This is a genomic window from Mesorhizobium sp. M1027 (genome assembly GCF_040318745.1).
GTDB lineage: Bacteria > Pseudomonadota > Alphaproteobacteria > Rhizobiales > Rhizobiaceae > Mesorhizobium.
The window spans coordinates 1-54,919 of the sequence record NZ_JAMYMW010000020.1 but is presented as its reverse complement, the minus strand read 5'-3'; the positions used below and the strand labels follow the sequence as shown (position 1 = coordinate 54,919).

The following is a 54,919-nucleotide window of genomic DNA, read 5'->3' as shown; positions in this document are numbered from 1 at the left end:
AAACCCCCACCAACCAAACCCCACCCCCCCCACCCCGTCCCACTCTTGCCCTTCATCTGCCCCCGCGCCGCCGCCCCCTGGCCCCCCCCCCCGCGCCCCTCCCCCCCGCGCCGCAGGGCCCGTCGCCCACACGGCCTCGGCGGCGGCCCTGTCGATGCGGCCACCGAGCGCCGAGAGCGCGGCTCGGGTCTCGGCGTCGTAGACCGAAAGCCGGCCGCCGCGGTGGAAATTATGCTGCCCTGCCGGTGGCCCATCGGCAGCGTCGATCCGGTGGAGCGCCACCAGAAAACCGGCCAGCGAACGGGCGAACTCAGTAAGATCGGCAATCAGTCCACCAGCCGCAGGTCTGCCGCCAAGCCAGCGATAGACGGACCAAGGCCATGGATAGCCTTCCCCGGGCGCGCCTTTGGCCAGCGGCGCGGGTATCGGCACAGGCAGGTGAGGCGCCAGGCGGGGCAGCCAGCGATGCTCCTTCTCGACCTGGGCGACATAGGCGGCGGCGCTCGGTAGCCGCGCCGACATGCGATCGCCCAGCCGGAACGTGCGGTTGTCCCAGCCGCCAGGCTCGACCGGCTCCACCGGCAGGTCCGCCCATTTGGGGAACTGCGCGGCAATTAGCCGGCGAACAAGTGCGGCATCTATCGGCATGCCTGGTGTTCGTTCATCGGGCGGCATCGGGCTTGCTCAGGTCTTTTGAATAGCCGGCAGTCCATCTTTTTGGCGTCGCATTCTTGCGGCGCCAGTGATTCCACTAGGCGGCAAATTTCCTAAGCCTTGCGTTCCCAGCGCCGGTCGGGCGTTTGCTGCCAGTAGGTCACGGTGTGGCCCGCCTCCTTCATTGTCTTCCAGTGCGTGCGTGCCGCCTCTAGCTGGGCTGCATCGTGACCGTCGAACAGGAACACGGCGCGCTGATAGCCGCCAAGCTCCGGCGGCACCGCCCCATCGACCAGGAAACGTATCTGCGCCTGGTTCGGATTGTTAGGGCCGACGGTCAGAAGAACCGGCTGCTCGGCGGGATGGGCTTCGCGGTCCGTTGCGTGGGCCAGGAACGAATCGTCCCGGAAAGTCCACAGATGCTGGTCCAGCGCGTCGCGCCGTTCCTCGGTGCCGGTCTGTACCACGGCGCGCCAGCCGCGATCGATACTGCGCTCCAGGAGGCCGGGCAGCGCATCCTCCAGCGTCGATTCGGTCAGGTGATAAAACAGAATCTCGGCCATGGCTCAGTCTACATTTTCGGAATCCCGCCCCAGCCGCTCATTGCTCGTAATGATCGCGCAGCAGCCGGTCGAGCAGCCTGACGCCGAAGCCGGAAGCCCATGACTGGTTGATCTCGTTGGAGGGCGCGCCCATAGCGGTGCCGGCAATGTCGAGATGCGCCCAGGGCGTGTCCTTGACGAAACGCTGCAGGAACTGCGCGGCGATGATGGCGCCGCCGTGGCGGCCGCCGATGTTCTTCATGTCGGCATTCTTGGAATCGATCAGCTTGTCGTATTCGGCACCGAGCGGCATGCGCCACACCCGCTCCTGCGTCGCCTGTCCGGCCGCCGTCAGCCGGTCCGCCAACTCGTCATTGTTGGAAAACAGGCCGGCATAATGCTGGCCGAGCGCGACCATAATGGCGCCGGTCAGCGTCGCCAGATTGATCATGAATTTCGGCTGGAAGCGGTCGTTGCAGTACCACAGCGCATCGGCCAGCACCAAGCGGCCCTCGGCGTCGGTATTGAGCACTTCGATGGTCTGGCCCGACATCGAGGTGACGATGTCGCCCGGTCGCTGAGCGTGGCCATCGACGGCGTTTTCGACCAGTCCGACAATACCGACGACATTGACCTTCGCCTTGCGCGCGGCTAGCGCGTGCATCAGCCCGGTGACGGCAGCAGCGCCGCCCATATCCCCCTTCATGTCCTCCATGCCCGAGGCCGGCTTGATCGAATTGCCGCCGGTGTCGAAGGTGACGCCCTTGCCGACGAAGGCGACCGGGCTTTCCTTGGCCTTGCCGCCGTCCCACCGCATGACCGCGATGCGGGCGCCACGCGGCGAGCCCTGCGCTACGCCCAGCAGCGAACCCATGCCGAGCTTCTTCATCTCCTTCTCGGCCAGGATCTCGACCGTGACGCCGAGCGCCTCCAGTTCGGCGATGCGGGTGGCGAATTCCACCGGCCCCAGAACATTGGCCGGTTCATTGACCAAATCGCGCGCCAGCAAGACACCGTCGATCACCGCCGCTTCATCGGCGAAGGCCTTCTTTGCAGCTGCCGGATCGGCGGTGTGAATAGTTACCTTGACCGGCTTTTTTGGCTCGCGCTTGTCGTCACCATTGTTCTTTTTGGTCTTATACTTGTCGAAGGAATAGCTGCGCAGCAGGATGCCTGCTGCGAGCTGAACGGCTTGCCTGCCGCTGATGGCGGCACCGGGAAGATCGAGCACGACGGCCACTTCGGTTGCCTTGCGAAAGGACGCGGCAATCGTGCCACCGAGCTTCAGCCAACCATAATCATCGAGATTGGAGCCCTTGCCGGCACCGACCGCTACCAGCCGCTCGAGCGATGTCCCTTCCGGTGCCAACACTTCGACCAGGCCGGCGAATTTGCCAGTGAAGTCGGCGACCGGAAAAGCCCGATCGAGGGTCTTTGCCGGATCACAAGCCCTGGCGGCATCGCTGAGGTCGCCCTCGTCGGCCGCCAGAACGAAAACGCTGCCCTTTTTGGGCGCGGCGATTTTGGCGAAGGCGATCGAGGGTCTCGAATTCATGATGTCCTGCTTTCGGGAAGTGCGTTGGATTATCGCGAGAGGCGTTCGATTGGTCGGACCGAAAGGTGCCGTGTTGTTGCGTCAGTGAGCGGCGGGTTGAAACAGCTCGATGACATTGCCCGATGGGTCTTCGAGCAGGGTCTGGGAACCGCCGACGCCCGTTATGATATCGTTGCGAAAGACAAGTCCAGCACTCTTGAGGCGCGCGACCTCTTCTTTCAGGTCCGGCACCACCAACAGGATGCGGTTCCAGCCTCCCGGCACCGGCTGCCTGCCATCCGGCATAGCCCGTGCACCCGAACTGCCGGGTCCGCTTAGAAGGAGCCGTAACGCGCCGCGCGTGACGGAGGCAAAAGCCGGTCGCGCGTCCTGTTCGACGGTAAAGCCCAGTTGTCCACAGTAGAAATCGATCGAGGTGGCGACATCATCGACCATGTAGCGAATGCTGACTGGCGTCATGATCATTGACCTTTCGGTTCGAGCACGCTCCAACAAGGCGTGTCAATTGCGGGCGGTACAATCGGCATAGCCCTGCTCACTATCGCTGCTTGACAATCCGCGCCGCTATCGCCCTGGCCTGAATGCGGGCATTGGCGAAACAACCGCGAATGCTCGGCCGCATGCCGGTAAACCACAGGCCGGGCAATTTCGGATCGGCATCGCCGCCGTTGAAAAGCGGAACGCCCTTGCCGTCGAGAACGCCGAGCTTGCCGACCATCTGCTCCAGACCGGTGCGATAGCCGGTCGCTGCAATGACGATATCGGGCGTGATCAACCTGCCGTCATTCAATACGATGCCGTCTTGGCTAAATTCCCGCAATGGCGGCACCACCACGATCGTGCCTGCCTTGATGGCGCGAACCGCGCCGTCGTCGGCTGCGATCGCGGTGTAGTCGGCGCTCAGACGGCTCGCACCGCCTGTGGGCGCCGGCGGAAGCCCAAATTTCGTCAGGTCGCCGAAAACCAGGCGCTGGGTTGTCGCCATCACCGCATCGGCCAGCCGCACCGGCAAGCTCGCCATTAACGGTGAAAGCCTGTGGACGGCGACCTTGCCGATGCGTTTCGGCAGCAGAGAGGGGCCGTTGCGGGCCGACAGCCAGATGCTTTGGGCGTCTGCATTCGCCAGATGATTGAGTGCGTCGAAACCCGAATTGCCGGCACCGACCACCAGCACCCTTTTGCCGGCGTAGTCCTTCGCATCGCCAAAATCGGCCGAATGGATAATCCGGCCTGCAAAATCCTTCATGCCTTTCCACGCGGGAATAAACGGCTGCCGGTCGCGCCCGGTGGCGACGACGACATGGCGCGCCAGACGACGTCCGGCGTTCGTCCGCACGGTCCAGTGATCGCCGTCGAACGTGACCTCTTCAACGGCAACGCCGAATGCGACCGGCAGACCATGCGTCTGGCTGAAATCGTTCAGATGGCGAATGACGGCCGATTTATGCGGAAAAGCCGGGGTGCCTGCGGGATAGCCGACACCGGGGAGCGTCGAGAGATCGCGATGGGTATTGAGGTGCAGCCGCTGGTGGCGCCGATGCCAGGGTTCGGCAAGCCGGCTCTCCTTTTCCAGGACGAGCGTCGGTACGCCGGCCTTCATCAAGGCGTGGGCGGCGGCAAGGCCGGCCGCGCCGGCGCCGACCACGATCGCGCCGTCAAAGACGGTTTCTCGACCGGTTTGACTGCGCAATTTTTCCGCTTCCATGCTGGGGCTCAACAGATCCTGACCCGTCTTATCACGCCGCGGCGGTCGCGACCGGCGCGACATTTGGTCGTTTTGCCGCATTTGACAAGACTTTGGCCGAAATCGCTCCCATATGCGATATCGAACCACCCACGATTCGTCGCGGCACGGCCCCGCTTCCAGCCGCAACCTGTTGTTAACCAACAATGTTCGCCTTTTCTTATCCATTGCCGCCGACACTCCGGCCCAGCGGAATGTACGATACGGGACAGAACCCGGATCGAACCGCCAAACTGAGCCAGTTGTGCAGCCGGCGCCGGACGACTACCTTGTTCCAAGGCATGATGCCGTTCGAAATCGCCGAGAAAAGCCTTCATGAAGGTCGTTGAACGTTACATCATGCGCCGTGCCTTCGCGGTATTCGCGCTGGCGCTCGTCTGGACGCTGGCGATCGTCTGGACGACTCAGGTCCTCGCCCGCATCGACCTCGTCACCGATAGCGGTCAATCGGCCCTCACCTTCTTCGAAGTGGCAGCGCTGATCATCCCGACGATCGTTCCGATCGTCGTGCCCTTCGCCCTGGTGGTCGCGGTCGCCCAGATCCTCAGCGTGATGAATTCGGATTCGGAGCTCGCCGTCATCAATGCCGCCGGCGCTTCACGCTGGACAATAGTCAGGCCGATCATGCTTCTGGCACTAGCAGCCAGCGCTTTTTCGTTCGCGGTCGACAATGGTGTCGACCCCTACGCGCGCCAGAAGAACCGCGAGTTGATAGCATCTTCGCGTGCCGATCTGTTGTCGTTGATCATCCAGGAAGGCACCTTCCGCAAGATCGATGACGGCCTGTTCCTGCAGGTTGGCGAACGGCTTCCCGACAATCGCCTCGGCGGCATCTTCGTCGCCGATTCGCGCGAAGAAGGCGTCAATCTCGTCTATTATGCCAAGTCCGGTAGCATCATCGAACGCGGCGACGAGAAGGTGCTGATGATGAATGACGGGGTGATCCATCGCAAAACCATGACCGGCGACCTCTCGGTAATCCGGTTCACTTCCTATGCCTTCGATTTGTCTGCTTTTATGTCGGCATCATCCGACATCCTGCTTTTGCCGAAGGACCGGACGACCCAGTATCTGCTCAATCCCAGTCCGAACGACAAGATGTACCAGCAAAAGCCGAACAGGTACCTGGCCGAGCTCGACCAGCGTTTTTCCGAGTGGTCCTATTCGCTCGTCTTCGCGCTGATCGCGCTCGCCGTCGCCGGAGATGCACGCTCGCATCGTGAGGCGCGTGTGCACCCGCTGATCACGGCAATCGCGATCGCGCTGTTCGTGCGCTGGCTCGGGTTCTTTGCCGCCGGCAAGGCCGACAAGGTGCCGCAATATGCCTATATGGTCTACGGCGTCCCGATCGTGGCATCGGCGATCGCCATCTGGTTCATTGTTTCCAACCGGACCATGGAACTGCCTGTTGCCTGGGCCGATTGGGTGACCAATCTTGCCGGCCGCTTCAGTGAGGGCTGGAGCGCCATCAAGCTCCGTTTTGCTGGGCGCGGCGCTTCCGGACAGGGAGCCGGCTGATGGGCTGGACTCTGGGTCGATACTTCTTCTTTCGCTATGTGACGATCACCATTTGGTTCTTCATCGGTCTTTTGGCGCTGGTGTTCCTGATCGATTTCACCGAGCTTTCCGGCCGCACGACCGGCGTGCCAGGCTTCACTTACGGAACTGCCTTCGCCATTTCCGGGCTCAGGATGCCGATGATCATGCTGCAGACGGTGCCGTTCGTCGGCCTGTTCTCGGCGATGGCGACCCTGGTGTCGCTCAACCGCAAATATGAATTGGTAATCGCCCGTTCCGCCGGGGTTTCAGCATGGCAGTTCCTGCTGCCATGCTGCATCGGGGCGCTGCTGTTTGGTGCCTTGTCGGTCGGCGTCATCAATCCGATAGCCGCGCACGCCTATTCCTGGTCCGAGCAGATCGAGACCCAGCTCCGTTCGGGCAAGTCGAATACGGTCTCGGCCGATGCCGCACCCTGGATCAGGCAGAAAACCAGTTCCGGCGATACCATCATCGGAGCGCGCGCCATTCTCAATCAAGGCTTGGAGATGGCCGACGCGGTCTTCTTCAGCTTCAGTCCGCAAGGCGATATCATCGAGCGCAAGGATGCGGCGCGCGCGTTTTTGCGGGACGGCTACTGGGAATTGCAGGACGTCAAGGTGTTCCGGGACGGCACCATCCAGTCGTTACCCAGCGATCGGCTGCCGACCAATCTCAAGCCGGAATTCGTGCAAGAGCGGTTGGCGCGCCCTGAGACTATCCCCTTCTACGATTTGCCCGGCAAAGTCGAGGTGGCCCGCTCCTTCGGCCTCAAGGCAAATACCTTCGCCATGCAGTTCGATTCCCTGGTGGCGCTGCCCTTCCTGCTCGTGGCGATGACGCTGATTGCGGCAACGGTATCAATGCGATTTGCGAGGATGGGGCAGTCGGCGACGATGATTCTGGGTGGCATCGTGGCCGGCTTTCTGCTTTATGTCGTTTCGGTGCTGGTCAAGGCATTCGGCGTAGCGGGATTCGTACCCACAGCCGTAGCGGCTTGGGTCCCGGTTGTCGTGGCTATGTTCTTCGGGGTGACATTCCTGCTATACAAGGAAGACGGCTAGTGAGGGAGGCGGTTTTGCGCAGCCATAGGCACGCCGGTTTGGCACGCCTCTCTGCGGCGAGCGCCTTGGCATGCCTGCTTGCCGGCGTCGCCCCGGCTGCTCCGGCTTTTGCCCAGGACGTCAGTGAGCTGGCAACGAAGGTTCCGAGTGGCACGCAGATGCTGCTGGCAGCCGATACGCTGGTCTACGACAACGACAAGCAGACCGTGACGGCCGTCGGCGGCGTCCAGATCGACTACGGCGGCAACCGTCTCGTCGCCCAGCGGGTCGAATACAACCGCAACACCAAACGCCTCGTCGCCAGCGGCAATGTCGAACTCGTCAATAGCGACGGCACCAAGATCTATTCGCAGCATGCCGACATCACTGACGATTTCGCCGACGGCTTCGTCAACGCGCTGCGGGTCGAGACCATAGACAAGGCCTACTTCGCCGCCGAAAGCGCGGAACGCATGGGCGGCGTGCTGACGACATTCCACAATGGCGTCTACACCGCGTGCGAGCCGTGCGAGGACAAGCCCGACAAAGCGCCGACCTGGCGTATCAAGGCCAGGAAGATCATCTGGAACGGCGAAAAGAAGACGGTTCGCTTCGAAAACTCGAACTTCGAGTTCTTCGGCTTTCCGCTGGCCTATCTGCCGGCTTTCGAGATCGCCGACCCAACGGTCAAGCGCAAGAGCGGCTTCCTGATTCCCGGCGTCGCCTACAAGAGCGACCTCGGCGTGGGTGTTAAAGTCCCCTATTATTTCGCGCTCTCGCCGACCTACGATCTCACTGTCACCGGCAGCGGCTATACCAAGCAAGGTTTCCTCGGTGAGGCCGAGTGGAGGCAGCGCTTCAACAATGGTCAGTACAGCCTGAAAATTGCAGGCATTCGGCAGGAGAATCCCGACGCCTTCATCGACGACAATGGTCACAACGTGAATTCGGGTACCGAAGGCGACCCGAACAGGTTCCGCGGCATGATGGGCACCCAGGGCCAGTTCGCTATCAACCCGCGCTGGGACTTCGGTTGGGACATCCTGCTGCAGAGCGACAAGAATTTCGCGCGCACTTACGACATCGATGGCTTCAACGACAGCGTGCACCGCTCCGAGGTGTATCTGACGGGACTCAACGATCGCAATTACTTCGATGTGCGCGCCATGCACTTCGACGTTCAGGAAGACACTCTCGCCAGCGATCCGACCGCACGCGCCGCCAAGCAGCCCTGGGTGCTGCCCTCGCTCGACTACGCCTATATCCCCGACATGCCGGTGGCCGGCGGGCAGCTCTCGTTCGACGTCAACGCGCGGGTCATAGACCGCGACAGGCTCGATACGGCTCTTGCAGATTCGGGCGTCCCTTCGTCCGTCAACAACGTTCGTGGCATCGACGGTCAATCCGGCCGTCTTACTGCGGAAGCCGAATGGAAGCGCACCATCACCACCGATGGCGGGCTGCTGCTGACGCCGCTCCTGGCGCTGCGCGGCGACGCCGGCTATGTCAACGCCTCCTCCGCCTCGCTCGACGCCATCAACCAGATGGCGACCAATCTCGGCGTTGAGGACGATATGCGTTCATCGCTTGCCCGCTTCATGGCGACCGCCGGCCTTGAGATGCGCTGGCCGGTGCTGTTCTCGATGACCAGTTCCAGCCATGTCTTCGAGCCGATGGCGCAAGTATTCGTGCGTCCGAACGAGCAATATGTCGGCGGGCTGGCGGTTCCCAACGAGGACGCCCAGAGCTTCGTCTTCGACGCCACGACGCTGTTTGAGCGCGACAAATTCTCGGGCTATGACCGCATGGAAGGCGGCACACGCGCCAATGTCGGGCTCCGCTATTCCGGCGCATACGACAATGGCTGGGGCACCAATGCGGTGTTCGGCCAATCCTACCAGCTCGGCGGCCAGAACTCGTTCGGCACGCCGGATCTGGTCAATGTCGGTGCCTATTCGGGTCTTGAAACTGCAACCTCCGACTATGTCGGCCTTGTCGGCTTCAACAGCCCCAGCGGATTTTCCGGCTCGGTCAGCGGCCGTTTCGACGAGCAGAGCTTCGAGATCCGCCGCGCTGAGGTAAAGGCCGCCTTTTCAGGCCTGCCGGTATCGCTGAGCGCCAAATATGCCTTCATCCAGGCACAGCCGCTCTATGGCTTCTCCACGGATCGCCATGAGGTCACGCTCGGCGCCTCGACGCATCTTGCCGAGAACTGGCGCGTCTTTGGCACCGGCACATATGATCTTGAGCAGAGCGTGCTGGTCAAGGACGGCGTCGGCTTTGCCTATAGTGATTCGTGCTTTACCTATTTGATGACGTTTTCGGAAAGACGTGACCTTAACACCAGGGAAGTGTCGCAGAACGTCGGCTTCAACCTGTCGTTCCGCACGCTCGGCGATTTCGGCTCGTCGCAACGCTCCATCGACACCATCCAATAACGGCAGTCGGCAACGGGGTGGCTGGCGGACGACATTGTTTCGCCGCATAGAGCAGGCACGGATTTCGGCGGCCTGAACTGGGATGGGTTGGGTCGAATCGGGATGGAACTGGGATGCTTTCGATGAGGAAATACCTCTTTTCGGCAGGGTTCGCGCTGCTGGTGGCGTTCTCGACCACCGCAGTGACGCGGCCGGCTTTCGCCACCGAGATCAAATACGTCGTCAACAACGTACCGATCACCACCGGCGACATCCAGCATCGGGCCGCTTTCCTGCGCCTGCAGCGCAGAAAGGGCGATGCCGGCCAGGAAATGATAGATCAGACGCTGCGCTCGGCCGAGGCTCGGCGCCTAGGCATCCGCATCAGCGATGCGCAGGTCGATGCCGCCTATCAGCGTTTCGCCACGAACAACAAGATGCAGCTCAAGCAGCTTGACGGTGTAATGGCGCAATCAGGCGTCACCAAGGAGCACTTCAAGGAATTCATCCGAGCGCAGATGGCCTGGAACCAGGCGCTGTCCGCGCGCTACCGCTCCGCCGACGGGGGCGGCGCCATAAGCGAGCAGGACGTCGTCAAGCGCATGCTCGAAAAGGGCGGCAGCAAGCCGAGCGCCACCGAATACATGCTGCAGCAGGTCATCTTCGTGGTGCCGGCAGCCGAGCGCAGCGCGACGCTGGCCAAGCGCAAGCGCGAAGCCGATGCCATGCGCGCCCGCTTCAACGGCTGCAACACCACCCGCGAATTCGCCAAGGGCCTGATCGACGTCACCGTTCGCGACCTCGGCCGGGTGCTGGCGCCGCAACTGCCGCCGGACTGGGCCGAGCAGATCAAGGCCACCAAGGTCGGCGGCGCCACCGCGACGCGCGAGACCGACCGCGGCGTCGAATTCGTCGGCATCTGCTCGTCGCGCGAAGTGTCGGACGACAAAGTCGCGCAGATGGTGTTCCAGAGCGAGGGCTCGAGCGACAAGAACGCCGACGAGCTCTCAAAGAAATATGTCGAGGAGTTGCGGAAGAAAGCCCGCATCATCGAGCGCTGAAGTCGGCATCGCCGTGCCTGACACAGAGCTTCCGCTGGCGTTGAGCGTCGGCGATCCGTCCGGTGTGGGGCCGGACATCGCCATCGCCGCTTGGCAGGCCCGCGACAGCGCCGGCGTTCCGTTTTTTTATCTCCTTGCCGATCCGGCGCTGATTGCCGCGCGGGCGCACGGGCTCGGCACCGATATCGCGATTGCCGAGACGACGCCGGCGCTAGCGCCTAGTGTGTTTTCGCGCGCGCTGCCGGTGGTGGCGCTTTCCGCCCGTTTCGTCGACAGTCCCGGCCGCCCGGATCCAGCCAACGCCGCCGGAATCATCGAGGCGATCGACCGCGCCGTTGCCGACTGCCTGGCCGGCCGCGCTGCCGCGGTCGTCACCTGCCCGATTGCCAAGAAGCCGCTCTACGATGCCGGCTTTCGCTTTCCCGGCCACACCGAATATCTGGCGCATCTGGCATCACTTCACACCGGCACCGAAGTGACGCCGGTGATGCTGCTTGCCGGTCCGGACCTGCGCACCGTGCCGGTCACCATTCACATCGCACTGGCCGAGGTGCCGAAGGCGCTGACGACCGACCTGATCGTCGCCACCGGCCGCATTACCGCCGCCGACCTTGCAAACCGCTTCGGAATTGCCAAGCCGCGGCTCGCCATCGCCGGCCTCAACCCTCATGCCGGCGAAGGCGGCGCGATAGGCACCGAAGACGAGCGGATCGTGCGCCCGGCGATCGACAGGCTGAGGCAGGAAGGAATAGAAGCCTTCGGGCCATTGCCGGCCGACACCCTGTTTCACGCTCGCGCCCGCGCCGGCTATGACGTGGTGCTCTGCATGTATCATGACCAGGCGCTGATCCCCGCCAAGGCGCTGGCGTTTGACGAGGCAGTCAACGTCACGCTCGGCCTGCCCTTCATCCGCACCTCGCCCGACCACGGCACCGCCTTCGACATCGCCGGCAAGGGCATTGCCCGTGCCGACAGCCTGATTGCGGCGCTGAAACTCGCTCGCCTGCTTGCCGATACCGGGAAAAGGCCGTAGGCCACTGGGCCCAATGAGCCCAATTCGATGGCCTTAACCCGACGAGCCCAGCCCGATGAGCCCAGCCCGATGAGCCCAACCCGATGAGCATAGACGGCCTGCCGGCACTGCGCGAGGTGATCGAGCGCTATGGGCTGCAGGCGAAAAAGGCACTCGGCCAGAATTTTCTGCTCGACCTTAACCTGACAAGCAAGATTGCGCGGACCGCCGGCGACCTGAGCGACGTTACGGTTATCGAGGTCGGTCCCGGTCCGGGCGGGCTGACTCGGGCCCTGCTCCTCAACGGCGCCCGGCGGGTCGTCGCGATCGAGCGCGATGAGCGCTGCCTGGCGGCCCTGGCCGAGATCGCGAACCACTATCCGGGTCGGCTCGAGATCGTGGCCGGCGATGCGCTGAAAACTGATTTTGCAGCGCTTGCCAAAGGAAGCGGCGGGTCGATGAAAATCGTTGCCAACCTGCCTTATAATATCGGCACCGAATTGCTGATCCGCTGGCTGACCGTGACCGAGTGGCCGCCTTTCTACGCGTCGATGACGCTGATGTTCCAGCGCGAGGTCGCCGAACGCATTGCAGCCAGCCCCGGCAGCGAGGCCTATGGCCGGCTCGGCGTGCTTGCAGGCTGGCGGACGGAGGCGAGGATCGTCTTCGACGTGCCGCCCCAGGCGTTCACGCCGCCACCCAAGGTGACGTCCTCGGTGGTGCATCTAGTGCCGCGCGCCAGCCCCTTGCTGGCAGAGGTCAAACGGCTTAGCCGCGTCACCGAAGCGGCGTTCGGCCAGCGCCGGAAAATGCTGCGGCAGAGCGTGAAAAGCCTCGGCGGCGAGGCACTGCTCATCCGCGCCGGCATCGATCCGACCAGGCGTGCGGAGACGCTCAGCGTCGAGGAATTCGTTCGCCTGACCAACGCGGTGTGATGCCGGGAAGCGTCCGCGTGGAATTTCCGCTCTCATGGCATAGATAGCCGGACAAACCCTGCCCGGAGACAAACAGTGGCCGCCTATGTCATTTCCGACGTCACGATCCGTGACACAGAGGCTATCGAAGCCTATCGCGCCCGTGCGGCTGCCTCCATCGCCCAGCATGGCGGGCGCTATCTGGTACGCGGCGGCGAGGTGGAAATGTTGGAAGGCGACTGGTCTCCCGGATCATCGTGGAATTCCCCGACATGGACACGGCGCGGCGTTGGTACCGCTCCGCCGAATATGCCGCGGCATTGGAACTGCGCGACGCCGCGCTCAGCCGCAATCTGATCCTGGTCGCGGGGACAACGCCTTGATCAATCCGTCTTCTCATCGAGCAGCCCCGAGACGAAATCGAACAGGCCCGGCCGGCGATCGCGTCTGAGCCGTTCGGCCGTGACGATGCCGCGCACCTCGGCGAAAGCGCGGTCGAGATCGTCGTTGACGATGACGAAATCATACTCCTTCCAGTGCTCGATCTCGTTGCGGGCGTTCTTGAGCCGCGTCTCGATCACCGCTTCCTGGTCCTCGGCGCGACGCTTCAGCCGCGCCTTCAATTCCTTCATCGATGGCGGCAGGATGAAGATCGAGACGATGTCGGCGCGCATCTTCTCCTTGAGCTGCTGAGCGCCTTGCCAGTCGATGTCGAACAGCATGTCGCGGCCTTCGGCCAGCGCCTGTTCGGCCGGCTCGCGCGGCGTCGCGTAGCAATTGCCGTGCACCTCCGCCCATTCGAGCAGCGCATCGGAATCGCGTAGCCGCTCGAACTCGCGCATGGTGCGGAAGTGGTAATGGACGCCCTCGATCTCGCTGCCGCGGCGTGGCCGCGTGGTGACCGAGACCGACAATTCGAGGCTGGAATCGCTCTCCAGCAGATTGCGCGCAATCGTCGACTTGCCGGCGCCTGACGGCGACGACAAGACCAGCATCAGCCCGCGGCGCCGAATGCGGGAACCCAAATCCCTAGCGGTCATGGGGCTTGGCAGTCATGTGGCTTGGCATCGGGATCATTCCAGATTCTGGACCTGTTCGCGAAACTGGTCGACGACCGCCTTCAGCTCCAGCCCGATGGCGGTGACTGCGGCAGCATTCGACTTGGAACACAGCGTATTCGATTCGCGGTTGAATTCCTGTGCCAGGAAATCGAGCTTGCGGCCGATGGCGCCACCGCCGGCGAGCAGCGCCCGCCCCGACGCCACGTGCGTCTTCAGCCGGTCGATTTCCTCGCGTATGTCGGCCTTGGTGGCCAGAAACGCCGCTTCCATATGCAGCCGGCTGGCGTCCAGATTGGCGGACGCGTCCATCAACAGCCGGATCTGCTCGGCGAGCCTTTCGCGGATCGTGGCCGGCTCGCGTGATGGATCGGCCTCGGCCCGCAGCGTCAGCGCCTCGATGGCATCGATATGGCCGGACAGCAGGGAACGAAGTGCGGCACCTTCGCCCTGGCGCGCCTGCTGCAGCCCGTTCAGTGCTGCTTCCAGCGCCGACAGTATTGCGGTATCGAGCGCACTGCGCGCCTCTTCGGTTTCGATGGTTTCGGGAATGTCGAGGACGCCGCGCAGCGCAAGCAGGCCGTCGGCCGCCGCAGGGGCTACTCCGAACTGCTCCTGCAGCCGCTTGGCCAAGCCCGCCAGATCCTTCAGGAAAGCCTCGTTGACCACGGGTTGCGCTTGCGCGCCGGCGGCGCGGCCAATGGTCAGCGTCATCTGGAAATTGCCGCGCGCAAAACGCTTTTGCACCGTCTGCCGGACGGCCGGCTCCAGCCGGTCGAAACCTTGCGGCAGCCGCAACCTGACCTCGACGCTTTTGCCGTTGACGGACTTGGCTTCCCAGGCAATCGAAGTGCCGTCGTGTTCGGCGACACTGCGCGCAAAACCGGTCATGCTCTGCAAGTTCATGTAGCGGTGCGTCCCTTTGCCGAATGCCCTCAAGCCGGAGCGATTTTCTCCGGGCAGGATCATGTGAATTTCAATGCCATAGCAGCCCTTGCACATCCACCCGGACATGCACAGGGCCAACCTGATGGCGTCCGGCCCTACTGGGCGGCAGTGGCGCCCGCATCGTCAACGATGGCTCCCGCCGGCGTGTCGGCTCCGGTATTGGTTGCCCCGGCCTTGCCGGCGTCCTGCGCCTGCTTTTTCAGCAGTGCCCGGTAGCGAGCGACATTCTCGTTATGCTCATCGAGCGTCGAGGCAAAGACGTGGCCGCCGCTGCCGTCGGCGACGAAGTAGAGATCGCTGGTCTTCGACGGATTGGCGACGGCCTCCAGCGCCGCACGGCCGGGATTGGCGATCGGCGTCGGCGGCAAACCGTTGATCAGATAGGTGTTGTAGGGTGTCGGCTTCTGGATGTCCGACTGATAGATCGGGCGGTCGATGGGTTTGCCCTTGCCGCCGAACAGGCCGTAGATGATGGTCGGGTCCGACTGCAGCCGCATACCCTTGGCCAGCCGATTGAGGAAGACGGCGGCTACGCGCGAGCGTTCATCGCCCTTGCCGGTCTCCTTCTCGACGATCGAGGCCAGGGTGACAAAATCCTCAACATTGGCGATCGGCAGATCCGGCGCTCGGCGCTGCCAGACCTCGTCGACCAGCTTCTTCTGGTCGGCCAGAAGCTTGTCAACCATCTGCTGGCGTGTTGCGCCGCGGGTGAAGCGCAGCGTGTCGGTGGCGAGGCTGCCCTCAGGTGGGGTGGTCGACGGCATATCGCCGGTCAGCGCGTCCTGCTCGGCGATCCGTTGCAGCGCCTGCTCGACCGTCAGCCCCTCGGGGATAGTCAGCGAATACATCACCGACTTGCCGCTCTTCAGGAGTTCCATGATGTCGTGCATCGACGCCTGCGGCTTGATCTCGTATTCGCCGGCCTTCAGGGCGGAATCATTGCCGAAGGCGCGCACGCCAAGGCGGAAAATGCGGGCGTCGCTGATCAGTCCTCGCCGCTCAAGCTGGTCGGCGATCTCCTGGACGCCGCTATTCGGCTTGACCAGGAAGGTGTCCCCATTGGCCGACGGGCCGGGCTCGTTGAACTCCTGCTTGCCGAAATACAGCGCAACGCCCGCCGCCAGAACCATCAGCATCACCGAAGAGATGACGAAGTTCATGAACACGACGAACTGGCTGCGCGAGGCACGCGAGCGCTTCGGCGGCGGCGTGCCGGCCTCGGGCCGCAACGCCTCGCTGGCCGTTTTCGGCACGATCGGGCCGGACGTTGCTGGCCGTTGCCCAAATTCCCCGTTATCGGCCAGATTTGTGTTCATAGCGCCCTACCATCTGATCTTGCGACGAATCCCCTCGGGCAGAGTAGGGGCGAATATGGCAAAATTGACGGCAGACGGAAACCGGCAGAGCGGTCAGCCATTGTAGCGCTGGAAGACGAGCGAGGCGTTGGTGCCACCGAAGCCGAAGGAGTTGGACAGCGCCACGTCGATCTGCCGGGCTCGCGGCTTGTGCGGCACCAGGTCGATCGCCGTTTCGCGCTCCGGATTGTCGAGATTGATGGTCGGCGGCGCGATGTTGTCGCGAATGGCGAGGATCGAAAAGATCGCCTCGGCAGCACCAGCCGCGCCCAGCAGGTGGCCAATCGACGATTTGGTCGACGACATCGATATCTTAGAGGCGGCGTTGCCGACCAGCCGCTCGACGGCGCCGAGTTCGATCGTGTCGGCCATGGTCGATGTGCCGTGCGCGTTGATGTAGTCGACATCTGCGGGCGTCAGCTTCGCCCGGTCTAGCGCCGCTGTCATGCAACGGAAAGCGCCGTCGCCATCCTCGGCAGGCGCGGTGATGTGATAGGCGTCACCGGTCAGACCGTAGCCGGTGACCTCGGCATAGATCTTGGCGCCGCGGGCCTTGGCGTGTTCGAGTTCCTCGAGCACGACAACACCGGCGCCCTCACCCATGACGAAGCCGTCGCGATCGCGATCATAGGGGCGCGAGGCCGTCTGCGGGGCATCGTTGCGCTCGGTGGAGAGGGCGCGGCAAGCGGCGAACCCGGCGACGGACAGTCTCGTCACCGGCGCTTCAGCGCCGCCTGCGACCATAACGTCGGCATCGCCCCAGATGATCAGGCGGGCGGCGTCGCCGATGGCGTGCGCACCGGTCGAGCAAGCGGTGACAACGGCGTGGTTTGGGCCTTTCAGCCCATGCCGGATCGAGACCTGGCCGGAGACGAGGTTGATGATCTGGCCGGGGATGAAGAACGGGCTGATGCGGCGCGGGCCGCGTTCCTTGAGGATCATCGCATTCTCGGCGATGCCTTCGATGCCGCCGATGCCAGAACCGATCAGCACGCCGGTGGCGCACTGATCCTCGTGCGTCTTCGGCTGCCAGCCGGAATCCTTGAGTGCCTCGTCGGCGGCCGCGATTCCGTACAGGATGAAGTCGCCGATCTTGCGCAGTTCCTTCGGCTCGAGAACGGCTTCAGGATTGAAAGTGGCGTTGGAGCCGTCACCGCGCGGAATGACGTGGGCGACCTTGCAGGCAAGGTCTTCCACCTCGAATTCGGTGATGCGTTTGGCTGCGCTGCGGCCGGTTAGAAGCTCCTTCCAGCTGTGCTCGAAGCCCATGCCGAACGGCGAAAGCAGCCCAAGGCCCGTGACGACGACACGCCTCATCGCAGGTCCTCCTCGGTGATGACTGCAAATAGCGTCAGGCCGAGGCCTTGTCGATGTATTTCACCGCATCGCCAACAGTCAGGATGGTCTCGGCGGCGTCGTCCGGGATCTCGACACCGAACTCTTCTTCGAACGCCATAACAAGTTCGACCGTGTCGAGGCTGTCCGCGCCCAGATCATCGATGAAGCTCGCCTGCTCCGTCACCTTGTCGGCATCGACGCCAAGGTGCTCGATGACGATCTTCTTGACGCGCTCTGCGGTGTCACTCATTTGGGCATCCTCGTCTTTTGGTTGTCTGTCTTCGTTAGCGGGCAGAATGCCGCTAATCAAGCTGAAAGATGGTCCTGCCGGAAACGCAGCGGAACAGGACCGGTTTTTGCCCGAACCGCCGGGTTGCGGGCGGCATTACACGAAAAATCCCATGCATCCAAGACGGAATGAAGCGTTTTCCCAAATGTTAGATCATTGCCATGCCGCCATTGACATGAATGGTCTGGCCGGTGACGTAGGCTGCCTCGTTGGAAGCGAGGTAGGCGACGGCAGAGGCGACTTCGGCGCCCGTGCCCATGCGCCGGGTCGGGATCGCCGCCATGATCGCCTCTTTCTGCTTGTCGTTGAGCTTGGCGGTCATCGCCGATTCGATGAAGCCCGGGGCGACGCAGTTGACGGTGATATTGCGGGTGGCGATCTCCTGCGCCAGCGATTTGGAAAAGCCGATCATACCGGCTTTGGAGGCGCAGTAATTGGTCTGGCCGGGATTGCCGGTGACGCCAACCACTGAAGTGATGTTGATGATGCGGCCATGGCGGCGCCGCATCATCGGATGGGTAAGCTCGCGGGTCAGCCGGAACACGGCGGTCAGGTTGACCTCGAGCACGCTATCCCAGTCGGCGTCAGCCATGCGCACGAACAACCCGTCCTTGGTGATGCCGGCATTGTTGACGAGGATGTCGACGCCTTCGAGGTCGGCCTCCGCCTTCTGGCCGAGCGCCTTGACGTCGTCGCGGTTGGAAAGATTGGCCGGGAAAAGCTTGACCCGGTCGCCCAATTCGGCGGCCAGCGCCTCCAATTTCTCGATACGTGTGCCATGCAGGCCGACGATGGCGCCCTGGCCGTGCAGCACGCGGGCGATCGCCTCGCCGATACCTCCCGATGCGCCGGTGACGAGCGCCTTGCGGCCGGTCAATTCGAACATTCTTGCCTCCTGATCTGAGCGAACACCCTTTGCATGGAGCGGGGTCAAATCGCCAGTTGATTATGCAAGCGCCGCCAGCGCCGCCTCGACATCCGCCGCGGATCCGATGGCAGTGGTGGCAATATCGCGGTTGATGCGGCGGGCCAGCCCCGACAGCACCTTGCCGGCGCCCACTTCGTAAAGCGTCGCAACGCCGTTGCTGCCGAACCACTCCACCGTTTCGCGCCAGCGCACGCGCCCGATCACCTGTTCGACGAGGCGGCGGGCAATCTCGTCAGGATCGCTCGTCGGGGTCACAGTAACATTCGAGACCAGCGGCACGACCGGCGCACGCTTCGTCACGGCGGCCAACGCCTCCCGCATGATCTCGGCCGCAGGCTTCATCAATGCCGAATGGAAGGGCGCCGAGACCTGCAGCATCAGCGCCCGCTTGGCGCCCTTTTCCGTGCATAGCTTCGCCGCCAGTTCGACCGCCGGCCTGGCGCCGGAGATCACCAGCTGGCCGCCGCCATTGTCGTTGGCGATCTGGCACACCAAGGCTTGCGCGGGATCTTTGGCGGTGCCTTGGGCGGCCTCTGCGCAAGCGGCCTCGACGTCGGCCTGTTCCAGCCCGATGATCGCCGCCATCGCGCCCTCGCCGGCCGGTACAGCCGCCTGCATGGCATTGCCGCGGATACGCAACAGCCGGGCGGCGTCGGCGACCGAAACGAAACCAGCGGCCGCAAGTGCCGAATATTCACCGAGCGAATGGCCGGCGACATAGGTGACCTTGCCGTTCAGGGAGAAGCCGCGCGCCTCCAGCGCCCGGACTGCGGCAAGTGACACCGCCATCAGCGCCGGCTGAGCATTGGCGGTCAGCGTCAGCGTCTCTTCCGGGCCTTCCCAGATCAGCTGCGATAGTTTTTCACCGAGCGCGTCGTCGACTTCCTCGAAGATCTGCCGCGATTCCACAAAAGTATCGGCGAGGTCCTTGCCCATGCCGACAGCCTGGCTGCCCTGCCCCGGAAAGGTGAATGCGATGGCCATCGTCGGCTCCCAGCTGCTGGTTCTCGCTGCCTGTGACGCAAGGCGTGCGCCCAAGTCAAGTCCAACCTTGACCGCTCGGCGTCGGCCGAGTGCCTGTTTCGGCAGGCTTTTTGGCGATCACTCATGATGAAAACCGCTCACGATTTGTTTGCTGGCTCTTCTTATTTCCGCCGCAGGCGCTAGGCTTTGCGTGACAGTTCGATGACAATCGAGTGACGCCTTTGTTGCGGGCCGGGGAACTATTGAAGTGGCAAAGACCAAGCAGAGCGCAGCCGAGGCGGCGCCACAGTTTCTTGAAGGCGATCCGTCGACTGGCTATCTGCCGGCGCGCAGATGGCCTGTCATCCGCTATGGCCTTATCAGCTTGCTGGCTGCGGCTATCCTGGTGTTTGCCATCGAACTGATCGTGCGCGGCAACTTTGCCGGCACCATTGATTTCTTTCTGCAGCCTTTCAAACCCGGCTGGACCACGATCATCATTTTTGCGCTGATCCTCATCGGCCTCGACGCCGTGCTCGGCCGCAGCCATCAGAGCCTGATGATCGTCGCGCCGCTGACATTGTCGCTGGCGTTCGTCGGCCACCAGAAGTCGCTCTATCTCGGCGATCCGCTCTATCCGACCGATTTCCTCTATTCCCGGCAGATCGTGGCACTGATGCCACTCCTGGTCCGCGATCGCCCGGGAACCGCCATTGCCCTGGCGATCGGCATCGTCGGCGGGCTGTCGCTGCTCGTCTATGGCTGGCGGTTATGGCGCCGCCGCGTTCCGGCGCTCAGCCACAAGGGCCGCCTTGCCCGGCTGACGCTGACGGTGCCGCTGATCGCTTTCTTCGTCTCCATCATGGACTATGCCACTTTCTCGTGGACGCGCGACCGGCTGCAGATCATCCCGATTATGTGGGACCAGAAGGAAAACTATGCCTCGAACGGTTTTGCGCTCGCCTTCGCGCTGAACGTCCCGATGGCGCATGTCTCGGCGCCGCCCGGCTATTCCGACAAGGCGATCGAAGCGATCGGCAAACCGCAGGTGATCGCCTCGGTACCTGCCGAGAAGCCCGACATCATCGTCGTGATGAGCGAATCCTTCTGGGATCCGACCAAGCTGCCCGGCGTCACCATCACACCCGACCCTATCCCCAATGTGCGGGCACTGCGCACGGGCTACATGTTCTCGCCCGAGTTCGGCGGCATGACGGCCAACATCGAGTTCGAGGCCCTGACCGGCTTTTCCAACGCCTTCCTGCCGGCGGGCAGCATTCCCTACCAGCAATATGTGCGGACACCGACTCCCTCGCTGGCGACCTTCCTGAAAAGTCAGGGCTACCGAGCGCGCGCCATCCATCCCGGCACCAACTGGTTCTGGAACCGGGGGGCCGTCTATGCCGATTTCGGCTTCAACGACTTCAAGTCCGAGGAGACGTTGCCGCCCATGCAGAAGCGCGGACCGCTCGCGTCGGACGCAGCGATGACCGACGAGATCATCCGCGAAGCCGATACCAGCGCCGAGCCGGTCTTCTTTTTCGCCGTCAGCCTGCAGAACCACGGGCCGTATGAGCCGTATCGCTATACCAATCCGACCCACAAGGTGCAGGCGCCGATCAGCCAATGGGCACGTGAATCGCTGTTGAGCTACGCCGAAGGCTCTTCCGACGCGGACCGCGGCCTCGAGCGGCTGATCGAATGGGCGAAGAAACGCGAGCGGGCGACCGTCATCGCATTCTTCGGCGATCACCTGCCGCCGCTTGGGCCGGTCTACGTCGAGACCGGTTTCCTGAAGGACAATGTCGCGCCGCGCAAGGAGCCGGCCGACCAGATGCTGCAGCACCACCAGACGCCATTGATCGTCTGGTCGAACCGCAGCGGCCCCTCCGAGGATCTGGGCGCCGTCAGCCCGGCCTTCCTGCCCTACCATATCCTGAAAACGGCCGGCATCAGCCATCCCTATTACACCGGCTTCCTCGGCCAGTTGCGAGAGCGCTACCGCGTCATCGACCGTAATTTGCTGTTGGCACCGGGGGGCGAGGCCACCCCCGATTGGTCGCGTCAGAAAGAGATCGACCCGGCAATCCACGACTTCCGTCTGCTGCAATACGACATGATGTTCGGCAAGCGCCATGCGGCGCCCGATTTCTTCCCCGAAACCACAGGCAAAGTGGCTGCACACACGAGCTGAGGCAGCTGAAGTTGCAGCGTGATGCGCGAACTCCGATCGTGTCGTCGAGAGACGGGAATTGTTGCAGCTGATTGCCGACTGCGTAGAGCTGTTCGATTTGTTGGCGTTACCTCGACCGTCTCCCGCGATTATACGAACAGGGCATCCGGTTTGTTTTGTCAGGCGAAATGCAGGAAAACATTCTTGGGTCCGGGCAGGGAATCCGTAAGACCTTGCGAATGAGGCCAGCAGCCCAATAAGACCGGACAACTCATGTGCTACCTAATCCGGACAACTCATCTGCTTACGACACGTCGGCCGTTTGCCCTTGCCTTGCGGCCAAATTCCTGTATAGACGCCCGCAATCTGCCGGTCCTTGCTGGGGGCTGAACGGAGGGCCGGAGGTTTTTCGAAACCTTCGCGTGAAGCCAGAAGCGCTTCCGCCTCCCGTGTCTCCGCTCTCGACCGTCTCGTCATGCTCCTTTCTTCCCCGCCTTCGCAAGGCTTGCGGGTCAGAGAAGTTGCAGAGGCTTTTGCCGCCGGGAACCGGGAGAGAAACGAAGAAAGGCACGAACACTATGGCTCTATACGAACATGTGTTTCTTGCTCGGCAGGACCTCTCGCAGCAGCAGGTCGATGCGCTTGTCGAACAGTACAAGGGCGTCATCACTGCGAATGGCGGGTCCGTCGGCCGGGTCGAGAACTGGGGACTGAAGTCCCTCACCTACCGGGTCAACAAGAACCGGAAGGCATATTATACACTCATGGACATCACCTGCCCCCCGGCCGCGCTCAACGAAATGGAGCGCCAGATGGGTCTGTCCGAGGACGTACTGCGTTTCCTGACCATCAAGGTCGATGCGCATGAGGAAGGTCCGTCGGCAATGATGCAGAAGCGCGAAGAGCGCTCGGAACGCGGCGGCTTCGGCGACCGCGACCGTGGCCCGCGCTCATTCGGTGACCGCGATCGCGGTGACCGTGGTGATCGTCCGCCGCGCAGCTTCGGCGATGGCGGTGCCGATCGTGGCCCGCGCCGTCCGCGCGAAGGCTTTGAAGGAGCCGCAGAATAATGGTCGACATCAACCAGATCCCAACCCGGCGCCCCTTCCACCGCCGCCGCAAGACTTGCCCGTTCTCTGGCGCCAACGCGCCGAAGATCGACTACAAGGACGTGCGGCTTCTGCAGCGCTACATCTCCGAGCGCGGCAAGATCGTGCCATCGCGCATCACCGCCGTCAGCCAGAAGAAGCAGCGCGAACTCGCCAAGGCGATCAAGCGTGCCCGCTTCCTCGGCCTGCTGCCCTACGTGGTCCGCTAAATCTACGCGGGCGGTTCGCCGCCCGCTTTTTGTCACCGGCCACGACGGGCGTAGCCGGATCGAACACCAAATCCCGGGTTGGATTCGACAAGAGATCCTAACTGCCGCGACAGGCAGGACAGCGACACAGGCGGCGACGCCCAGCTTCCTGACCTGTTCCAGACAACTCGGCGCCGATCCGGAGGATAGCGCCCAAGCGAAGGAACAAAACCATGGAAGTCATTCTTCTCGAACGCGTTTCCCGCCTCGGCCAGATGGGCGACACCGTCAAGGTCAAGGACGGATTCGCCCGCAATTTCCTGTTGCCGCAGGGCAAGGCGCTGCGCGCCAACGAAGCTAACAAGAAGAAGTTCGAGGGACAGCGGGCGCAACTGGAAGCCCGCAACCTGGAGCGCAAGTCCGAGGCCGCGCAGATTGCAGAAAAGCTCGACGGCAAGAGCTTCATCGCCGTGCGCTCGGCCGGCGAGACAGGTCAGCTTTATGGTTCGGTCTCGACACGCGACATCGCCGAGCTGGTGACCGCGGAAGGTTTTTCGGTCAACCGCAACCAGATCCTGCTCAACCAGCCGATCAAGACCATTGGCGTCACCAATGTGGCGATCGCGCTGCATCCGGAGGTCGAGGTTACCATCACGCTCAACATTGCCCGCACGGCCGACGAAGCCGAGCGCCAGGCCAAGGGCGAAACACTGACCACCGCCGAAGCCATCTACGGCGAGGACATCAACGATAATGCGCGGCCGGAAAACTTCTTCGATCCGAATGCGGAGTTCGAGGGCGGCGAAGACAACGGCTGATCGTCATTCGTCGGCATTCGCCGGCTAATCGCTATTCTGGACCAATGCCCGGGCCTCGTACCCGGGCATTTTTATGCCAAATGGAACTTTTCGAACCCCTATATCTTGATGCAGAATAAGACAGCCTGTCTGACCGAGAGGGGACATTTGGTCATGAATATTCTGCTGAAACGCATTCTCGACCGCCTGGTCCGCACAGGCAATCTCAAGGTGACAGGGCCGCAAGGCTCGATGGTGACTTTCGGTGACGGCAGCGGCGAACCGGTGCACATGCACATCAAGACCAGGCATGCCGAGCGCGCCATCACTTTCGATCCGATGCTGGCGGTGCCGGAAGCCTACATGGACGGTGAACTCGACATTCTCGAGGGCGGCGTGCTGGGGGTGATGCGGATTGCCTTCCAGAACATGGGCAGCGGCGGTATCGATGCGACCTGGTCGAAAGCGATCGAAGGTCTGCGCCACGCCTTCCGGCGCCTGCAGCAAATCAACACGGCGTCGCGGGCGCGCCGCAACGTGCAGCGCCATTACGATCTGTCGGGCGACCTCTACCGCCTCTTCCTCGATGAGGACATGCAATATTCCTGCGCTTATTTCGAGCAGCCGGATATGACCCTCGACGAGGCACAAGCGGCCAAGAAGCGCCATATTGCCGCCAAGCTCAGGCTGAAGGCCGGCCAGACGGTGCTCGATATCGGCTCCGGCTGGGGTGGGCTTGGCCTTTATCTCGCCAAGGCGTTCGACGTCGACGTACAGGGGGTGACGCTGTCGACCGAGCAGCACGGCGTCGCCACCGATCGCGCCCATGCGCAAGGCCTGCAAAACCGGGTTCATTTCGACATCAAGGACTATCGCGAACTCAATGAACGTTTCGATCGCATCGTCTCGGTCGGCATGTTCGAGCATGTCGGCGTCAATCATTTCCGCACCTTCTTCGACAAGTCGGCGACGCTGCTGAAGCCGGACGGCGTCATGCTGCTGCATACGATCGGCCGCTCCGGCGTGCCGTGGGCGACCAGCGCCTTCATCCGCAAATACATCTTCCCGGGCGGCTATATTCCGTCGCTCTCAGAAGTGATGCCGGCCATCGAAAAATCGGGGCTCGTCGTCACCGACATCGAGGTTCTGCGGCTGCATTATGCAGAGACGCTGAAGCATTGGGGCGAACGCTTCGCCGCCAACCGCGACAAGGCCAAGGCGATTTATGACGAGCGCTTCTGCCGTATGTGGGAGTTCTATCTTGCCGCCTCGGAAGCTGCCTTCCGCTGGCAGGATCTGGTGATCTTCCAGATCCAGATTGCCAAGAAGAACGACACGCTGCCGATGACGCGCGACTACATGGCCAATTGTGAGAAGGCGCTGGAGATGCGCGATCTTGGACGTCGTGAAAAGGCTCCGGCGGCCAAGCCCGCTCGCCGCCGCAAAATGGTGGATCCGGAGTAGACGGCCGGCGATCGCGCCATTGCCGCTTGCCATTTGCCGACTGGCACGCTGAAAAGGCTCCCGTCAACGCGGGACCTTTTTTATGACCTACCTCCTCTACGTCGCTGCCGCACTTGCCGAGATCGCCGGCTGCTTTTCGTTCTGGGCATGGTGGCGGCTGGAAAAATCGGCGCTGTGGTTGGCGCCCGGTCTCGTCTCGCTGGTGCTATTTGCGTGGCTGCTGGCGCTGGTCGACACCAGCGCGGCGGGCCGGGCCTACGCCGCCTATGGCGGCATCTACATTGCCGCCTCGCTGGCCTGGCTGTGGCTGGCGGAAGGCGTGCACCCCGACCGCTGGGACCTTGCCGGTGCCGCGATCTGCATCGTTGGCGCCTCGGTCATTCTGCTCTCACCTCGGACTGTCTAAGCGATGGAACTGCCCGTCCCGCTTAGACAAGGCGTCGACCGCCTTCTCGAACAGGTGCCGTTGCCGATGCTTAAGCAAGCGGCAAAGACGCTGTCGGACCGCTACCGCGCAGAGTTGCGCGACGGTCGCCTGCACATGGCCGAAGACATGGCGGTGAAGGCCTATCTGGCAACGCGGCTGCCGGCGACCTATGCTGCCGTCCGCGCCAGCCTCGAGGCCGTAAGCGAGGTGCGGCCCGATTATGCTCCGAGAACCCTGCTCGATGTCGGCGCCGGCCCTGGCACGGTGCTTTGGGCCACAACCAATCTCTGGCCGGATCTCCAACAGGCGGTGCTGCTCGAGGCCGGCGCCGCCGTGCGAAGGGTCGGCGAAGCACTTGCCGCGGATGCGATCACGGCCAGGACCGCCTGGCGGACCGGCGACGTCACCGTCGACCTGGTCGATCTGGAGCCGGCCGAGCTGGTGACTTCAGCCTATGTGCTGGATGAGATCGCGCCGGCATCGCTGGCAAAACTCGTCGACCGGCTCTGGCAGCTGACCGCCGACACGCTGCTGGTGGTCGAGCCGGGCACGCCGGCCGGCTGGCAGCGTATTCTTGCCGTGCGGCGGCAGCTGATCGATACGGGGGCGCACGTGCTTGCGCCCTGCCCGCATGAGGCGCCCTGCCCGCTCGTCGCTCCCGACTGGTGCCATTTCGCCCGTCGCGTCGCCCGCTCGCGCCTGCACCGTCTGGCCAAGGATGCCGAGGTGCCGTGGGAGGACGAGAAATTCATCTTTGTCGCGGCTTCCCGCCATCCGGCCACTCCGCCTCGAGCGCGAGTGATCGCACCGCCGAACTCGGGCTCCGGCAAGGTCTTGCTGAAGCTTTGCCAACAGGATGGGAGTGCTGCCGAGCGACTGTTCACCAAGCGCGATGGAGGGGCGTTCAAGGCCGCACGGCGACTGGACTGGGGTGATGCCTTGCCGGAATGACCGGCAGCTATTTTCCTGTTTTGTTCTCGCCCAAGAACGGCTAAGCTCGCCATCTTGATTCGAGTCAATTGAGATTCTTTCCACCGAAAGAACCTGGCTGTGAATCGCGGGCATCAAAGTTGGTTGGTTGGGGACTGATGCAGATAAGTCATCACCGACTTGTCTCGTTCTGATATCGAGAGACCGGGGATCAGGACCGGGGACATCATGGCAGAGGCAGCACGAAAATTCGGCGTGGCGGAAACACCGCTCTATCGCGAGGCGCCGAACAACATCGAGGCCGAGCAGGCGCTGCTCGGCGCCATACTGGTCAACAACGATGCCTTCTACCGCGTCTCCGACTTCCTGAAGCCCGGCCATTTCTACGAGCCGCTGCATAGAAAGATCTTCGAGGTCGCGGCCGAGCTCATCCGCATGGGCAAGATCGCGACGCCAATCACGCTGAAGACCTTCCTGCCGGCCGACGAGAAGGTCGGCGACATGACGGTGGCGCAATATGTCGTGCGGTTGGCGGTCGAGGCCGTCACGGTCGTCAACGCCACCGACTATGGCCGCGCCATCTACGATCTGGCCACGCGGCGCGCGCTGATCACCGTCGGCGAGGACATGGTCAACATCGCCTATGACGCGCCGGTCGACATGTCGCCCTCCGACCAGATCGAGGATGCCGAGCGGCGCCTGTTCGAGTTGGCCGAGACCGGCCGCTATGATGGCGGCTTCGAGAGCTTCACCGACGCCGTCAAGACCGCCGTCGACATGGCCAATGCCGCCTATATGCGCGACGGGCATCTGTCGGGCATCGCCACCGGCTTGCGCGACCTCGACCGCCGCATGGGCGGCCTGCAGTCGTCCGACCTGATCATCATTGCGGGGCGCCCCGGCATGGGCAAGACCTCGCTCGCCACCAATATCGCCTTCAATATCGCCGAGGCCTACGTCCCGGCGCAGCAGGCCGACGGCTCGTTCAAAGCGGCCAATGGCGGCGTCGTCGGCTTCTTTTCGCTCGAAATGTCGTCCGAACAGCTGGCCACCCGCATCATCTCCGAACAGACCGAAATCCCGTCGTCGAAAATCCGCCGCGGCGAGATCAGCGAGATGGATTTCGAAAAGCTCGTCGCCTGCTCGCAGACCATGCAGAAAATCCCGCTGTTCATCGACCAGACCGGCGGCATTTCCATTGCTCAGCTGTCCGCCCGCGCACGTCGCCTGAAGCGCCAGCGCGGCCTCGACGTCATCGTGATCGACTATATCCAGCTGATGCAGGGATCGAGCGCGAAATCATCGCAAAACCGCGTCCAGGAGATCACCGAGATTACCACCGGGCTCAAGGCGCTGGCCAAGGAGCTGGCGGTGCCGATCATTGCGCTGTCGCAGCTGTCGCGCCAGGTCGAGAGCCGCGACGACAAGCGCCCGCAGCTTTCGGATCTGCGCGAATCCGGTTCGATCGAGCAGGACGCCGACGTGGTGCTGTTCGTCTACCGCGAGGAATACTACCTGAAGAACCGCGAGCCGAAGCCCGGCACCGACGAATACATCAAATGGGAACACGAGATGAACGAAATGCGCGGCAAGGCCGAAGTCATCGTCGCCAAGCAGCGCCACGGACCGACCGGCTCGGTCAGCCTCGCCTTCCAGGGCGAGTTCACCCGCTTCTCGGATCTTGCCGAGGAGCATCATTTGCCGGATCGGTTTGAGTAAGCGATTGGCCGACATAACAACAAGAATGCGGGAGTACGGCGTTCCTTCGCGCCCCCCTCTGTCCTGCCGGACATCTCCCCCACGAGGGGGGAGATTGGCTGTCACTCTACCCGGCTCTCTAATATGGGACGCTGGAGATTGGCGAAATCCGAAGCGCAATCCGATCTCCCCCCAAGTGGGGGAGATGTCCGGCAGGACAGAGGGGGGCGCTGTCCCGCCTGCCTATCCTGCGCTGGCACCTGCCACACCCGAACCGGGCCACGCCTGATGGCCAAATCGCGCGTCCAGTTCATCTGCCAGAATTGTGGTTCGGTGCATCAGCGCTGGGCCGGCAAATGCGATGCGTGCGGCGAGTGGAACACGCTGGTCGAGGAAGGTACGTCCGGCGGCATAGGCTCGGGTCCGGCCAATAGCCGTAACGCGCGCAAGGGTCGCGCCGTAGTGCTCACCACCTTGTCCGGCGACATCGAGGACGCGCCGCGCATCGTCTCCGGCATCGGCGAGCTCGACCGCGCCACGGGCGGCGGCTTCGTGCGCGGCTCGGCGCTGCTGGTCGGCGGCGATCCCGGCATCGGCAAGTCGACGCTGCTCACCCAGGCCGCGGCCGCGCTGGCGGCAAAGGGCCACCGCATCGTCTACGTCTCGGGTGAAGAGGCCGTTGCCCAGATCAGGCTGCGCGCGCAGCGGCTCGGCGTCGCCGACACCCCGGTCGAGCTCGCCGCCGAGACCAATGTCGAGGACATCCTCGCCACGATCGCCGACGGCAAGCGGCCGGATTTGGTCATTCTCGATTCGATCCAGACGCTGTGGACCGGCATGGCCGATTCGGCGCCCGGCACGGTGACCCAGGTGCGTGCCGCCGCCCAGGCGATGATCCGCTATGCAAAATCCACAGGGGCGGCGATCGTTCTGGTCGGCCATGTCACCAAGGAGGGCCAGATCGCCGGCCCACGCGTCGTCGAGCACATGGTCGACGCGGTGCTCTATTTCGAGGGCGAAGGCGGCCACCACTTCCGTATCCTGCGCACGGTCAAGAATCGATTCGGGCCAACCGACGAGATCGGCGTCTTCGAAATGTCGGACAAGGGCTTGCGGGAAGTCGCCAACCCGTCCGAGCTTTTCCTCGGCGAGCGCCATGCGAAGTCGCCGGGTGCCGCGGTTTTCGCCGGCATGGAGGGCACACGGCCGGTGCTGGTCGAGATCCAGGCGCTGGTGGCGCCGTCGACGCTGGGCACGCCGCGCCGCGCCGTCGTCGGCTGGGACGGTGCCCGGCTGTCGATGATCCTGGCGGTTCTGGAAGCTCATTGCGGCGTCCGCTTCGGCACCCACGACGTCTATCTCAACGTTGCCGGCGGCTACCGCATTTCGGAGCCGGCGGCCGACCTGGCCGTGGCGGCGGCACTGGTTTCCTCGCTCACCGGTCTTGCCCTTCCCGCCGATTGCGTCTATTTCGGCGAAATCAGCCTTTCGGGTGCGGTGAGGCCGGTTGCGCATGCGCAGCAGCGTCTCAAGGAAGCCGAAAAGCTGGGTTTCGGAAGCGCGGTTCTGCCCTTGGGCAGCGAGGAACTTGTCGGTGGTAATGGGGTCGGGGGGATCGGAGCCGGCGCTTTCCAGCCCACCGAGCTTGCCGATCTCGTGGCGCGCATAGCCGGCTCACGGCGCAGCCGCGTCGACGAGCGAGAGTGATGCGGCTCGTCGAGCCGCGAAAAAGAGATCGGAGTGGGGCGAAAACATGCCGATTACGCTGCTTGACGGAATTCTCGTCGGCTTCACCCTGGTCTCGGCGATGCTCGCCATGGTTCGCGGCTTTTCGCGCGAGATCCTGTCGATCATCTCCTGGGCAGCCGCCGCGGCGGCCGCCTTCTTCTTCTACAAGCCGGTGCTGCCTTACATTCAGCCCTATATCGACAACGAAAAGGCCGCCATGGCCGCGGCCGCCGGTATCGTCTTCATTGTCGCGCTGATCGTCGTTTCGGTCATCACCATGAAGCTCGCCGACTGGATCATCGATTCCAGGATCGGCGCGCTCGATCGTACACTTGGCTTCCTCTATGGCGCGGCGCGCGGCATCCTGGTCGTCGCTGTTGCGCTGCTTTTCTTCAATTGGCTGGCCGGCGCCAAGGCCCCAGGCTGGATTGCCAACGCCAAGTCAAAGCCGCTGCTCGAATCGATCGGCGCCAAGCTCGAAAGCCTGCTGCCCGAGGATCCGGAAAACGCTATCCTCAACAAGCTCAATCCGAATCAGCCAGCCACCGAGACGCCTCTGGCCCCAGACGCCCCTGCAGCGGAAGCACCTGCCGCCGGCGACGACGCCACCGCTCCGGCACCCGATGACAGCGACGCGCCACCGGCCGACAATGCGCCCGCGACGCCGGCACCTGCAAACCCGGCGCCGGCAAACTGATTTCGACAGACTTGCCAATCTGCAGACTTGGCGAGGCATCAAGACTGACGATCATGTGAACGCCGCACGACGTGCGTTGCTTTCGATGCGCTATGACCTTATATGGCGACTTTAGCGGAGCTTGAGCCCCCAATGGCAGACGCAGACGACGTGCTTTCCGCCGAAGCCGACGACCATTTCCACGACGAATGCGGCGTGTTCGGCATTTTCGGCCGGCAGGACGCCGCAGCCATCGTAACCCTCGGCCTGCATGCGTTGCAGCATCGAGGCCAGGAAGCGGCCGGCATCGTTTCCTACGACGGCACCCAATTCCATGTCGAACGCCATGTCGGCCTGATCGGCGACACCTTCACCAAGCAGCGTGTCATCGACAGCCTGCAAGGCAACCGTGCCATCGGCCACACGCGCTACGCCACCACCGGCGGCTCCGGCCTGCGCAACATCCAGCCTTTCTTCGCCGAACTTGCCGATGGCGGCTTTGCCGTCGCCCACAACGGCAATCTCACCAACGCCATGACCGTGCAGCGCGCGCTGCAGAAGCAAGGCGCCATCTTCTCTTCCACCTCCGATACCGAGACGCTCTTGCATCTGGTTGCCACCAGCAAGGAGCGCGACCTGAATTCGCGCTTTATCGATGCGGTGCGCCAGGTCGAAGGCGCCTTCTCGCTGGTGGCGATGACGTCCAAGAAGATGATCGGCTGCCGCGACCCGCTCGGCATCCGCCCGCTGGTACTCGGCGATCTTGACGGTGCCTGGATCCTCGCCTCGGAAACCTGTGCGCTCGATATCATCGGGGCGCGTTTCGTGCGTGACCTGAAGCCCGGCGAAATGGTCGTCGTCACCAGCAAGGGCATCGAAAGCCTGTTCCCGTTCGAGCCGCAGAAGACCCGCTTCTGCATTTTCGAATATGTCTATTTCGCGCGGCCGGATTCGTCTGTCGAAGGCCGCAATGTCTACGAAGTGCGCAAGCGCATCGGCGCCGAGCTGGCGCTGGAAAGCCCGGTCGAGGCGGACATCGTCGTGCCGGTGCCGGATTCGGGCACGCCGGCGGCGATCGGCTTTTCACAGGCCGCGGGCATTCCGTTCGAGCTCGGCATCATCCGCAACCACTATGTCGGCCGTACCTTCATTCAGCCCGGCGATTCGATCCGCCACATGGGCGTCAAGCTCAAGCACAACGCCAATCGCCGCATGATCGAAGGCAAGCGGGTGGTTCTGGTGGACGATTCGATCGTGCGCGGCACCACCAGCCAGAAGATCGTGCAGATGGTGCGCGATGCCGGCGCGAAGGAAGTGCATATGCGCATTGCCTCGCCGCCGACGCGCGCCTCATGCTTTTACGGCGTCGACACGCCGGAGAAATCGAAGCTGCTGGCATCGCGCATGTCGGTGGAGGAGATGGCCGAGTTCATCCGCGTCGATTCGCTCGGCTTCCTGTCGATAGACGGGCTCTATCGCGCCGTCGGCGAAGCCGGCCGCGACAACGAGCAGCCGCAATTCTGCGACGCCTGCTTCACCGGTCAGTATCCGACCCGGCTTGCCGATTTCGAAGGCTCCGACAATGTGCGCACGCTGTCGCTGTTGGCGGCAGGTGGGTCGTAGGCCTTGCCGGTCCGTTTGTCTCCGTCCCCTTGGCCCCTTACGGCGGTTTCACCTTGCCTGTCGGAATCCATCGTATGAGCCTTGACCTCTCCGGCCGCGTTGCGGTCGTCACCGGCGCGTCGCGCGGTATCGGCTATTTCATCGCCAGGGAGCTTGCCGCGGCCGGTGCGCATGTGATTGCAGTTGCTCGCACCGTCGGCGGCTTGGAAGAACTCGACGACCAGATCAAGGCAGATGGCGGGCAGGCGACGCTGGTCCCGCTCGATCTTGCCGACATGGCGGGGATCGACCGGCTGGGCGGCGCCATCCACGAGCGCTGGGGCAAGCTCGATATACTGGTCGCCAACGCCGCTGTGCTCGGCGTCATCGCCCCGATCGGCCATGTCGAGGCCAAGACCTTCGAGAAGGTGATGACCATCAACGTCACCGCAACATGGCGGCTGATCCGCTCGGTCGACCCGCTGCTCAGGCTTTCAGATGCCGGCCGTGCTATCGTGCTGAGCTCCAGCCTTGCCCACTCCGCACGCGCCTTCTGGGCGCCTTATGCGGCGTCGAAGGCGGCGGTCGAGGCCATGACGCGTTCATGGGCGCATGAGACCGAAAACCTGCCGCTCAGGGTCAATGCCGCCGATCCCGGGGCAACGCGCACCGCGATGCGGGCGCAGGCCGTACCCGGCGAGGATCCTGAAACACTGCCGCACCCTTCGGAGATCGCCAAGCGTATCGTGCCGCTGGCCAGCCCTATGCTCAAGGAGACCGGGCTGATCTTCCAGGCCAAGCACAATCGCTTTGTCGCCTACCGGCAGCCGGAGTAGCCACACATCGCATTTTGCCGGAAGAATTGCGCCGGCACCAACGTTGTTCGGGTGCCACAATTCGAGGAACGGAGGACCATATGCGGAGACTGCTTCTCTTGACTGCCACCGCGCTGCTTGCAGTTATCGGCGCCACGTCGTCGCAGGAGGCAACGATGAGCTTTTTCGTCACCAGCGTCGGCTCCGGCAAAGGCGCCGATCTCGGCGGTGTGGCCGGCGCCGACGCCCATTGTAGTTCACTGGCCGAAGCCGCGGGCGTTACCGGCAAGACATGGCGCGCTTATCTCTCGACCAGCGATACCGATGCACGCGACCGTATCGGCAAAGGCCCGTGGTTCAACGCCAAGGGCGTCAAGATCGCCGATGATGTCGCTTCCCTGCATAGCGATGCCAACGCCATCACCAAACAGACGGCACTCGACGAAAAGGGCCAAATGGTCAACGGCCGCGGCGACACGCCCAACCGGCACGACGTTTTGACCGGCTCCAAGCCGGACGGCACGAAAATAGCCGACCAGACCTGCGGCGACTGGACGCTGAGCGGAGCAGAAGGTGTGGCGATGATGGGTCATCACGATCGTACCGGCCTCGACGATTCGGCAGCCGCCAAATCGTGGAATTCCTCGCATGCGTCACGCGGTGGCTGCAGCCAGGAGGCGCTGAAGGGCACCGGCGGCGACGGCCTGTTCTATTGTTTTGCGGTGAACTGAACCACCGCCGGAAAACGACCGACATCACGCGGCTGTGATGCCGTGGCTTAACGCCGCGCTTTGGCCCAGCTTTCGCCGCTGGGCCGGAGTTGCTAGGATCGTGCGACTCCCAAACAAGCAGAGCGAGGAAATACTCATGGCGGCACCGAGCGTAGCGTTAGTCTGGTATCTGGTGATCGCCGGCCCGCAAGGCGGCATGGTCGTGCTGCCCAGCACATTCGACACCCGCGAACAGTGCGCCTTCGCCATAACCGAATACCAGAAGCAACCGACGCCGGCCGGCTGGTCGGTGCAGTGCGTGCCGAGCGCCTCGCCCTTCGCCGACGAGGGCGACGCCGAGGAGCCGTCGGCGCAGTAGGACAGCGTGATCTCCCCCCTTGAGGGGGAGATGGCCGACAGGCCAGAGGGGGGTTGGTCCGATCGGGCTCGGCCTGCTGCAGCGGTTGGCGCTTCACGCGAGACAACCCCTCTGTCGCCTTCGGCGACATCTCCCCCTGAGGACCCTCAAGGGGAGATCGTCAGCGTCGGGCGCTGACCGTCAGCTCCGGCTTCTGGCTGATGGTCTGAAACACCACGCAGTAGCGCTCGGTCAGCTTGAGCAGCGCATCGATGCGCTCCTGCGGTTCGTCGGTGTCGAGCCCAAATGTCAGCCGGATGGCGCGGAAGCCAACCGGCGCATCCCTCGCCACGCCAAGCGTGCCGCGAAAGTCGAGATCGCCTTCGGCTTCCACCGTGGCGGCTCCAAGCTTGAATTCCAGCGCCGTCGCCACTGCCTTCAGCGTGACACCGGCGCAAGCCACCAGCGCCTCCAGCAGCATGTCGCCGGAGCAGAGTTCGAGCCCGGTGCCGCCGGTCGCCGGATGCAGCCCGGCAAGGGCAATCGCCCTGCCCGTCTCGACCTTGCAGGCGATCGATTGGTTGTCGATCGAGCCCTTGGCCTTGAGGGTAATCAGCGCGCGCGAGGCGTCGTCGCGATAGGCCTCCTTCAGCGGCGCCTGCATGGCCTTCAATGCGATCGCGTCCATTTCATTTCTCTCCCATAGTTGTCTGGCTTCGCCGCTTAACGGCGGTGTCGCCTGCCCCAAACGCAAGTCCCCGCTGGCGTAGCGCTTGGCAGGGTTTCGCCCGTATAGCCTGACGATACGGGTGCCCGACATCCAACGCCTTCACACCCTCTCTCGCAACACATTCGTAAGGCCGCCGGACATATGGCCGATATCGCCACCCTGGAAACCCGCGAAAGGGTTCTTGCGGGCCTCCTGTTCAACGGCGCTGCCGTCTGCTGTTTCGATGCACGACGCCTCGATCAAGCTGACACTATGGTGTCAGGACGGGGCAGCGTAAGCTGGTAAAATGACGGAATCGCTGGACATGTCAGGCACAGTGGAAAGCGCCCGCGAACGTACCCTCGGCATCATCCTGGTCTCGGCATCGGCGGCCGTCTTCGGCCTCACCGGCGTGCTGACCAAATCGATCCATGCCGACCCGCTGACCATCACCTGCTGGCGCGGCTTCGTCGGCTCGATCCTGATCAGCCTTTATGTGCTATGGCGTCGCCAGCGCTCCGGCGGTCGCGACAGCCTGCGGCTCGGCTGGCGCGGCTGGCTGCTGGCGATCGAGGGCGCGCTCGCCAGCATCGCCTTCATCTCGGCGTTCAAGTTCACCTTTGTCGCCAATGTCGCGATCATCTACGCCACCGCACCCTTCGTCACCGCGCTGCTTGCCTTCATGCTGGTCCGCGAGCCGTTCCGGCTGCAGACGCTTGCCGCCGCCGCCGTGTCACTGTGCGGTGTGGCGATCATGGTCTGGTCCGGCTTCGGCACCGGCCATCTGTTCGGCGACGGGTTGGCGCTGCTGATGACGATCGGCAGCGCGCTCTACATGATCATGGTGCGGGCCTTCCGCGATACGCCGGTGGTGTGGGCGGGTGCCGTGTCGGCGTTCCTCCTGTTCGTGCTCGGCTGGCTCATCACCGATCCGCTGGCCGTCTCGGCCAGGGACGCTGTGCTTCTAGCCACCTTCGGCGCCTCGTTCGCGCTGGCCTCGATCCTGTGGACGGAGGGCACCCGGCTTATTCCGGCGGCCGAGTCAGGATTGCTGGGCTCGGCCGAAGTGCCATTCGCGATCCTGTTTGCCTTCCTGTTCCTCGCGGAGATCCCGCCGGCAGCCAGCATGCTCGGCGGGGCCATCGTGCTTTGCGCGGTGTTCGCTCACGCCGGCCGAGACTGGCTGATGGCCAAGCAGCGCGCAGCGGATGCATGACCAATCCTCGCCGCGTCCGAGGGCGAGTTGGCGGTCCGATCACGAGAAGTCCGTTCCTCAAAATAAATTTGAAAAGTCATGGAACCATCATAGGGCTCAGTCATTATGGCTGCGACGGGCCACCCCAAGTCCCCCCAAACCCCTCGGCCCGTCCTACTCAGAGCCGACCGCAAGGTCGGCTTTTTCTTTGCTGGCTCAGTTGGCCAAGGCCAGGTTGCCGCTGAACAACGCGGCCAGATCCTGCGCTGGTCGATCGGCATCCTCACGCAAGCGGATGGCGAATTCGGCGACCGGCACTGGCGGCAGATCAAGATCGCGCGGCGCCTCGACGATGCCGGAATGAGCGAAGCGCGCAGTCCTCAACGTCAAGGCGATGCCGGCGTGCACTGCCGTGCGCAGGCCGGCAAGGCTGGCACTGCCGGCAGCAATGCGGTAGCGACGGCCGGCCGCATCGAGTGCACTGGTCGCCGCTTCGCGAAACCCGCAATGAGGATCGAGCAGTGCCAAGGGCAGTTCGTCATGGCGGGTGGCCAGCCCATTCTGTGAGCAAAGCCAGATCATCGGTTCCTTGAGCACGCCGACTTCGTCGCGTGTCGCCACCTGCCGCATGGCAATGGCCAGATCAAGGGTGCCGGCCTGCAAAGCCTGCGCCAGTTCAGCGGAACGGCCGACGCGCAATTCGATCCTGACGCGCGGATGGCTGACAGCGAAAGCCCTGAGAAGCTGCGGCAAGCCGCTGTCGGCGAAGTCCTGCGTGGTGCCGATGGCGACGCGCCCGTCGGCACGCGCCCCTTTGAGGGCCAGCCACGCCTCGCGGTGCGCGGCAAGGATGCGACGCGCGTGGCCGACCAGATCCTCGCCTGCCGGCGTCAGACCGCGCCCTCGCCCCTGCGGCACCAGCAGCGCTTCGCCGACAACATCCTCCAGCCGCTGCATCTGCGCGGTCACTGCGGACGGGGAGCGGCCGACGATCGACGCGGCCCGCGCCAGGGAACCGTCATCGACGAAAGCGAGGAAAGTCTTGAGGAGGTCGGGATCGAACATCTGCATAATTCGACACTATCAAAGTGTTTATCAAAAACAATTCGATTTTTTTGATTTAGTAATGATGGCACGATTTTTTCGTCGGCGAGAAACGCCGCTTGAAGCCGAGGAGAAGAAACATGCCGATCATCAATGTCAGCGTCACCGGCAAACCCGATGCCGGTTTGTCAGCCGCCATTGCCAAGGAGGTGACCGAACTGACGGCCATGCATCTGCGCAAAGATGCAACGATTACAGCTGTTGCCATTTCCTATCACGACCCAGAGCACTGGTTCGCCGGCGGCAAGTCGCTGGCCGAGCATGGCGCCAACACGGCTTGGCTCGACATCAAGGTTGTCGACGGCACCAACACCAAGCTCGAGCTGGAGGCGTATCTGCAGGCAATTTTTGCCGCATTCGGCCGGCTTCTGGGCAAGGTGCATGAGGAAAGCTACGCCCTCGTGCATGAAGTGCCTGCGGCCGCCTATGGCTTTGGCGGCAAGACGCAGGAATTCCGCTTCATCAGCGGAAGGATGAAAGCGGCGTAGCTGCGATAGGCAGCCGAATCCAGTGATGACAGGAGAAAAGGAAAATGGAGCCGCATTGACGTTGATCCAACTTCGGCTAGGTTCTCACCCGAAGCGGCCACTGAAGAGCCGTGACGTGAGATTGTTGGGAGATGCGGCGATGATCCTGACACTGGCGCTGCTTGCGGGTCTTGTCGCAGCCTGGCTGCTGATCGGCGTGGTGGAGACGTTCCGCCTCGGCCTGCGTTTGAGCCAGGCGCTGCTCTACGTGCCGTTCAAGCTCGCCTACCGGATCAGCGACGAGCGCATCAAGATTGCCCGCAAGTCGGCGGCCCCGGTCATCTACGTCGTTTGGCATCAGTCACGCATCGAGCCGGCGCTGATGCTGTCGCTGCTGCCGGAGGACACGCTGCACATCCTCGACCAGGCTTCGGCCAGGTCGCCGTGGCTGGAGCCGTGGCGTGAGCTCGGCCGCACCATCGCCTTCAACGCCGAGCATGTCTTCGTCAGCCGCAGATTGGTGCGGGTGCTGAAGGGCAAGGGCCGGCTCGCCGTTTACCTGCCGGATGCGGTCGAGCCCGACGTCAAGTCGTTTCGGTTGTTTCGCGCCATCACCCGTATCGCCATGCAGGCCGACGCGCGCATCGTGCCGATCTTCGTTGCCGGCGCACGCAGCCTGCCGGCTTCACTGACGCCGGCGGACAAGGCGCCCCGCCACTGGTTTCCGCAGCTGTCGATCAGCGTGCTGGAGCCGATGACCATTGCCGAGCTGGTGGCGCGGAATCCCGATCAGGCCTCCAACACAAATGCGTTGTTCGATCGCTTCGCTGAGGCCAGGCTTTTCGGCAACGATCTCGATCGCGGCCTGTTTCTTGCCATGCGCGATGCCGCCGACCGGGTTGGCGCTTCGCATCCAATTGTCGAGGACGTCATTGGTGGCGCGCTGAGCTACCGGAAAATGTTCATCGGCGCCAGGGTTTTGGGCCACCGCTTCGAGGCAATAACAGCGCCGGGCGAAGCGGTTGGGCTGCTCCTGCCCAACGCTAATGGCGTCGTGCTGTCGTTCGTCGGACTTTTGTCGGCTGCGCGGGTGGCAGCAATGATCAACTATACCGCCGGCCCGGCCAGCGTCACCGCAGCCGTCCGCACGGCGATGATCCGCACCGTGGTCTCCTCACGCGCCTTTGTCGAAAAGGCCAATCTCGCCGACATCGTCGAGGCGGTGGAAAAAGGCGGGGCGAAACTGTTGTGGCTAGAGGATGTTCGCGCAAGCGTGACCGTGCTGGACAAGGCCGCAGCCGCCTTGCTGTGGCGCTGGCCGCTGCAGCGCCAGGATGCCGCCAAGCCGGCGGTGATCCTGTTCACCTCCGGCTCGGAAGGCACGCCCAAGGCCGTGGTGCTGTCGCACCGGAACCTTCTTGCCAATGCGATGCAGGCGGAAGCCCGCATCACCATCTCGCCTGCCGACATTCTGCTAAACGTGCTGCCGGTGTTCCACTCGTTCGGGTTGACCGGCGGCACCATCCTGCCGCTGGTCACCGGAGTAAAGCTGTTCCTCTACCCGTCACCGCTCCACTACAAACTTATTCCGGAGGTGGCGCGCAAGGTCCGGCCGACGGTGATGTTCGGCACCGACACGTTCCTCGCCAATTATGCCCGCACCGCCAAGGACGACGATTTTTCCAGCCTGCGCTTCGTCGTGGCCGGTGCCGAGGCGGTGAAGCCGGAGACGCGCCGGGTTTACCGTGAGCGCTTCCAGGCCGAGATCATCGAAGGTTTTGGCTTGACCGAGGCCGCACCGGTGGTTGCCGTCAACACCGCCATCCACGGCCGCGACGGAACGGTCGGGCGGCTGCTGCCGGCCATGCGCATGAAACTCGAACCGGTCGAAGGCATTAGCGACGCCGGCCGGCTGTGGCTCGACGGGCCAAACCTGATGATGGGCTACATGACCGCCGATAGGCCGGGCGAGTTGCAGCCGCTCGAAGGCTGGCACGACACCGGCGATATCGTTTCGGTCGATCGCGAAGGCTTCATCACCATTCGCGGCCGCGCCAAGCGCTTCGCCAAGATAGCCGGCGAGATGGTATCGCTTGGTGCGGTCGAGATGCTGGTGCAGTCGCTGTGGCCGGAAGAGCATCACGCCGTGGTGGCAGTGCCGGACAAGCGGCGCGGCGAGCGCCTCGTTCTGGTCACCACCGCCGACAATGCGGATCCCGACGAATTGCGCGAATTCGGCAAAAAGGCCGGGGCGGCCGAACTGATGGTGCCGAACGACATCGTCAAGGTCGAAGAGATCCCGGTACTGGGCTCCGGCAAGACCGACTATGTCTCGACTAGAAAGCTGGCGCTCGAGAGGCTGGGACTGAGCGCAGCCGCCTGAGGTTTGCTGTCGAAAACTCTAGAGGACCACCACCGACAACAGCAGAATGACGCCGACGGCCATCATCAGCAGGCCCGGCCAGTTCTGCGACAGGCCAAGAAAACGGAGCCCGCGTCGTCGCGGCTCCAGAGTCGGACCTTGTGTTGCGAGATTGGGCGTCGGACTATCCGGCGCGGTGGAGACAGCGGCCGGCTCACTAAGCCGCCCGCGCATGATGGCCGCAACCGCCATATAGACGAGGCCGGCGACAGTCAGTAACGCGCCGATGAGGATGACAGCCATTTCTCCTCGTTTCCGATGGTCTTGCGCCCGATGCGGCAGCTTGCGCGACGTTGACGACGTATCACGACCCGCCGCTCAAACGGACCTACCAACACAAACGGTCTGGCCGCCCAGCAAGTTCCGAAAACGGGTTTTTGAGGTGCGTTCCACAGCGCCGCGTGCTCTGCTAGCCGCTCCCAAGTCCAAATCCGTCAGCCAATGTCCGACGACGGCATCTTCTCGCCTTCGCGCTTGGCGCGTCTCGAATAGGCGCGCACGCTGAACGGCAAGAAGACCAGATAGCCGGCAACCGAGGCCGTCAGCGTATACCAGGGATAGGTCATCAAAAGCAGGACGTAGAGGACGACTGCGAGGATGATCGGCAGCACTCTGTCGCCCGGTATCCTGACGCTCTTGCCGGAATAGACGGGCAATCTGCTGACCAGCAGGAACGCCACCAATATTGTGAAGCCAGTGGCAATGAAGGCCGCCAGGCGGCTGGGTTCAAGCCCAAGCCTGAGGAAGAACAGATAGAGCGGCAGCATCACCAACACCGCACCCGCCGGCGCCGGCACGCCGACGAAATATTCGGTCTGCCACTGCGGACGGTCGAGCTCTTCGTCGAGCACGTTGAAACGGGCAAGCCTCATCCCACAGGCGATGGTGAACAGCAGTGCGGCGATCCAGCCCGGCGAACCTGCCCTGTCGAGTAGAAAGGCATAGAGCACCAGCGCCGGTGCCACGCCGAAATTGACGATATCGGCCAGCGAATCCATCTGGGCGCCGAATTTGGAAGTCGCCTTCAGCATTCGCGCCAGACGGCCGTCGATACCATCGAGGAAGGCGGCGAGCAGCACCATCACCACCGCTGGCTCGAAGCGGCCCTCGAAGCCGAAGCGAATACCGGACAGGCCAGCGCAGATGGCAAGCACCGTGACAAGATTGGGCAGCACCATGCGCATCGGGATTTCGCGAATGCGCGGCCCACCGCCGCCATGCGCCTCGAATTTCTTGAACGGCGGCGCCACCGGTCAGGAGATCCGCACGAGCGGCGTTGCAGCAACGCCGCCGAATTCCGCCAGCACCGTCTCACCGCCAACCGCGGTCTGGCCGACGGCGACACGCGGCGTCGCGGTCGAAGGCAGGAATACATCGACGCGCGAGCCAAAGCGGATCAGTCCGAAGCGCTCGCCGGTGCCGATGGCGCCGCCGGCCTCGGCCCAGCAGACGATGCGCCGCGCCACCAGGCCGGCAATCTGCACCGCGGCGACCGTTCCATTGGGGCTTTCGATGACCAGCCCGTTGCGCTCGTTCTCGGTGCTTGCCTTGTCGAGTTCGGCGTTGAGGAATTTTCCTGGCCGATGCTCGATCCTGGAAATGCGGCCACGCACCGGAGAGCGGTTAACGTGGCAGGAAAAGACGTTCATGAATACCGAGATGCGGGTCATTTCGCCGCCGCCGAGGCCAAGCTCGCGCGGCGGCACGGCCGGGCCAACCGCCGAGACGATGCCGTCGGCCGGGCTGACAACCAGCCGGTCGTCGATCGGCGTGACACGCTCGGGATCGCGGAAGAAATAGGCGCACCAGGCCGTCAGGATGAGACCGATCCAGAACAGGGTCGAGGAGAAATAGCCAAGAAAGAGCGTCGCCGCGCCGAACGCAGCGATAAAGGGATAACCCTCGCGATGGATCGGAACGAACGCATTCTTGATCGTGTCGACGAGGCTCATGGGATCAGGACAACCTTGGTTCCAAGTCCGGCCTCAATAGCGGAAACACCCTGCGGTCGCAACGCGACAATGGGGGCGGTTGAGGGTTTGGCGGTCGCGCCGCCGTCTCTCAGAACGACCAAGCGAAATCCACTCAGGCACCCGCTGCTGCCGCTTGGTCGAAATACTCCTCGAGCTCGCGCCGATCGGCCTCCGCCAGGCTCTCTTCGTGGCTGCCGCGCAGCGCGCCGCCTTTCGGGGTCGACTGGAGGAAGAATACATGCCCGTCGGCCATAACCACCCAGTTCACAACTGCGCCGCCTTCCCTAGGCACGACCGAGTTCGCCGAGACGACAGCATCGGTCGGATCGAACCCGGCCCTGCGTAGCAAGAGGTCGACAGCGACCGGCGCATGATAGGCTGCGGCCAATTCGAGCACCGTTTCTATTGCCTGCGCTTCAACACGGGCAAGTCTCTTGCCGACGCGCGGGGCGCCGGCAGCGAATGGATTCTCGCCCGGACGCGCGACGGACGGATCCTTCGGGGCGATATATTCATAGACGGCCGCATGCGTGGGCGTGGCGACGGCTAGACGCGGCTCCTTGGCATTGGTGCGCAGCTGAAAAGCCAACAGTTTTTCGCCCTCGACGTCCAGCACCCTTGCCATGCCGAGCGCCAGCTTGACCTCGGGCCTAGGCGCCTCGGCGCATGCAAGGCCGACGCCGACATCACGCCAGCCCGTCATTTGATTGACCAGCTTGCCAACAGAACGATGGAGTAGCCTCGGCTCGCGCCGGGGATTGGCCATGGCCAGTTGATGGATGGCGTCGTCGCAGTCGGGATCGTCGACAATTTTCAGTTCGGGCCACGAAGCGATCCAACGCGCCGAAAGCGCAAGCATCGACGCGGCCTTATCGGCTTCATAGAAAAGCTCATCAAGTGTGTCGAGGAAGTCGTCACGGCCGCCTTCGAAGCCGGTCTGTTCCTCAGTCTCCTCGGGGTGCTCCGCGACCCAGGCAGCCATTTGGTCCAGAGCGCCTAGTTGTTCATGCGCGCCCATTGCGGCAAGGCCAACGCGTGCGTCGGCAATGACGTCGGCGAGAATTCCATAAACGTTGCAGTTGTGAATGAGCTGACTGTGGCCGCCATTATTCACCTGCGCCAAATAGAGGTCGGCATGGTACACCTGCATCGCCTTCTGGTTTATCTCGAAGCGCGTGTAGAGCGCCTTGCTGAGCATGGCGTCGACGAAACCGTCAACGGCTACAACGAGCTTGAAAGGCTCATCAACCGCCTGTTCCACCGCGGAGCGCGGCACAATTACCGAAGGTAACGGCCTGCCTACGAATGACTGCTCGGAGCGAGCCGGCGAAATGAGCGCCAACCGACGAAATTTCCCCTTAGCCCAGCGAGAAAATCTTTCGAACACGTCAACCCCTTTTGTGCTTTGGCAACAACAGGATTCTGCGGGCCAACGTGATTCTTGCATTTGACTTTCCCGTCCGCAAGCACCGGCCGGTTATACTTCATTGAAGAAGAATGAGTGAAGGCGCACGGCGCATCGCGCGGTTCCGTGCGGCTACTCAGGTCAAATATAAACGACGCCGTCGCCATCCTCATTGTCGGAACGCAGCACTCTCGCCCGTCCTTGGCAAGACAGCGCCTCTCATCGGCCTTTCGGCCATGACGATCTGCGCAAACCCGGAGGTTCTCGGCCCATGCAGAAATCAGCAGCTAGGCAAGTGCAAGTGGTGATGAACGGCTTGGCTTTCGGCGAGTCACCGCGCTGGCACGATGGCCGGCTGTGGTTCTGCAACTGGGGTACGGGCCAGATCATCGCCGTTGACGCCCTAGGCAACAGCGAGATCGCGCTCACCGTGCCGGCCACCCTGCCCTATTCCATTGACTGGCTGCCGGACGGGCGCCTGCTTGTCGTATCCGGCCGCGAAGGGCTGATCCTCAGGCAGGAGGCAGACGGGACATTGGTCATCCATGCCGATCTGAGACAACTATCAAAGAGCCCGTGGAACGAGATCGTCGTCGATGGACGCGGCAACATCTATGTCAATGGTGGTGGGCCTGCTCCGGGTCCCGGCCAGCATTTCGGCCCCGGCGCCATCGTGCTGGTAGCGCCTGACGGCTCGGTTCGGCAGGTGGCTGAGAACCTCGCCTTCGCCAATGGCATGGCGGTGACGCCTGACAATAAGACGCTTATCGTTGCCGAGTCCCACGCCAACCGGCTGACCGCCTTCGACATCGCTGCCGATGGCGGCCTTTCCAACCGCAGGATCTGGGCCAATCTCGGCAACGGTTTTCCCGACGGCATCTGCCTCGATGCCGAAGGTGCGGCCTGGTATGCCGATGTTCCGAACAGGCATTGCGTACGGGTGCGCGAGGGTGGCGCGATGCTCGAAAGCGTCGACGTCGACCGCGGCTGCTTTGCCTGCATGCTCGGCGGCAGCGAGGGAAAAACGCTGTTCATCGTCGCCGCCGAATGGCGCGGCTTCGAACATATGATCAGCGATGCCCGTACCGGCCAAGTGCTCAGCGTCGACGCTACTGCGCCAGGCGCCGGCTGGCCGTAGAGAGCTTACATCCCGGGAATCCGCTGATAGTTGGCAATATCGGCCTTGACGCCAAGTCGCGCAATGGTCTCCTGAGGATTGAAGCCGCTGCGCTCATGCGCAGCCTTGATGATCGGCACGACCTTGTCGACAGCGGCCTGCCCTTCCCATGCGACAATGGTCACGAGGTTGAACTCGCCCGGCCCCGAGAATTGCTCAAGCAGGAAATCCTGGACGAACCCTTGCTGCTGGCGCAGCAATTCATGCGTCATCCGGACCTTGGCAAGAATCTCCTCGCGGGCGTTGGCCGGAACGACAAACTTGTCCACCCGGAATACGCTGCCGCCACTAACTGCCTGATTTATCCCATTCATATCGATTGTCTCCGTTTTGAACGACGCATCTTGCTGCGATCCAAAACGGCCTACGATCTCAACTTAAGTTGAGGTCAAGCACGATTTCAGCTCACCTCCGAGGTGCGGCGGCGGACGACGACGCCGAACTCGTCACTTTCGCGGGCAATGCGCAGCCGCTCCTCGGCCTCGCTTGCCTCGCGCTGGCGGTCCCACATCGATGCATAAAGGCCGCGCTTGGCCATCAAGGCGGCATGGGTGCCGCGCTCGGCGATCTGGCCGTCCTGCAGGACGATGATTTCGTCGGCGGAAATCACTGTAGACAGCCGATGGGCGATGACGAGGGTGGTGCGGCCCTGGCTGACCAGGTCGAGTGCCGCCTGGATCTCCTGCTCGGTGTGGCTGTCCAGCGCCGAGGTCGCCTCGTCGAGCATCAGGATCGGCGGAGCCTTCAAGATGGTGCGGGCAATCGCCACCCGCTGCTTCTCACCGCCGGAGAGTTTCAGCCCGCGCTCGCCCACCATTGAGCGATAGCCGTCGGGCAGCCGCTCGATGAACGGTCCGATCTGGGCCAGTTCTGCCGCCTTGCGCACATCCTCCTCGCTGGCGCCGATGCGGCCGTAGCGAATGTTGTAGGCGATGGTGTCGTTGAACAGCACCGTATCCTGCGGCACCATGCCGATGGCGGCGCGCAAGCTCTCCTGCGTCACGTCGCGAATGTCCTGGCCGTCGATCAGAACCTTGCCGCGCTGGATGTCGTAGAAACGAAACAAAAGCCGCGAAATGGTCGACTTTCCGGCTCCGGAGGGACCGACAATGGCCACCGTCTTGCCTGCTGGCACCTCGAAGCTGATACCCTTCAGGATCTTGCGGTTGGCGTCGTAGGAAAAATGCACGTCACGGAACTCGACATTGCCGGCGCTGACGACCAGTGGCTTGGCGCCCGGCCGATCGACGATCTCGCGCTTGACGTCAAGCAGATCGAACATGTTTTCGATGTCGGTCAGGCCTTGGCGGATTTCGCGGTAGATCATGCCGATGAAATTCAGCGGCACCGAAAGCTGCATGAGCATGGCGTTGACGAAGACGAAATCGCCGACGCTCTGTGTGCCTGCCTTCACCTCGAGTGCCGACAGCACCATGACGACGGTCATGCCGATGCCGAAGATCACGCCTTGGCCGAAGTTCAGCCAACCAAGCGAGGTCCAGGTCCTGGTCGCAGCCACCTCATAGCGCGCCGTGGAACGGTCGAAGCGCTCGGCCTCCATGGCTTCGTTGTTGAAATATTTGACTGTTTCGTAGTTGAGCAGCGAATCGATCGCCTTCGTGCTGGCTTCATTGTCGCTGTCGTTCATCTCGCGGCGGATCGAAATACGCCAATCGCTCGCCCTGACGGTGAACCAGACATAGAGCCAGACCGTGACCGCGATCACCAAGACGTATAGCCAGCCATAGGTAACGGCAAAGATGCCGGCGGTGAGCGCGAATTCGACGATCGTCGGTGCAGTCGCCAGCATGGTGAACCGGACGATCGTCTCGATGCCTTTAGTGCCGCGCTCGATGACGCGCGACAGTCCGCCGGTGCGCCGTTCGAGGTGGAAGCGCAGCGATAATTCGTGCATGTGCACGAAGGTACGGAAGGCGAGCCGGCGCACGGCATGCTGGCCGACCCGTGCAAACAGGGCGTCGCGCAACTGGTTGAAGCCGAGCTGCACCAGCCGCACGGTATTGTAGGCGACGACCAGCATGACCGGCGCCAGCAGGAAGGCCGGCAGCGGCGGCGGCGATTTGCTATCGCCGGCCAGTGCGTCGGTCGCCCATTTGAAGAAATAGGGTCCGGCCACCAGGGTCAGCTTGGCAACGACCAGCAGCACGGTGGCCCACACCACCCGGGCCCTCAGGTCGGCGCGGTCGGCCGGCCACATGTAGGGCCAGAGATTGCGCAACGTTCTGAAGGTCGAGCCGGAATCGGCGGAAACGGTTTTCTCGGCCATTCTTGTTTACCTTTTATATCTTAGCGGCCGGAGCAGCAGGAATCGACCAGCGCGGCCAGCGATGCCGAAACATCGGCGAGCGCGGCGCGGTCGAGCTCATAGCGCGAGCGCTGGCGGTCAGGCTCGAAGCGGATCAGCCCGGCCTCGACCAGGATCTTCAAATGCTGGGAAACGGTGGACTGCGCCAGATCGAGATGCTCGACGACCTCGCGACAGCAGCACGAACGGCTGGCGGAAAGGTGTTTGAGAATTTCGATCCGCGCCGGATGCGAAAGGGCCGCGAGCCGGACAGCGACAGCGCGGCTATCCGGCGTGCATTTGGCCGGCGTGCAGTTGGCCGGCGCGCGTTCATCTGCCGCCTGGCGTCGGTCCATTACGGGGGGAGATTCGATCATCGTGCATCGGCGATAAACGATGACTGGCCCTGTCGCAAGCTATTCTGATGGGCAGAACGGCTACTCGGTCTTGACTGGCGCCGTCGTCATCTGGTCGCCCATTGCCTTGAGATCGGCGGGCTCGCCTTCCTTCGATTTCTCCGGCACCTTGAACACCTGCCCCGGCCAGATTCGGTTCGGATTGCTGATCTGGTCCTGGTTGGCGAGATAGATGGTCGAGTAGCGCATGCCTTGGCCATAGACTCGCCGCGAAATCCGCCACAGCGTGTCATGGCGGCGGATAATGACTGCGCCATCGGCATGTTCGAGCTTAGGAGCGACGGTCTCGGGAGTTTCGCCCGAAGGCGTTGTCGCGGCCATTTCGGCCGGGGCCTCGGTGGCGGGAGCGGGGGTGGTTGCGGGCGTTTCGGCGGCTGTTGCCGGTGTAGCCGGCGCGGCTTTGGTCGCCGGAGCATTCGGCTCGGCTGGTTTTATCTCGGCAGGCTTAGGCTCGGCGGGTGCGACGGCGGCAACCGCCTCGCCTGGCTCGCGCTCGAACGGCACGGCGGCACGGGCCACCACCCTCACGCCGTCGGCGTCGAGCGCGTCGACATGGATGGTGTAGGTGCCGACCGGGATGTCACGTGTCGCTTCGACCAGGAAGTGGCGGTCGGGCGAGGTCTTCGCGTCGCCGAGCAGGATATCGTTGGCATAGGCGCGCACCTTGCGGCCGGGATCAGTGACGCCGGCAATGAAAATCTTGTTGCCGTCGATTTCGACGGCTTCGACGACGATCTTGGGCTCCGCCGCGGGAGCAGCAGGCGCTGCCGGTGTGGCGGGCGCCACCGGAGCCGGTGCGGCTTCAATGGCGGCCGGCGCGGCGGCGGCCGGCAGTTCGGTGCCAGTGGCAGGCAGCGCGGCATCAGATTTTGCCTCAGGGGCCGGAACAGTGAGCAGTTCGGACGGCTTGCCCGGCTCCTCGACCATTGCCAGCACTTGGCCGGTGGAATTCTGGGGGATCGAAACGACGGCGGTCTGCGCCGAGGCGGTCACGACATTGCCAGCCGTCGAGCGCAGCGTGATCGTGTAGTCGCCGGGCTTCAGCGGATCGTCGAGAATAATGGCAAAGGCGCCGTCGGGACCGGCGACCGTCGAGCCGAGCACAGTCGAACCGTTGAGAATCTCGACCTTGGCGTTGGGCGCCGCATTGCCGGCGACGACGACCGAGCCGTTGCTTTCGACGCGCACGATGTCGAAGGTCGGCACGATTGCACCTGCTGCGGTCGGCGCAGCGGGCGCTGCCGCATCGGTGGAGGCCGCGGGCGCAGGCGGCAGCCGCCCCTCGGTCGCCGGAGCGACCGGTTTCGAAGCCGGCGGCGTCAGCGCCGCGACCTCCGCAGGCCGGGTAGAATTGAGATACGGGTCGAGCGCGCCCGATAGATAGGCGGTTCCCGCCGCGGCGACAGAGCCGCCAGCCGCGAACAAAAACGCCTTCAACGGATTAATTGCCATGTTTCCCTGCCCCTTAGCCACCTAATTTGGTCTAGCCTGTTTTACCAAATCCGACAAGAAAAAGCCCGCCCCAGGGCTTGACCATGCCAATAGTCCCTATCACCAATTATAACATGAACACGATTCGATCTGTCTGCGTCTATTGCGGCTCGTCCCCGGGCCGAGATGAAACCTATATCAAGGCCGGACACCTGCTTGGCCGCTCGATCGCCAAGTCCGGCCTGCGTCTGATTTATGGCGGCGGCACTAAAGGTATCATGGGTGCCGTCGCTGAAGGGACATTAAAGGCCGGCGGCAAGGTAACGGGCATCATTCCACGTTTTCTGATCAACCGGGAGGCGACCGAAACCGCGCTTAACCGGCTCGACGAGCTCGTCATCACCGACAATATGCATGAGCGCAAACATAGGATGTTCGAGAAATCCGACGCCTTTGTGGCGTTGCCCGGCGGCATCGGCACGGTCGAGGAGATCGTCGAGATCATGACTTGGGCCCAACTCGGCCACCACCGCAAGCCGATCGTCTTCGGTAACGTCGGAGGGTTCTGGGATCCGATGCTAGCGCTGCTCGACCACATGGCAACGGAAGGCTTCATCCACACGGCGCAACGGGTAAAGCCGCTGGTGGTCGAGGATCCGGAAGCAATCGTCGCCGCCATCATGGTGGCGGGATCGTCCGTCGACGCTCCGACGGAGGGCGTACAGTCGGTGATTGATAAGATGTAGAGTGAACAGTGAATAGTGAAACACAAGACGTTCCAGACCGCGCCTGTCTATCCACTACTGATTATTCACTATTCACTCCTTTCCCTACTGCCTTCCTTAAATCCGCAATGACGGGCCAACCGCCTTTCTTCGTTACGCGGCTCGAGCTGATGCGGAAACGGTCTTGCGCACCGAAGAAAACATCGACCAGGAGTACATCGCCAGTGCTGCCCAGATCAGCCCGAAGGCTATGGCCTGAACACTGCCGAAGGGTTCGCCGAAAATCAGCACCGCGATCAAAAAGACGATGGTCGGCGCGATATATTGCATGATGCCGATGGTGGAGAGGCGCAGCAGCCTGGCGCCGAACGCAAACAACAGCAGCGGCACGGCGGTGACCGGCCCGCAGCCGATCAGCAAGGCGGTGTCGTTCAACGAGCTGGAGACGAAATGATCCTGTCCTGTGGCGATCAGGAAGACGATGTAGCCGAGCGCCGGCACCGACAGCAGCAGCACTTCAAGCAGGAAGCCCTGGCTCGGGCCGATTGGCAGCGTCTTGCGGAAGAAGGCATAGGCGGCAAAGGAAAAGGCCAGCACCAGCGACACCCAAGGCAGCTTGCCGGCGTCGATGGTCAGTACCGCGACGGCGATTGCCGCGAGCACCACCGCCACGACCTGCAGGCGGTCGAGCCGTTCGCCGAGCAGCAGCGCGCCGACAACGACGCTGACCAGCGGGTTGATGTAGTAGCCAAGCGCGGTCTCGATGGTGCGGTCGACCGCGATCGCCCAGACATAGATGCCCCAGTTGACCGAGATCAGCGCTGCGGTCAGCACGGCCATCGAAATGATGCGCGGCGAACGAACTGCCGCTTTGAAATCGGCAGTCCTGCCTGCCCAGACCAGGACAGCGGCGGCGATCGGCACTGACCAGACGATGCGGTGGGCGATGACTTCGGCCAGCGGCAGATGCGCGACAGCCTTCATGTAGAAGGGCAGCAGCCCCCAAAGGAGGTAGGCGCCAAGCGCCAGCAGAAAACCGCGACGAGCTTTGGTGTCGGCTTCGATTTGCATTGCTTGGGCGGTCATGGCCCAACGCTATGCGCCAGCCGCCCTGTCAAAACCATCGCAAATTTCTGATGGATTAATGGAGTCTCGCTGATGGTTCAACGCTACTCCGCCGCCGCCAATCCCGCCATGTCGCGGTTCTTCATCAGCTTGTAGACGATCGAATCCATCAGCGCCTGGAACGAAGCATCGATGATGTTTTCGGAGACGCCGACCGTCCACCAGCGCGCGCCGGTGCCGTCATGGGATTCGATCAGCACGCGGGTGATCGCCTCGGTGCCGCCATTGAGGATACGCACCTTGAAGTCGGCCAGCTCGAGATCGGCGATCTCGCTCTGGAATTTGCCGAGATCCTTGCGCAGCGCAATGTCGAGCGCGTTGACCGGGCCATGGCCTTCGGCGACCGACATCTTCTCCTCGCCCTCGACCAGCACTTTCACAATCGCCTCCGAGACCGTCTTCAGCTGGCCGTTGGCGTCGAAGCGGCGCTCGACCATGCAGCGGAACGAGGTGACGCGGAAGAATTCCGGCAGGCCATGCAGCATCTTGCGCGCCAGAAGCTCAAAGCTGGCGTCGGCGCCTTCGTAAGCGTAACCCTCCGCCTCACGTTCCTTGACCACGGCGATCAGAGCGTCGAGGCGATGGTCATCCCGGGGCACGTCGATGCCGCGCCGCTTCAGCTCGGCGAGGAAATTGGCCTTCCCACCTTGGTCCGAAACCATGACGCGGCGGCGGTTGCCGACAGTCTCTGGCGGCACATGCTCGTAGGTCGCCGGCTCCTTGGCCAGCGCCGAGGCATGGATGCCGGCCTTGGTGGCGAAAGCGGAGGCACCGACATAGGGCGCCTGCGCTTCGGGCGCGCGGTTCAGCAACTCGTCGAAGGCGCGGGACAGACGCGATATACCGGTCAACTTCTCTGCCGAAATGCCTGTAGCAAAGCGGCCCGAAAAGGCCGGCTTCAGCGCCAATGTCGGCACGATCGAGATCAGGTTGGCGTTGCCGCAGCGCTCGCCGATGCCATTCAGCGTGCCCTGGATCTGGCGCACGCCGGCCTCCACGGCGGCAAGCGAATTCGCCACCGCCTGGCCGGTGTCCTCATGGGCGTGGATGCCGAGATGGTCGCCTGGTATGCCGGCGGCGATCACCCTTTCGACGATGGCGCGCACCTCAGAGGGCTGGGTGCCGCCATTGGTGTCGCACAGAACCACCCAGCGCGCGCCGGCTTCATAAGCCGTTCTGGCGCAGGCCAGCGCATAATCGGGGTTGGCCTTAAAGCCATCGAAGAAATGCTCGCAGTCGACCATCGCCTCCTTGCCGGCAGTGAGCGCCGCCTCGACCGAGGTCTTGATCGCCTCGAGGTTCTCCTCATTGGTGCAGCCGAGCGCGACGCGGACGTGGTAGTCCCAGCTCTTGGCGACGAAGCAGATGGCATCAGATTTGGATTGGATCAGCGTCGCGAGGCCGGGGTCGTTCGAAGCCGACACGCCTGCCCGCTTGGTCATGCCGAAGGCAACGAATTTGGCATCGGCCGTGCGGCGCTCGGCAAAGAAGGCAGTGTCGGTTGGATTGGCGCCGGGGTAGCCGCCCTCGACGTAGTCGATGCCGAACGCGTCCAGCAGCTTGGCGATGGCGATCTTGTCCTCGACGGAAAAGTCGATACCCGGCGTCTGCTGACCATCGCGCAGCGTGGTGTCGAACAGATAAAGGCGCTCGCGAGCCATGGTCATTTCCCGGCAAACATGTCCGTTGCGCGGATCAGCCTGTCGAGGATGCCCGGCTCCGAATAGGCGTGGCCGGCGCCTTCGATCAGATGGAAGTCCGCTTTCGGCCACGCCTTGTGCAGCGCCCAGGCATAGCGCGCCGGGCACGGCATGTCGTAGCGGCCGTGAACGATGGTACCCGGGATATCCTTAAGCTTCCATGCATCGCGCAGCAGCTGTCCCTCTTCCAGCCAGCCGGCATGGACGAAATAGTGGTTCTCGATGCGGGCGAAAGCCAGGGCATAATCATCCTGGCCGAAGGGACCGCTGGTTTCCGGTTCCGGCAGCAGCGTGATCGTCTCGCCCTCCCACAGGCTCCAGGCGCGGGCGGCCTCGACCCGCGCCACAGGATCGCTGCCGACCAGCCGTTTGCGGTAGGCGGCCATCATGTCGCCGCGCTCAGCCTCCGGAATGGGCGCCAAAAACCGCTCCCACTTGTCGGGGAACATCTCCGAGACGCCGAACTGGTAGTACCATTCGAGTTCGGCGCGGGTCAGCGTGTAAATGCCGCGCACGACCAGTTCGCTGACCCGCTCGGGATGTGTCTCGGCATAGGCCAGCGCCAGCGTCGACCCCCACGAGCCGCCAAACACCAGCCATTTGTCGAAGCCGCACATTCTTCGCAGGCGCTCGATGTCGGCGACCAGGTGCCAGGTGGTGTTGGCTTCGAGCGAGGCATTGGGCGTCGATTTTCCGCAGCCGCGCTGGTCGAACAGAACGAGGTCGTAGAGCTTCGGGTCGAACAGCCGCCGGTGCTTTGGCGAAATGGTGCCGCCCGGCCCGCCATGCAGGAATACAGCCGGCTTGGCCCCCTTGGTGCCGGAGCGCTCCCAATAGACCTGATGGCCATCGCCAACGTCGAGCATGCCGGACTCGAAAGCCTCGATCTCGGGATAGAGGGTACGGAATTCGCTGCTCATAATTTCAGGCCCTGCTGCGGCCAGTTGGCCGTCTCGTGATCGGGATGCTGGAAGGAGATGATGGATTCCTGTCGCGCGTAGAAATCCGGGTCGTCATGGATCGGCGCGTCGAAGATCGTCTCGACCCAAGGCAGCCTGGCGGCGTAGTTGACCTGGATCTGCGGCGCCAGATCGGAACGGTCGTCGAAGGCGCCGATGGCGATCTCCAGCGCGCCGGGCTGGCGGTAGGTCAGCGGTGTGCCGCAGCGGGCGCAGAAGCCGCGATCGATGTTGACCGACGACTGAAAGTAACTCGGCTCCTCGCGCACCCATTCGACGCCGTCGCTCGGCACTGTCACCAGCGGGCCGAAAAACGACCCGAACTGTTTCTGGCACATGCGGCAATGACAAATGGACGGGCGGCCGAGCGCCCCGTGGATGCGGAAGCGCACGGCGCCGCACTGGCAGCCGCCGGTACGAACGGTTTCGGTCATGATTTTTCCTCCGGCGGCCATTGTTCGGTGTCGTGGTCGGGATGTTGGTAGGAGACGAGGTCGGCGAGATAGGAGGCAGACGAGACGTCGGCCATCGTTTCCTCACCGGGCAATTCGTGAACATGATCCACATAGGGAAGCTTGGCTTCGACACCCCATTGGATCGTCGGCGCAATCTCCTCGGGGTGGTCGAATGCGGCGATGGCGAGCGCCACGCCATCGGGCGCTTCGAAGGTCAGCGGCGTGCCGCATTCGGCGCAGAAACCGCGCAAAGCCGCGTTGGACGAGCGGAAGCGTTTGGGCTTACCGCGCGTCCAGTCCAGCCTGGCGCCGCGCACCGAGACCAGCGGCAGGTAGAAATTGCCGCTCGCCTTCTGGCACATGCGGCAATGGCAGACGGAAGCATCGCCGAGCGTGCCTTCGACGCGGAAGCGCACGGCGCCGCACTGGCAGCCGCCTGTATACACCGGTCTGTTGTCGAGGCTCATCGCGCACTACTCCGGAGCATGGCAGACCGCCTCGACATTGTTGCCGTCGGGATCGAGGACGAAGGCGCCATAATAGTTCGGATGGTAGTGCGGGCGCAGGCCAGGCTCGCCATTGTCTTTGCCGCCGGCGGCGATTGCCGCGGCGTGAAAGGCATCGACCTCGGCGCGGCTGCGCGCGGTGAAAGCGACATGCTGATGATGCTTCGACTTGTCCTTGCCGGCGTGCAGCCAAAACACCGGCCGGTCGCGGCCGTAGCCGCCGACCTTGGCGCCGCCGGTATATTCCTGCGGCACCATGTAAAGCAGCGAGGCGCCGAGCGGTGCCATCGCCCTGTCGTAAAAAGCCTTCGACGCGTCGAAATCCGAAACAGTGATGCCGAGATGATCGATCATGGAACTACCTCCGTTGCTGGCTGGCCTGCCAACAGGTCGGCGCCAGTCAGGCCGGCCACGATCACGATGTGCTGGCAGACATTGTCAATATCGCGAACGACGTCGTCGTTCCAAAAGCGCAGGATGGTCCAGCCGCTGGCATTCAAGTACGCGCTTCGTGCCTCGTCACGCTGGACACTTTCGGGATCCGCGTGCTGGCTGCCGTCAACCTCAATGATCAAGCTGTGTGTCGAGCAAGCAAAGTCGATGATGTGAGGTCCGATCGGCACCTGCCGGCGAAAGCTCATCCCCATCAGCCGATGGGCGCGCAATTCGTTCCAAAGCTTCAACTCGGCATCGGTCATGCCACGGCGCATAGATTTTGCATTCTTTCTCCGACGCGATGGAACGAGGTCGTGACCCATCAAGCACCCTCGCCTTCGCGATTGGCGAAATCATCGACGACAGCCAATCTCCCCC

Annotated in this window: 55 protein-coding genes and 1 pseudogene; 27 read left to right on the top strand and 29 right to left on the bottom strand. The window is 63.2% G+C overall.

The annotated features are described in order from the left end of the window. From NKH50_RS28145 to NKH50_RS28125, 5 genes are all read right to left on the bottom strand, one after another. Nucleotides 1–648, bottom strand: a 648-nt coding sequence (locus tag NKH50_RS28145) for a phosphotransferase (RefSeq protein WP_352882418.1), incomplete at its 3' end; no start/stop codon positions are given. A gap of 119 nt (nucleotides 649–767) precedes the next feature. Next, nucleotides 768–1,217, bottom strand: coding sequence for a DNA polymerase III subunit chi (locus NKH50_RS28140; RefSeq protein WP_352882416.1), 450 nt, complete (start codon nucleotides 1,215–1,217; stop codon nucleotides 768–770). Nucleotides 1,218–1,254: 37 nt separating this feature from the next. After that, the gene (locus NKH50_RS28135) at nucleotides 1,255–2,751 is read right to left on the bottom strand and encodes a leucyl aminopeptidase (protein WP_352882414.1); all 1,497 of its coding nucleotides are present in this window, start codon (nucleotides 2,749–2,751) and stop codon (nucleotides 1,255–1,257) included. Nucleotides 2,752–2,832: 81 nt separating this feature from the next. After that, nucleotides 2,833–3,216, bottom strand: coding sequence for a VOC family protein (locus NKH50_RS28130; protein WP_352507925.1), 384 nt, complete (start codon nucleotides 3,214–3,216; stop codon nucleotides 2,833–2,835). Nucleotides 3,217–3,289: 73 nt separating this feature from the next. Then, nucleotides 3,290–4,456, bottom strand: a complete 1,167-nt coding sequence (locus NKH50_RS28125) for a flavin-containing monooxygenase (protein WP_352882412.1) — start codon at nucleotides 4,454–4,456, stop codon at nucleotides 3,290–3,292. Between the two features lie 354 nt (nucleotides 4,457–4,810). Between NKH50_RS28125 and lptF the strand changes: the two genes are divergently transcribed. From lptF to NKH50_RS28090, 7 genes and pseudogenes are all read left to right on the top strand, one after another. Continuing rightward, nucleotides 4,811–6,013: an LPS export ABC transporter permease LptF gene (gene lptF / locus NKH50_RS28120; protein WP_352882410.1), complete on the top strand. Its 1,203-nt coding sequence runs from the start codon at nucleotides 4,811–4,813 to the stop codon at nucleotides 6,011–6,013. Continuing rightward, a complete protein-coding gene (gene lptG / locus NKH50_RS28115; protein WP_352882423.1) occupies nucleotides 6,010–7,095 on the top strand; it encodes an LPS export ABC transporter permease LptG in 1,086 nt (361 codons plus the stop codon). Before lptF ends, lptG begins: the two co-directional genes overlap by 4 nt. Further along, nucleotides 7,095–9,512, top strand: a complete 2,418-nt coding sequence (locus NKH50_RS28110) for an LPS-assembly protein LptD (RefSeq protein ID WP_352882408.1) — start codon at nucleotides 7,095–7,097, stop codon at nucleotides 9,510–9,512. The genes lptG and NKH50_RS28110 overlap by 1 nt, the downstream gene beginning before the upstream one ends. 113 nt (nucleotides 9,513–9,625) lie before the next feature. After that, nucleotides 9,626–10,552, top strand: a complete 927-nt coding sequence (locus NKH50_RS28105; RefSeq protein ID WP_352647392.1) for a peptidylprolyl isomerase — start codon at nucleotides 9,626–9,628, stop codon at nucleotides 10,550–10,552. A gap of 13 nt (nucleotides 10,553–10,565) precedes the next feature. Beyond that, nucleotides 10,566–11,585: a 4-hydroxythreonine-4-phosphate dehydrogenase PdxA gene (gene pdxA, locus NKH50_RS28100; RefSeq protein ID WP_352689588.1), complete on the top strand. Its 1,020-nt coding sequence runs from the start codon at nucleotides 10,566–10,568 to the stop codon at nucleotides 11,583–11,585. An 83-nt stretch (nucleotides 11,586–11,668) separates the two neighbouring features. Next, the gene (rsmA, locus tag NKH50_RS28095; RefSeq protein ID WP_352705350.1) at nucleotides 11,669–12,499 is read left to right on the top strand and encodes a 16S rRNA (adenine(1518)-N(6)/adenine(1519)-N(6))-dimethyltransferase RsmA; all 831 of its coding nucleotides are present in this window, start codon (nucleotides 11,669–11,671) and stop codon (nucleotides 12,497–12,499) included. A gap of 75 nt (nucleotides 12,500–12,574) precedes the next feature. After that, a pseudogene (locus NKH50_RS28090) lies at nucleotides 12,575–12,861 on the top strand (DUF1330 domain-containing protein). On the opposite strand, the gene gmk reads toward NKH50_RS28090, so the two are convergent. The 7 genes from gmk to fabD all read right to left on the bottom strand — a co-directional run bounded on the left by gmk (nucleotide 12,862) and on the right by fabD (nucleotide 19,378). Then, nucleotides 12,862–13,518: a guanylate kinase gene (gmk, locus tag NKH50_RS28085; RefSeq protein WP_254820312.1), complete on the bottom strand. Its 657-nt coding sequence runs from the start codon at nucleotides 13,516–13,518 to the stop codon at nucleotides 12,862–12,864. 33 nt (nucleotides 13,519–13,551) lie between these two features. After that, nucleotides 13,552–14,442 (bottom strand): YicC/YloC family endoribonuclease, encoded by an 891-nt coding sequence (locus NKH50_RS28080; RefSeq protein WP_023677702.1) that lies wholly within the window; start codon nucleotides 14,440–14,442, stop codon nucleotides 13,552–13,554. Nucleotides 14,443–14,579: 137 nt separating this feature from the next. Then, nucleotides 14,580–15,800 (bottom strand): endolytic transglycosylase MltG, encoded by a 1,221-nt coding sequence (gene mltG, locus NKH50_RS28075; RefSeq protein WP_352705352.1) that lies wholly within the window; start codon nucleotides 15,798–15,800, stop codon nucleotides 14,580–14,582. Between the two features lie 93 nt (nucleotides 15,801–15,893). Further along, on the bottom strand, nucleotides 15,894–17,156 hold the full coding sequence (gene fabF / locus NKH50_RS28070) for a beta-ketoacyl-ACP synthase II (protein ID WP_352705354.1): 1,263 nt from the start codon (nucleotides 17,154–17,156) through the stop codon (nucleotides 15,894–15,896). 34 nt (nucleotides 17,157–17,190) lie between these two features. Then, nucleotides 17,191–17,427, bottom strand: a complete 237-nt coding sequence (locus NKH50_RS28065; protein ID WP_006203723.1) for an acyl carrier protein — start codon at nucleotides 17,425–17,427, stop codon at nucleotides 17,191–17,193. A 187-nt stretch (nucleotides 17,428–17,614) separates the two neighbouring features. Then, on the bottom strand, nucleotides 17,615–18,352 hold the full coding sequence (gene fabG, locus NKH50_RS28060; protein ID WP_352453223.1) for a 3-oxoacyl-[acyl-carrier-protein] reductase: 738 nt from the start codon (nucleotides 18,350–18,352) through the stop codon (nucleotides 17,615–17,617). A gap of 60 nt (nucleotides 18,353–18,412) precedes the next feature. Continuing rightward, on the bottom strand, nucleotides 18,413–19,378 hold the full coding sequence (gene fabD / locus NKH50_RS28055; protein ID WP_352507935.1) for an ACP S-malonyltransferase: 966 nt from the start codon (nucleotides 19,376–19,378) through the stop codon (nucleotides 18,413–18,415). 247 nt (nucleotides 19,379–19,625) lie between these two features. Between fabD and NKH50_RS28050 the strand changes: the two genes are divergently transcribed. From NKH50_RS28050 to NKH50_RS27985, 14 genes are all read left to right on the top strand, one after another. Beyond that, complete coding sequence (locus NKH50_RS28050; protein ID WP_352882403.1) at nucleotides 19,626–21,551, top strand: LTA synthase family protein; 1,926 nt, start codon at nucleotides 19,626–19,628, stop codon at nucleotides 21,549–21,551. Nucleotides 21,552–22,108: 557 nt separating this feature from the next. Continuing rightward, nucleotides 22,109–22,600, top strand: a complete 492-nt coding sequence (gene rpsF / locus NKH50_RS28045) for a 30S ribosomal protein S6 (RefSeq protein ID WP_254820244.1) — start codon at nucleotides 22,109–22,111, stop codon at nucleotides 22,598–22,600. Further along, nucleotides 22,600–22,848: a 30S ribosomal protein S18 gene (rpsR, locus tag NKH50_RS28040; RefSeq protein WP_006203718.1), complete on the top strand. Its 249-nt coding sequence runs from the start codon at nucleotides 22,600–22,602 to the stop codon at nucleotides 22,846–22,848. Before rpsF ends, rpsR begins: the two co-directional genes overlap by 1 nt. Nucleotides 22,849–23,060: 212 nt before the next feature. Beyond that, nucleotides 23,061–23,645, top strand: coding sequence for a 50S ribosomal protein L9 (gene rplI / locus NKH50_RS28035; protein WP_254820243.1), 585 nt, complete (start codon nucleotides 23,061–23,063; stop codon nucleotides 23,643–23,645). Nucleotides 23,646–23,798: 153 nt separating this feature from the next. After that, nucleotides 23,799–25,088 carry a cyclopropane fatty acid synthase gene (locus tag NKH50_RS28030; RefSeq protein ID WP_352507937.1) on the top strand — a complete coding sequence of 430 codons (1,290 nt, stop codon included), beginning with the start codon at nucleotides 23,799–23,801 and terminating at the stop codon, nucleotides 25,086–25,088. An 82-nt stretch (nucleotides 25,089–25,170) separates the two neighbouring features. Beyond that, entirely contained in the window at nucleotides 25,171–25,494 is a 324-nt protein-coding gene (locus NKH50_RS28025) for a YnfA family protein (RefSeq protein WP_352882400.1), read from the top strand. Nucleotides 25,495–25,497: 3 nt separating this feature from the next. Then, the gene (locus NKH50_RS28020; RefSeq protein WP_352882398.1) at nucleotides 25,498–26,466 is read left to right on the top strand and encodes a small ribosomal subunit Rsm22 family protein; all 969 of its coding nucleotides are present in this window, start codon (nucleotides 25,498–25,500) and stop codon (nucleotides 26,464–26,466) included. A 207-nt stretch (nucleotides 26,467–26,673) separates the two neighbouring features. After that, the gene (locus tag NKH50_RS28015; protein WP_352882396.1) at nucleotides 26,674–28,164 is read left to right on the top strand and encodes a replicative DNA helicase; all 1,491 of its coding nucleotides are present in this window, start codon (nucleotides 26,674–26,676) and stop codon (nucleotides 28,162–28,164) included. Between the two features lie 267 nt (nucleotides 28,165–28,431). Then, a complete protein-coding gene (gene radA, locus NKH50_RS28010; protein WP_352882394.1) occupies nucleotides 28,432–29,850 on the top strand; it encodes a DNA repair protein RadA in 1,419 nt (472 codons plus the stop codon). 46 nt (nucleotides 29,851–29,896) lie between these two features. Next, the gene (locus NKH50_RS28005) at nucleotides 29,897–30,568 is read left to right on the top strand and encodes a CvpA family protein (RefSeq protein WP_254820238.1); all 672 of its coding nucleotides are present in this window, start codon (nucleotides 29,897–29,899) and stop codon (nucleotides 30,566–30,568) included. Between the two features lie 132 nt (nucleotides 30,569–30,700). Continuing rightward, a complete protein-coding gene (purF, locus tag NKH50_RS28000) occupies nucleotides 30,701–32,170 on the top strand; it encodes an amidophosphoribosyltransferase (RefSeq protein ID WP_352479226.1) in 1,470 nt (489 codons plus the stop codon). Between the two features lie 74 nt (nucleotides 32,171–32,244). Then, nucleotides 32,245–32,985 carry an SDR family NAD(P)-dependent oxidoreductase gene (locus tag NKH50_RS27995; protein ID WP_352507942.1) on the top strand — a complete coding sequence of 247 codons (741 nt, stop codon included), beginning with the start codon at nucleotides 32,245–32,247 and terminating at the stop codon, nucleotides 32,983–32,985. Between the two features lie 80 nt (nucleotides 32,986–33,065). After that, on the top strand, nucleotides 33,066–33,695 hold the full coding sequence (locus NKH50_RS27990) for a hypothetical protein (protein ID WP_352705359.1): 630 nt from the start codon (nucleotides 33,066–33,068) through the stop codon (nucleotides 33,693–33,695). Nucleotides 33,696–33,831: 136 nt separating this feature from the next. Next, nucleotides 33,832–34,053 (top strand): hypothetical protein, encoded by a 222-nt coding sequence (locus NKH50_RS27985; protein ID WP_254820234.1) that lies wholly within the window; start codon nucleotides 33,832–33,834, stop codon nucleotides 34,051–34,053. A gap of 160 nt (nucleotides 34,054–34,213) precedes the next feature. Here the strand turns inward: NKH50_RS27985 and NKH50_RS27980 are convergent, their stop codons facing one another. After that, nucleotides 34,214–34,720, bottom strand: a complete 507-nt coding sequence (locus NKH50_RS27980) for an OsmC family protein (protein WP_352738106.1) — start codon at nucleotides 34,718–34,720, stop codon at nucleotides 34,214–34,216. Between the two features lie 346 nt (nucleotides 34,721–35,066). On the opposite strand from NKH50_RS27980, the gene NKH50_RS27975 reads away from it, so the two are divergent. Then, nucleotides 35,067–35,957 carry a DMT family transporter gene (locus tag NKH50_RS27975; RefSeq protein ID WP_352882390.1) on the top strand — a complete coding sequence of 297 codons (891 nt, stop codon included), beginning with the start codon at nucleotides 35,067–35,069 and terminating at the stop codon, nucleotides 35,955–35,957. Nucleotides 35,958–36,152: 195 nt separating this feature from the next. On the opposite strand, the gene NKH50_RS27970 is transcribed toward NKH50_RS27975, so the two are convergent. Then, nucleotides 36,153–37,007 carry a LysR substrate-binding domain-containing protein gene (locus NKH50_RS27970; protein WP_352882388.1) on the bottom strand — a complete coding sequence of 285 codons (855 nt, stop codon included), beginning with the start codon at nucleotides 37,005–37,007 and terminating at the stop codon, nucleotides 36,153–36,155. Between the two features lie 113 nt (nucleotides 37,008–37,120). On the opposite strand from NKH50_RS27970, the gene NKH50_RS27965 reads away from it, so the two are divergent. Together NKH50_RS27965 and NKH50_RS27960 are read left to right on the top strand one after the other, a co-directional pair. After that, the gene (locus tag NKH50_RS27965) at nucleotides 37,121–37,528 is read left to right on the top strand and encodes a tautomerase family protein (RefSeq protein ID WP_352479219.1); all 408 of its coding nucleotides are present in this window, start codon (nucleotides 37,121–37,123) and stop codon (nucleotides 37,526–37,528) included. A 139-nt stretch (nucleotides 37,529–37,667) separates the two neighbouring features. Then, nucleotides 37,668–39,890 (top strand): AMP-binding protein, encoded by a 2,223-nt coding sequence (locus tag NKH50_RS27960; protein ID WP_352882421.1) that lies wholly within the window; start codon nucleotides 37,668–37,670, stop codon nucleotides 39,888–39,890. Between the two features lie 18 nt (nucleotides 39,891–39,908). Here NKH50_RS27960 and NKH50_RS27955 read toward each other — a convergent pair whose 3' ends face one another. The 4 genes from NKH50_RS27955 to NKH50_RS27940 all read right to left on the bottom strand — a co-directional run bounded on the left by NKH50_RS27955 (nucleotide 39,909) and on the right by NKH50_RS27940 (nucleotide 43,016). Continuing rightward, a complete protein-coding gene (locus tag NKH50_RS27955) occupies nucleotides 39,909–40,172 on the bottom strand; it encodes a hypothetical protein (protein WP_352738112.1) in 264 nt (87 codons plus the stop codon). 191 nt (nucleotides 40,173–40,363) lie between these two features. Continuing rightward, the gene (locus tag NKH50_RS27950; protein WP_352738114.1) at nucleotides 40,364–41,179 is read right to left on the bottom strand and encodes a CDP-alcohol phosphatidyltransferase family protein; all 816 of its coding nucleotides are present in this window, start codon (nucleotides 41,177–41,179) and stop codon (nucleotides 40,364–40,366) included. A 3-nt stretch (nucleotides 41,180–41,182) separates the two neighbouring features. Further along, nucleotides 41,183–41,881: a phosphatidylserine decarboxylase gene (locus tag NKH50_RS27945; protein WP_352647365.1), complete on the bottom strand. Its 699-nt coding sequence runs from the start codon at nucleotides 41,879–41,881 to the stop codon at nucleotides 41,183–41,185. Nucleotides 41,882–42,014: 133 nt separating this feature from the next. Beyond that, a complete protein-coding gene (locus NKH50_RS27940) occupies nucleotides 42,015–43,016 on the bottom strand; it encodes a DMP19 family protein (RefSeq protein WP_352882420.1) in 1,002 nt (333 codons plus the stop codon). Between NKH50_RS27940 and NKH50_RS27935 the strand changes: the two genes are divergently transcribed. Next, complete coding sequence (locus NKH50_RS27935; RefSeq protein ID WP_352882424.1) at nucleotides 42,903–43,193, top strand: hypothetical protein; 291 nt, start codon at nucleotides 42,903–42,905, stop codon at nucleotides 43,191–43,193. The two genes, NKH50_RS27940 and NKH50_RS27935, sit on opposite strands and share 114 nt — an antisense overlap. Nucleotides 43,194–43,578: 385 nt before the next feature. Beyond that, nucleotides 43,579–44,445: an SMP-30/gluconolactonase/LRE family protein gene (locus tag NKH50_RS27930; RefSeq protein ID WP_254820224.1), complete on the top strand. Its 867-nt coding sequence runs from the start codon at nucleotides 43,579–43,581 to the stop codon at nucleotides 44,443–44,445. Between the two features lie 5 nt (nucleotides 44,446–44,450). Here the strand turns inward: NKH50_RS27930 and NKH50_RS27925 are convergent, their stop codons facing one another. The 4 genes from NKH50_RS27925 to NKH50_RS27910 all read right to left on the bottom strand — a co-directional run bounded on the left by NKH50_RS27925 (nucleotide 44,451) and on the right by NKH50_RS27910 (nucleotide 48,657). Continuing rightward, entirely contained in the window at nucleotides 44,451–44,798 is a 348-nt protein-coding gene (locus tag NKH50_RS27925) for an antibiotic biosynthesis monooxygenase (RefSeq protein WP_352882384.1), read from the bottom strand. An 86-nt stretch (nucleotides 44,799–44,884) separates the two neighbouring features. Beyond that, nucleotides 44,885–46,771: an ABCB family ABC transporter ATP-binding protein/permease gene (locus NKH50_RS27920; RefSeq protein WP_352882382.1), complete on the bottom strand. Its 1,887-nt coding sequence runs from the start codon at nucleotides 46,769–46,771 to the stop codon at nucleotides 44,885–44,887. A gap of 20 nt (nucleotides 46,772–46,791) precedes the next feature. Next, nucleotides 46,792–47,145 (bottom strand): ArsR/SmtB family transcription factor, encoded by a 354-nt coding sequence (locus tag NKH50_RS27915; RefSeq protein WP_352479323.1) that lies wholly within the window; start codon nucleotides 47,143–47,145, stop codon nucleotides 46,792–46,794. A gap of 81 nt (nucleotides 47,146–47,226) precedes the next feature. Then, on the bottom strand, nucleotides 47,227–48,657 hold the full coding sequence (locus tag NKH50_RS27910) for a LysM peptidoglycan-binding domain-containing protein (protein WP_352882380.1): 1,431 nt from the start codon (nucleotides 48,655–48,657) through the stop codon (nucleotides 47,227–47,229). 113 nt (nucleotides 48,658–48,770) lie between these two features. Here NKH50_RS27910 and NKH50_RS27905 point away from each other — a divergent pair, with 113 nt between their 5' ends. Next, nucleotides 48,771–49,382: an LOG family protein gene (locus tag NKH50_RS27905; protein WP_352705437.1), complete on the top strand. Its 612-nt coding sequence runs from the start codon at nucleotides 48,771–48,773 to the stop codon at nucleotides 49,380–49,382. Between the two features lie 132 nt (nucleotides 49,383–49,514). Here NKH50_RS27905 and rarD read toward each other — a convergent pair whose 3' ends face one another. The 7 genes from rarD to NKH50_RS27870 form a co-directional block, all read right to left on the bottom strand. Further along, a complete protein-coding gene (rarD, locus tag NKH50_RS27900) occupies nucleotides 49,515–50,447 on the bottom strand; it encodes an EamA family transporter RarD (protein WP_352753079.1) in 933 nt (310 codons plus the stop codon). Between the two features lie 83 nt (nucleotides 50,448–50,530). Next, nucleotides 50,531–52,153, bottom strand: a complete 1,623-nt coding sequence (gene cimA, locus NKH50_RS27895) for a citramalate synthase (RefSeq protein ID WP_352882376.1) — start codon at nucleotides 52,151–52,153, stop codon at nucleotides 50,531–50,533. Continuing rightward, entirely contained in the window at nucleotides 52,150–53,106 is a 957-nt protein-coding gene (gene pip / locus NKH50_RS27890) for a prolyl aminopeptidase (RefSeq protein WP_352705385.1), read from the bottom strand. Before pip ends, cimA begins: the two co-directional genes overlap by 4 nt. After that, a complete protein-coding gene (locus NKH50_RS27885; RefSeq protein WP_352882373.1) occupies nucleotides 53,103–53,579 on the bottom strand; it encodes a GFA family protein in 477 nt (158 codons plus the stop codon). Before NKH50_RS27885 ends, pip begins: the two co-directional genes overlap by 4 nt. Continuing rightward, nucleotides 53,576–54,067, bottom strand: a complete 492-nt coding sequence (locus NKH50_RS27880) for a GFA family protein (RefSeq protein WP_352882371.1) — start codon at nucleotides 54,065–54,067, stop codon at nucleotides 53,576–53,578. The genes NKH50_RS27885 and NKH50_RS27880 overlap by 4 nt, the downstream gene beginning before the upstream one ends. A gap of 6 nt (nucleotides 54,068–54,073) precedes the next feature. Continuing rightward, nucleotides 54,074–54,460: a VOC family protein gene (locus tag NKH50_RS27875; protein WP_352882369.1), complete on the bottom strand. Its 387-nt coding sequence runs from the start codon at nucleotides 54,458–54,460 to the stop codon at nucleotides 54,074–54,076. Next, a complete protein-coding gene (locus NKH50_RS27870; protein WP_352882366.1) occupies nucleotides 54,457–54,864 on the bottom strand; it encodes an endonuclease domain-containing protein in 408 nt (135 codons plus the stop codon). The genes NKH50_RS27875 and NKH50_RS27870 overlap by 4 nt, the downstream gene beginning before the upstream one ends. Between the last annotated feature and the right edge of the window lie 55 nt (nucleotides 54,865–54,919).

Bases quoted from the DNA above. Each gene is read 5' to 3' on its own strand.
- NKH50_RS28140 (WP_352882416.1), bottom strand. From the start codon at position 1,217: ATGGCCGAGATTCTGTTTTATCACCTGACCGAATCGACGCTGGAGGAT.
- NKH50_RS28135 (WP_352882414.1), bottom strand. From the start codon at position 2,751: ATGAATTCGAGACCCTCGATCGCCTTCGCCAAAATCGCCGCGCCCAAA.
- NKH50_RS28130 (WP_352507925.1), bottom strand. From the start codon at position 3,216: ATGATCATGACGCCAGTCAGCATTCGCTACATGGTCGATGATGTCGCC.
- NKH50_RS28125 (WP_352882412.1), bottom strand. From the start codon at position 4,456: ATGGAAGCGGAAAAATTGCGCAGTCAAACCGGTCGAGAAACCGTCTTT.
- lptF (WP_352882410.1), top strand. From the start codon at position 4,811: ATGAAGGTCGTTGAACGTTACATCATGCGCCGTGCCTTCGCGGTATTC.
- NKH50_RS28105 (WP_352647392.1), top strand. From the start codon at position 9,626: ATGCTTTCGATGAGGAAATACCTCTTTTCGGCAGGGTTCGCGCTGCTG.
- rsmA (WP_352705350.1), top strand. From the start codon at position 11,669: ATGAGCATAGACGGCCTGCCGGCACTGCGCGAGGTGATCGAGCGCTAT.
- gmk (WP_254820312.1), bottom strand. From the start codon at position 13,518: ATGACCGCTAGGGATTTGGGTTCCCGCATTCGGCGCCGCGGGCTGATG.
- NKH50_RS28080 (WP_023677702.1), bottom strand. From the start codon at position 14,442: ATGAACTTGCAGAGCATGACCGGTTTTGCGCGCAGTGTCGCCGAACAC.
- mltG (WP_352705352.1), bottom strand. From the start codon at position 15,800: ATGAACACAAATCTGGCCGATAACGGGGAATTTGGGCAACGGCCAGCA.
- fabF (WP_352705354.1), bottom strand. From the start codon at position 17,156: ATGAGGCGTGTCGTCGTCACGGGCCTTGGGCTGCTTTCGCCGTTCGGC.
- NKH50_RS28065 (WP_006203723.1), bottom strand. From the start codon at position 17,427: ATGAGTGACACCGCAGAGCGCGTCAAGAAGATCGTCATCGAGCACCTT.
- fabG (WP_352453223.1), bottom strand. From the start codon at position 18,352: ATGTTCGAATTGACCGGCCGCAAGGCGCTCGTCACCGGCGCATCGGGA.
- fabD (WP_352507935.1), bottom strand. From the start codon at position 19,378: ATGGCCATCGCATTCACCTTTCCGGGGCAGGGCAGCCAGGCTGTCGGC.
- rpsF (WP_254820244.1), top strand. From the start codon at position 22,109: ATGGCTCTATACGAACATGTGTTTCTTGCTCGGCAGGACCTCTCGCAG.
- rpsR (WP_006203718.1), top strand. From the start codon at position 22,600: ATGGTCGACATCAACCAGATCCCAACCCGGCGCCCCTTCCACCGCCGC.
- rplI (WP_254820243.1), top strand. From the start codon at position 23,061: ATGGAAGTCATTCTTCTCGAACGCGTTTCCCGCCTCGGCCAGATGGGC.
- NKH50_RS28030 (WP_352507937.1), top strand. From the start codon at position 23,799: ATGAATATTCTGCTGAAACGCATTCTCGACCGCCTGGTCCGCACAGGC.
- NKH50_RS28025 (WP_352882400.1), top strand. From the start codon at position 25,171: ATGACCTACCTCCTCTACGTCGCTGCCGCACTTGCCGAGATCGCCGGC.
- NKH50_RS28020 (WP_352882398.1), top strand. From the start codon at position 25,498: ATGGAACTGCCCGTCCCGCTTAGACAAGGCGTCGACCGCCTTCTCGAA.
- NKH50_RS28015 (WP_352882396.1), top strand. From the start codon at position 26,674: ATGGCAGAGGCAGCACGAAAATTCGGCGTGGCGGAAACACCGCTCTAT.
- radA (WP_352882394.1), top strand. From the start codon at position 28,432: ATGGCCAAATCGCGCGTCCAGTTCATCTGCCAGAATTGTGGTTCGGTG.
- NKH50_RS28005 (WP_254820238.1), top strand. From the start codon at position 29,897: ATGCCGATTACGCTGCTTGACGGAATTCTCGTCGGCTTCACCCTGGTC.
- purF (WP_352479226.1), top strand. From the start codon at position 30,701: ATGGCAGACGCAGACGACGTGCTTTCCGCCGAAGCCGACGACCATTTC.
- NKH50_RS27995 (WP_352507942.1), top strand. From the start codon at position 32,245: ATGAGCCTTGACCTCTCCGGCCGCGTTGCGGTCGTCACCGGCGCGTCG.
- NKH50_RS27990 (WP_352705359.1), top strand. From the start codon at position 33,066: ATGCGGAGACTGCTTCTCTTGACTGCCACCGCGCTGCTTGCAGTTATC.
- NKH50_RS27985 (WP_254820234.1), top strand. From the start codon at position 33,832: ATGGCGGCACCGAGCGTAGCGTTAGTCTGGTATCTGGTGATCGCCGGC.
- NKH50_RS27980 (WP_352738106.1), bottom strand. From the start codon at position 34,720: ATGGACGCGATCGCATTGAAGGCCATGCAGGCGCCGCTGAAGGAGGCC.
- NKH50_RS27975 (WP_352882390.1), top strand. From the start codon at position 35,067: ATGTCAGGCACAGTGGAAAGCGCCCGCGAACGTACCCTCGGCATCATC.
- NKH50_RS27970 (WP_352882388.1), bottom strand. From the start codon at position 37,007: ATGCAGATGTTCGATCCCGACCTCCTCAAGACTTTCCTCGCTTTCGTC.
- NKH50_RS27965 (WP_352479219.1), top strand. From the start codon at position 37,121: ATGCCGATCATCAATGTCAGCGTCACCGGCAAACCCGATGCCGGTTTG.
- NKH50_RS27960 (WP_352882421.1), top strand. From the start codon at position 37,668: ATGATCCTGACACTGGCGCTGCTTGCGGGTCTTGTCGCAGCCTGGCTG.
- NKH50_RS27955 (WP_352738112.1), bottom strand. From the start codon at position 40,172: ATGGCTGTCATCCTCATCGGCGCGTTACTGACTGTCGCCGGCCTCGTC.
- NKH50_RS27945 (WP_352647365.1), bottom strand. From the start codon at position 41,881: ATGAGCCTCGTCGACACGATCAAGAATGCGTTCGTTCCGATCCATCGC.
- NKH50_RS27930 (WP_254820224.1), top strand. From the start codon at position 43,579: ATGCAGAAATCAGCAGCTAGGCAAGTGCAAGTGGTGATGAACGGCTTG.
- NKH50_RS27925 (WP_352882384.1), bottom strand. From the start codon at position 44,798: ATGAATGGGATAAATCAGGCAGTTAGTGGCGGCAGCGTATTCCGGGTG.
- NKH50_RS27920 (WP_352882382.1), bottom strand. From the start codon at position 46,771: ATGGCCGAGAAAACCGTTTCCGCCGATTCCGGCTCGACCTTCAGAACG.
- NKH50_RS27915 (WP_352479323.1), bottom strand. From the start codon at position 47,145: ATGGACCGACGCCAGGCGGCAGATGAACGCGCGCCGGCCAACTGCACG.
- NKH50_RS27910 (WP_352882380.1), bottom strand. From the start codon at position 48,657: ATGGCAATTAATCCGTTGAAGGCGTTTTTGTTCGCGGCTGGCGGCTCT.
- NKH50_RS27905 (WP_352705437.1), top strand. From the start codon at position 48,771: ATGAACACGATTCGATCTGTCTGCGTCTATTGCGGCTCGTCCCCGGGC.
- rarD (WP_352753079.1), bottom strand. From the start codon at position 50,447: ATGACCGCCCAAGCAATGCAAATCGAAGCCGACACCAAAGCTCGTCGC.
- cimA (WP_352882376.1), bottom strand. From the start codon at position 52,153: ATGACCATGGCTCGCGAGCGCCTTTATCTGTTCGACACCACGCTGCGC.
- pip (WP_352705385.1), bottom strand. From the start codon at position 53,106: ATGAGCAGCGAATTCCGTACCCTCTATCCCGAGATCGAGGCTTTCGAG.
- NKH50_RS27885 (WP_352882373.1), bottom strand. From the start codon at position 53,579: ATGACCGAAACCGTTCGTACCGGCGGCTGCCAGTGCGGCGCCGTGCGC.
- NKH50_RS27880 (WP_352882371.1), bottom strand. From the start codon at position 54,067: ATGAGCCTCGACAACAGACCGGTGTATACAGGCGGCTGCCAGTGCGGC.
- NKH50_RS27875 (WP_352882369.1), bottom strand. From the start codon at position 54,460: ATGATCGATCATCTCGGCATCACTGTTTCGGATTTCGACGCGTCGAAG.
- NKH50_RS27870 (WP_352882366.1), bottom strand. From the start codon at position 54,864: ATGGGTCACGACCTCGTTCCATCGCGTCGGAGAAAGAATGCAAAATCT.